This window comes from Tenacibaculum sp. XPcli2-G (assembly GCF_024124505.1).
GTDB classification, from domain to species: Bacteria; Bacteroidota; Bacteroidia; order Flavobacteriales; family Flavobacteriaceae; genus Polaribacter; species Polaribacter mesophilus.
This window is the reverse complement of the sequence record NZ_JAMXSH010000001.1, coordinates 1-57671: the sequence shown is the minus strand read 5'-3', so window position 1 is coordinate 57671 and position 57671 is coordinate 1. Positions and strand designations below refer to the sequence as shown.

The window sequence follows — 57671 nt, the reverse complement described above, 5'->3', positions numbered from 1 at the left end:
GCTGCGATACTCATAAATTTAGCGTCGCCTTTTACAATGGTTTGATGTGGAGTTTCTTGATAGGGTTTGAATTTGTTTCCGTCAACAATAATAAACTCAGGTTGTACATTTAATTGTTCTATTGAACGATGCATTCCAGTAATAGATGCTTGTAAAACGTTTAGCTCATCAACCTCTTCTTGATGTATAAAAGAAACTCCAAAAGCTAGTGCATGTTCTTCAATATAAGGTCGAAGTTTTTGTCGTTTTTTTTCAGAAAGTTGCTTGGAGTCGTTTAGCAATTCATGCTGAAAATCACCTGGTAAAATTACAGCTGCTGCAACTACAGGTCCTGATAAACAGCCTCTACCAGCCTCATCTGTTCCTGCTTCTAATTTATGCCCGCTATAGTTTAATTGCAACATGCTACAAATTAACAGTTTTCAAAGAAATTAATCGTGATTTTTGTCGTTAAATTATTTTACTTTTGTTGTTATGAAGAAAAATTTCTTAGTATTTTTTTGTTTGATAAGTGTTCAGATAATTTATGCCCAAAAAAGAACGGTTGATGGAGGTTTGGGGATAGGAAGAGGTGGATTTGACCAAAACATAGATTCATTGCCCGATAATGAGATTAATGTAAAACTTAGTGGAAAAACTAAGTACACTGATTATAAAATTATATCACATAAAAATGATACTACCATTGTAGATACTACATTAACAATTCAAAAAGAGTATAAATTCAATTTCTTAAGAAAGGATAATTTTGAATTATTGGCTTTTCATAATCAAGGACAAACTTTTAACAATTTAGGGTACGATTTTACTAATATTTCTAAGTTTCCTAATATAGGTTTTAGAGCAAAAATGTTCAATTATTTTGAAATTGAAGATGTGAATTATTATCATGTGCCCACCCCTACAACAGAAATAATGTATCGTACAGGGTTAGAGCAAGGTCAGGTATTGGATGCGCTTTTTACAACAAATTTTTCTAAACGATTTAACGTATCGATAGCTTATAAAGGACTTCGTTCTTTAGGAGCTTACAGGCGTTCTTTAGCTAGTACGGGTAATTTTAGGGTTAGTTTTAGTTACGAGACTCCTAAAGGACAATACGGGATTAGAGGGCATGCTGTAAATCAAGATTTTTTTAATCAAGAAAGTGGAGGACTAACCGAAACTTCTTTAGAGGCATTTTTAGCAGATGATCCTAATTTTAGCGGAAACAGAGGTAGAATGGATGTGAATTTGGGTAATGCTGAAAGTACTTTAGATGCTAAGAGATTATACTTTGAACATACTTTTAAATTACTTTCTTCAAAAGATAGTGTGAGTCAAAAAGACTTTTCTAATTTAAAACTTGGGCATTCATTTACTAGAGATTCTAAGTTTTATCGATTTACTCAAGGTACAGCATCAGATATGTTTGGTGATGCAAATATTTCGAGTAACATTAATAATAAAACTATTTATTTACTATATAATAATCAGTTTTTTTTAGATTTTAATTCAAAATATGTACTAGGAAAATTTCGTGTAAAAACAGAATTATCAAATTATACATATGGATATGAAAACTTACAGAATAATACAGTTGGAATTACAAAGAATAAGCTGAAGGGAGATGCAATTTCGTTTGGAGCTGATTGGAATGGAAGAATAGGGAACTTTCATGTAAATGCTTCTGGAAGTCTTACCCCAGGAAGTGGTCGATTGTCAGGGAATTATCTTTCAGGGGAAGCTTTCTATAAAAAAGATAGTGTACTTACTGTGAAAGGGAGGTTAGGAATAAGTAACAAATTACCTAATTTTAATTTTTTATTACATCAAAGTAGTTACGATGATTTTAATTGGGAAAATAATTTTTCTCAAATAGGGACACGTACATTGGGAGGGGTTATTGAGTCTAAATGGGGAAATGCTTCGTTGGATATCACTAATATTAGTAATTACACGTATTTTGATGAAAATGGTCAACCGAAACAGTTTTCAGGAGATGTAAACTATTTAAAGGCAAAGGCATCTAAAGAATTTACCTTTGGAAAGTTTGCTTTAGATAACACTTTAATGTATCAAAAAGTAGCAAGTGGAAATAGTGTTTTTAGGGTTCCAGAATTTGTTACTCGTAATACACTTTACTATACAGATGAATGGTTCAAAGGAAAACCTTTGTTGGTACAAATAGGAGCTACATTTAAGTACTTTTCAAAATATAAAGCAAATGCGTATAACCCTTTATTAGCTGAGTTTACTTTACAAAATGACACAGAAATAGGATATCCTACAGTAGATTTGTTTTTCAATGCTAGGGTTCGTAGAACTAGAATTTATTTTAAAGCAGATAACATAAGTTCTTTTGTGTTAAAAAAGAATTATTTTTCGGCTCCGAATTACCCGTATAGAGATTTCGTAATTCGTTTTGGAGTAGTGTGGAACTGGTTTATATAAAATGAAAGAAAAGCTGCGAAAAAATTGGAAGTTGTTTTTAATAGCAAGTTTAACCTTAGGTTTAGCACCTTTTAGACCACCACATATTTTTGGAAAGTTACAATGGATAGCAGGAGGGAATGCCTTTTCAGGAGAGCACGCTATGCAGTCTATGGATTGGTTTGATGTTTTTTTGCATGGAACTCCTTGGGTACTTTTAATAGTATCAACTTTATTACATATTTTCAGGAAAATAGAGCTCCATTTCAGGTAAAAAACGTCCTTTAATACTGCTCTCTCGTTTCCCAATTATTTGAAAACCATGTTTTAAATAAAAAGCATCCGAGTTTGGGTCTGATAAAACATTTAATACAGCACAAGAACCGCCTATACAAGATTTTTTTACATGTTCTAGTAGTTTAGAACCAATTCCTTGGTTTATAAATTTAGGGGAGACAAATAAAAAATCTAAAAAACTTGTTCTAATATTAGCTCGATATAAAACATAAAAACCAGCTGTAGTATCGTTAACTTGAAATTTGTAAACATTACAGTTGGTAAACATTTTAGGGGAGACTGTTAAGTCGTTTTTCCACTCTTCCATTTGTTCTTTGGAATATCCCCAATATGCTTTTGAACTTATGGCAATTTCAGTTAATAAGTTAGCGTCTTGTATTTGAGCTTTTACAATCATAAAAAAAGAACCTCACAAAAGGTGAGGTTTATAAACGTTATTATTTAGAAGCTAGTTGTTTTATTTTAATTCTGAATGCAGCAAATAGTAATGTTGTAAAAGGGCTTAGCCAATTAAACATGGCATAAAAAGCATAATCTATAACAGGAACACCTAAAACACCAGAATGATAAGCTCCGCAAGTATTCCAAGGAATTAAAACAGAGGTAACAGTACCAGAATCTTCTAAAGTTCTACTTAAGTTTTCAGGAGCCAACCCTTTATCTTTATAAGCTTGTGCGTACATTTTTCCAGGTACAACAATTGCTAAATATTGATCAGAAGCGGTGAAATTTAAACCTATACATGTACCAACAGTACTGGCAAATAATCCGAATACTGAATCAAATAAGCTTAACATAAAACTGCTAATTTTAGTTAAGGCTCCAATAGCATCCATGACCCCACCAAAAACCATTGCTAATAAAATTAACCATACGGTTCCAAGCATTTTTTTCATACCACCGGCAGTAAATAAATCTTTTAACACTTCATTATCAGTAGTTACAGAGGTTTCTACGGTTATAGCTTGCATTATTCCTCTGTAGGCAGATTCAAAATCTAGCTTTTCAACTCCAGAAATTTGAGAAACAACATGAGGTTGAAAAATCAAAGCAAAAGCACCACCAAATATGGTTCCAGCTAAAAGAGCGATTAAAGGAGGTGTCTTCTTAATAATTAGAACTAAAACTAATACAGGTACAAGAAATAACCATGGGGTTATATTAAAAGCTTTGTTAATGTCGCTAAGCATTTGTTGAGTATTCGCGTCACCAGTTGTAGTTTGGGTAAATCCTAAAATAACAAAAAAGATAATAGTTACTATAAATGTAGGTACAGTAGTATAAGTCATATATCTTATATGTGTAAACAAATCTGTTCCAGCCATGGCTGGGGCCAAGTTTGTAGTGTCTGACATTGGAGACATCTTGTCGCCAAAATAAGCACCAGATAAAACTGCACCAGCAGTCATACCTAAAGAAATACCTAAAGCTTCACCAATACCAATTAAAGCTATACCTACTGTTGCAGAAGTTGTCCAAGAACTTCCAGTGGCAACAGATATAACTGCACATATTATTAAACAAGCTACTAAAAAGATAGTCGGGTTTAAAATTTGAAGCCCGTAATAAATCATTGAAGGTATAATACCGCTTACAAGCCATGTTCCTGCAAGCGCACCTACCATTAACAAAATTAAAATAGCACCTGCTGTTGATTTTATGTTTTCAGCAACTTCTTCAATCATTCTTTCGTAGGAAACTTTATTTTTAAAACCTACAATAGCCGCAACAGCTCCACCTAATAATAAAATAAATTGATTACTTCCACTTAAAGCATCGTCTCCAAATACATATACATTATATGCAAGCATACCTATTAAAGCGAAAACAGGAATCAAAGCTTCCCAAATACTCAACTCTTTATTTTGAATTATTTTTTGATTTTCTATTTTAATTTTAGATAGGTTTTTGTCGTCTTGCATGTATGGTATTTTTTTCGGCTTGTAATGTTACGATTTTGTAGAGAATTACACAAATCGAATTAGTTTACAATATTTTTTAAAAAAAATGGAATAGAAATACTATATAAACAAAAATGTCATTTTAAAAAATGTGAAATGGTTTAGTGCCTTTCATTTTGTTTAAAATGACAGAATCGAGAAGATATTATAAGTGTTTTACAAAACGCCTACTTTTTTCATGCAAGTTTTCATCATTTGATAGGTGCGCTCTATGTCATTATCTAATCCAATAGAAAAACGAATTAATCCATCGGTAAGTCCCATTTCTTTTTGTTCTTCTAAAGGAATTTCTGATGACGTTGAAGTCCCTGGAGCTGAAAATAAAGTTTTATAAAAACCTAAACTTACAGCTAAGTACCCTAGATTTTCATCCTGCATTAATTCCATTAAAGCATTGGCTTTGTCTAGAGATCCAGCATCAATAGTTAGCATTCCTCCAAAACCATATTCTTCATTCATCATTGATTTAAACACCTTATGAGAAGGGTGTGATGGTAATCCTGGATATACTGTTTTTAATCCGTCAGCTTCAAATTTTTCAGCTAAATAACTCGCATTTTTACTGTGTTGCTTTACTCGTATATGTAAAGTTCTCATGTTTTTCAGGATTGAAGAAGCGCGTAAAGAGTCCATAGAAGCTCCTAATAACATACTTGCCCCATCAATTACACTTTTTTGAGAATTGATAAAATCTGCAGTTCCACAAATAACTCCTCCCATAGTGTCAGAAGAACCATTGATGAATTTTGTTAAACTGTGAATAACAATATTGGCACCCAATTGAGCTGGAGAAATTGATAGAGGAGAAAATGTATTGTCAACTACCAACTGTAAATCATGCTTTTTAGCTAATACTGAAAGAGCTTTAATATCTGCGACCTCTAATAACGGATTGCTTACAGTTTCGCAGTAAATCATTTTAGTATTTTTGTTAATGGCAGCTTCTACTCTGTCTAACTTTGTAATGTTTACAAATGAAGTTTCAATTCCTATTCTTGGAGTAAAGTTTTTAAGAAAGGCATAAGTTCCTCCATAAATAGTTCTACTTGAAACGATATGATCTCCAGCCCCACATATTTGTAAAATAGTAGGAGTAATGGCTCCCATACCAGTAGCTGAAACATTAGCAGTTTCAGTACCTTCCATAGCAGCTAAAGCTTCAGATAGGTATAAGTTTGAAGGAGATGAGTGGCGAGAGTATAAATAACAACCATCTGTATTCCCTTCAAAAGTATCAAACATAGTCTTTGCTGATAAAAAAGTATAGGTAGAAGAATCTGAAATAGAAGGGTTAACTCCTCCAAATTCTCCAAAGTACTGTAGATCTTGTATGTTGTTTGCAGGTTTAAATTTCATATCGATTAAAGTTAATTATTAGTAGACTACTAAGTTCTGTTTTAGTTGTTTAAAAATCAATACAAAGCGGTTTTTGTAGAAAATCACACTAATTTTATGTTTGTATTTAGTTTTTTATTAGTTTGTGTTCAGATAAGTTGTAATAAAATAGATTTTTTTTCAGATGAAGTTAGATAATATAGATAAGAAGTTATTAGGGTTACTTCAAACAGATAGTAAACAAACAACAAAACAGTTATCATTGCAATTGGGTCTTTCTGTAACAGCTGTTTATGAGAGAATAAAGAAGTTGGAAAAAGAGAAGGTCATTAAACAGTATGTTGCGTTGCTAAATAAAAACAAAATAGAAAAATCATTTTTAGTTTTTTGTCATATAAAGTTAGAGAAACATAACAAAGATTATATAGCTCTTTTTGAGCGTGAAATTAAAAAATTAGAAGAAGTAACAGAGTGTTTTCATGTAAGTGGAGATTATGATTATGTGTTAAAAATTTATGTGAAAGATATGGATGCTTATAGAGAGTTTATGATTAATAAAATTACAGCATTAAAACATGTTGGAAGTACTCACAGTATTTTTACAATAGGTGAGGTTAAAAACTCAATAGCAATAGCTTTATAAAATATTTTGTTGATTTTTATAAAAAGAATCAGCCTGTAGCTTCATAAGGTTACGAGCCATCTTTTGTTTATAATTGTAGAGTTCTTCTTCTGTTTTTAAATCAGAGTATATTTTGTTGTTGAGGTCTATATCAGTGTGTAAAATAGCTTCTCGTTGATGAACTTGTTGTTGAATCCAAGTTTTAACTTGAGATTCATGGTTTTCCAATTTATAATCGTATTCACTTTTTGAGCTAATAAGTTTGGCAAAAATAGGAGCAGTTTCTATTGCTAAAAATAGTAGGAAGATAAAGAAAGAAGGTAGCCAAGGTAGTTTGTTTAAAGCATTAACACGAGCCATTAATCCATCAAAATTAGAAATAATAGGTTGTGTTTGTGTTTCTTTTAATTTTTGACTTTCGATCAAATTAGCAATAGCAGTTTCTTTCTGTTTTATTTTTTCGGTATTTTCAGCTTTTAATTGATTAAGTTCTGCAAGGGCAGTATCGTGTTTATCTCTTTTTTCTTTGTAAACAGGTCCTCTGCCAATTAATTTGGTACCTTTTCTTCCTTCGGCTTCAGCTATATAGGTTTCATATAATTTATTTACCTCGCTTTCTTTCGTTGTGACCTCATCTTTTAAAGAAGTGATTTCAGAATTAATTTTTGTTATTTCAGGAGTGAATTGTTGTGCAATTTGAGTTTTGTTATTCAAAGTCATCTGATTTTTTTCAGTCAGTAATACTTGATTGATTTCCTTTTCGAAAATTTTTAATTCTAATGGTTTAGAAATCACCACAGCAATTATCATAGCAAGTAACAATCTAGGAAGTATTTGTATAAGTTCTTTTCGTTTAGACTCTCTTTTTTTAATAGTAGAAACAATAAATCTATCTAAATTAAAAATGAGTAACCCCCAAACAATACCAAAGAAAATAGCGGTGTAAATATTATCAAAAACTGTAAATAAAGCATAAGCAGAAGCAATGGTAGCCATTAAAGCAGTGAAAAAAACGGTAGCACCAATACCAGCATATTTGTTTTGTTCACCATTAGCACAATTTTCAAGCAAATCTAAATCAGCTCCAGAACAAAGAAGGAAAAATCGTTTTAACATAAAATAAGCTTATAGCTTAATAACGACAGATTTAGGATTTTGTTACAAAAAAAGCCTCATTTAAGAGGCTTTTAACAAGTATGTGTTTTGAATATCAGTTATTTGTTGCTAGTTACATATACTAACCCTGTACCATCTTTATTTTTTTAACATCAACTTTTCTTATGTCTTTAGGTGCAATTTTGTGTAATTTTTCTTTAGAAATAAGTTTACCATCTAAGTAATATTTTATATCAGAGGTGTTAATGTTATTTGTGTTTTTAGTAACTTTTTTGCTATAAAACTTGATGATTTTTTTATTGTTTTTAGCTTGTATTAAGGTTCTTAGTCCTTTTTTATTTTTAATTAACTTAATAACTTCATTATAACTCAGCTTTTTGTCATCGAAATAGAAATCAGCATTTTTGTTTTGATATATGTATTCGATAGCATTTATTGAAGGAGGTGGAATGTTTGAGGTTTCTTCTTCTCTAATAACTTCATAGCTATGGGGTGGAGGTGGAGGTATGTTTAAAGCTTCACCTTTTATAACAATTCTACTTGTAGGGCTTGGAGGTGGAGGGAGTTGTCCCTTTTCATTCTCTGTTAATTCTGAGATTTTTTTAGTTATTTTATTTCCTTTTTCATCATGATAAGTTATTTCCACGTCTTCATGATTAATACTTTTTTTATAAACTGTTACTGATGAAGGAATTGAATCTTTTGAAGTTTCAGTAGAGAGTACATGTTTTTTTGTTGTTTCTGCTTCAACTCTTTCAGCAAAGAGAAAAGCGAATCCTGCTATTACTGGTATTACTGCCAGTTTTTTTAGCAAAATTTTGGTACGAGAACTTTGTTTTGTCATCATTAATAATCTTTTTTTAGTTAATAAATAATTCAAATTACTGGCCAAGTAATATTCGTTGTTCCAAGTAGCTCTATTTAATAGTAAATACTGATACTTAGTAGTGTTTTTATGTGTAATAATTACTTCATTATCTGCTAAAAACTCATGATTTAACTTTATTGCTTTTTTAAGAAATATAAATGTTGGATTGATCCAAAAAATGATTTGTAAAAATTCAATAAATAATATGTCAAACGTGTGTTTTTGTAGAGCATGTGTTAACTCGTGTGTATAGAGTTCAGTTTCAATCTTGTTTGAATTGTATTCCTCTTTGTTGATAAAAATGTAGTTCCAAAAGGTGTGTGGACTAATTAAATCGTCAACTAAAACAAGGGTAACTTTGTCTTTTTTTATTTTTTTATACTGTTTTATCTTTAAGAAGATATTAAATAGGTTTTTTGTAAAGCGGATTAATAAAATGATTGCTACAATTGTATATCCAAGAAATAAATATTGGGTATAGCTAATTTCCTTAACAGGATTTACATCCAAATTTGAATCTGTAATCAAGGAAGGGACAGCCTTTAAAGTATTCGGAATAGTTTCTATATAGATCTTATAAAAAGGAGCTATAAACGAAAATAATACACTACCTAATAAATAAAACCGATTGAATTGGTGCATTTTTTCTCGTTCTAATATCAAATGATAAAAGAGAAGCAGCAATGCTAAACAAATTCCTGATTTGATAAAATACGTTATCATTATTGTTGCTTTTTAATTTGCTGATCGATAATTTTTTTTAAATCTTCTAATTCTGAAACTGATAAATCTGTTTTTTCAGTAAAAAATGAAGCAAATTGACTAGCAGAGTTATTAAAGAAGTTTTTAATCAATCCGTTTACATGCTTTGAAAAGTAGTCTGACTTTTTTACCAAAGGAAAATATTCTCTTGATTTTCCATCTAATGTATAATCTACAAATCCTTTATCTTTCATTCTTTTTAATAGTGTAGCAACTGTAGTTGTAGCAGGTTTTGGTTCAGGAAATTCTGCTAAAATATCTTTCATAAAAGCTTTTTTTAGTTTCCATAAATATTGCATCACTTGTTCTTCAGTTTTCGATAATTGCATTTCGATAAAATTTGAATTGTATTCTATAAATGTAGAAATAAATTTTAATTCTACAAGTGTAGAGATTAAAATATTGCAAAAAAAATAGCCTTGAGGGATTTTCAAGACTATCTTATTGATGTTATTAAAGATGAATTATTTTGATAATTCCGTAAAATATTGATAAAAATACGGAATGGTTTCAATTCCTTTTAAGTAATTCCACACTCCAAAATGCTCGTTTGGTGAGTGAATGGCATCAGAATTTAATCCGAATCCCATTAAAATAGTCTTACTCTTTAATTCTTGTTCAAATAAAGCAACGATAGGAATACTTCCTCCGCTTCGTTGCGGAATAGGAGTTACTCCAAAGGTTTCTTGGTACGCTTTGCTTGCTGCCTGGTAACCAATATTATCAATTGGAGTTACATATCCTTGTCCTCCATGATGAGGTTTTACTTCTACTTTTACTGATTTAGGAGCGATACTTTCAAAGTGTTTTTTGAACAATTCAGTAATTTCTTCCCATTCTTGTCCTGGTACTAAACGCATTGAAATTTTAGCGTAGGCTTTTGAAGCAATAACAGTTTTTGCCCCTTCACCTGTATATCCTCCCCAAATTCCATTTACATCTAAGGTAGGACGGATAGAGTTGCGTTCGTTAGTAGTATAACCAGCTTCTCCGTGAACATCATCAATATCTAAAGCAGCCTTGTATTCTTCTAATGAGAAAGGTGCTTTCGCCATTTCATCACGCTCTTCACGAGACAATTCTTCTACTTTATCATAAAATCCTGGGATGGTAATATGATTATTTTCATCGTGTAATGAAGCAATCATTTGTGTTAAAATGTTGATAGGGTTTGCTACAGCACCTCCATATAAACCAGAATGTAAGTCTCTATTAGGTCCAGTAACTTCAACTTCTACATAACTTAATCCACGTAAACCAGTAGTAATTGAAGGAATGTCGTTTGCAATCATTCCTGTATCAGAAATTAAAATCACGTCGTTGGCAAGTTTCTCTTTGTTTCTAGGAACAAACCACGCTAAACTTTCTGAACCTACTTCTTCTTCACCTTCAATCATAAATTTCACGTTACAAGGTAGGTTGCCAGTATGAGTCATGTATTCTAATGCCTTTACATGCATATACATTTGCCCTTTATCGTCACATGCACCGCGTGCAAAAATTGCTCCTTCAGGGTGAATGTCTGTTTTTTTGATAACAGGATCAAATGGAGGAGAAGTCCATAAATCGATAGGGTCTGCCGGTTGTACATCGTAATGACCATATACCAATACTGTTGGTAAATTAGGATCTATTATTTTTTCTCCATAAACGATAGGATATCCAGGGGTTTCACAAATTTCTACTTTATCACATCCCGCTTTTTCTAAACTTTCTTTAACCGTATCAGCAGTATTTAATACATCTTGATTAAAGGCTGGATCAGCACTTACTGATGGAATTTTTAATAAATCGATAAGCTCATTAATAAAACGATCTTTATGTTGAGCTATATAATCTTTTACGTTTTGCATGTGTTGTATATTAATTAGCATCAAAAATAAGAAAAATAGTATACTTCTTCTTTGTAGTTTGCAAGTATTGTTTATATTTGCATCCACAATTTCAAAAGTACGCGGGCGTGGTGGAATTGGTAGACACGCTAGACTTAGGATCTAGTGCCGTGAGGTGTGAGAGTTCGAGTCTCTCCGCCCGTACTTAATCAAGATGCAATTAGCTTATTTTTAGTTAATTGCATTTTTTGTTTCTTAAGGTTTGCACACTATCTGCACATTTTTTCTGAATTATTACTTTACTGTAGGTTTGTAATTAATTGTTTACAATGAATATTGTTTTATAATAAGGTTTAAATCGAGTAAAATAGACCTTAAATAAAACTACAAATGTGGGGGATTTTGTAACTTAATTAATAGAATAAGAAACTCTCCCCCACATTTGTATATTAATAATTATATGTATTCTACAAACTTTGCAGAAAAAATAATTAACTATTTTTTTTCAGAATCTATTAATAAAAAGAGGACAAATAAGCTTCTTATAGTACTAACTGAAAGTAAATAAATTAACACAATCAAAGATTTAAATACAAAATAATTATTCAGGTTAGCAGATGACAATGTAATGATGTAAGATATTATAAAACATAAAACTAACTCTATAATCGCTATTTTAAATACTTTAACTATGGCTTTATAAATACCGACAGAGAATAGAAGTTCTAAAGGGGTTTCAGAATTTTTAGGTTTTTTATTTAATACGTTTGAGCGAATTGATGCTATAATAGTTAATGAAGCAAGTATGAAACCTGCTAATGAAATTGAAGCACCAATAATATTCTCAATTATAGTGATGTGTTCTGTTTTGGATTTAAGAATGAAATCAAACAAGCTTAATTTACTATTTAGTAACCATAAGCATCCAATAACAATGGTATCAATAAGCAAAGCATATTGTAAATAATAATCTACAAGTTCACGATATCTATTGGAGTTTTTTGTCATTTAATTCTTTTAACATTTGTTGAAACATGTCATTAGATATTATAGTTCTATATTTTTTTTTCCTTTCAACTCTAATTTCACTGTTTACTTTCTCTAAAAGTAAATCAAAATTCTCTAATAAATTATCTTTTTCTCCATCTTCTGCTTTTAAAGACAGTTTGTTAAATAAATTTTTATTTTTTGGAGATTTAGAAAAATTTCTAATTATATTAAATACTGATTGTTTAATAGCTGATTCTTCAGGAGCTTGTTTATAATCAAATTTAAGGGTTAAAGTAGCGTATTCACTTGAAAAGTGTTCTATTGAGTAGTTTACTGCACTCCAAATTTTTTGATCAACTTCTTTTATTTTTGCAATATTATCTTTGTGTACCTTAACAATAAATTCTGAAAAACGATTTACTCTATCTTTAAATGTTTCTAATTCGTCTTTAACAATTGGTTTAAAACCAACTCTTTCTAAAACGTTTTGATCTATACCTACACGTTCGATATAATTTACTAAGTCGGTAATTTTAGAACCATAATGGTTGTATTCTAGAGCTAGAAAAACTTTTCCGTTCTTTCTGTAGTCTAAAATGAAATGAGTAGTTTCAACTAGTCCTTCCTCTTCTTTTGCGTCAATTCCTTTGGTTTCGTCAGTTTCAGTATTCATTAATTCAGGAAGTAAATCTTTTCTAACACACCTCATTTTAGCTTTTATAAGGTTGTTTTTATTTTCAATTCCTTGTATAAAAACATACTTATTACCAAATCGTTGGTATCTTATTTTTGCTCTAGTTTTTGCTAATCTAGTTAAGGTTTCAAAGAAACTTTCAAAATCTGAATCTTCCGAGAATGTTAATTCTAATTCATAATAATTAACTTTTCTTTTCACTTTAATAATTTCTCCTCTAGCCATTTTTGTTTGATTAAAATTTTATTTTTACTAGGACTGGTTTTGTTTGGAATTATTGTTTACTACTTCTGATTAAACACTTTGTTGTATTTTTCGAAATCGAATTTTGGATGTTTTTTTTCTATAAATTCTTTTAAATATCTATGATCATCCTTTGCTTGATTTCTAGAATATGTTTGAGAATTTTTTCCTGACAACTCACATAGTGTTTTGAATTGTTCAAGATTAAATATATCTAAGTTAAGTTTTAAAATGTTTGAGAATATTTTATCACCATCATTGTAGTCTTTTGCTATGCTATATCTCCAAGCAATAAAATCGGCTATCTCTTTAGAATACCCTTTTGAAATTCCAATTTTGATTAATCTATTATAAGCTGAAATAGGAGCACTAAATGGAAAATTGTTAAATATATCCTTAGGTATTATTTCTCTTAACTCTGTTAGATGTTGTGTGTAATTTTCACTCATAAACCATGCTACAATCTTTGCACCATTATCTTTTTTTATCATATTAGACATGATTAATTTAACATGATCATTAAACTCAGGTAACATGAACTCGTTTTCAGAAAGGAATATTATTAGATATTTTACATTTTTTTCATCATTTTTAATATTATTAAAATATTCTTTCTCTGATTTAATTTTTTCTATACAAATTGGTGTGTTTCTTTTGTATAAGAAATATAGTAGTTTGTAATTAATTTGCCTATTTGATTCAGATCTGTCATCATCCAGACGATAAATAAACTTCCATAAATCCCTAAATATTGTTGCTTCAACCGATTCGTTAAGATTGTTTAAGTATTTTGATTCTATATATCGTTCAATACTTGTTTCATCTATTAAAATATCTTTTTTTTGTTCTATATCTTCTAAAATTGTTGAGAGTATTTTTTTTGATAACACAGGAGGCTTAAGGAAGAGAGACTCAAGCATGTTTCTTATATGGGATGCGACAAGCTCTTTGTTAGGAGTATAAAGTTTATCTTGTTTATCTATAACAGGGTGAGCACATAGATGTCTGTCGTTTTTCAAAGCTTGTATATGAGCATAATCTACGTTATCTAATAAACTAGTTCTGTTTTTTACTTCTTCTATTATTCTTTGTTCCCATTCTGAATTTTTTGGATTAGTCTGTTGAATGGTTTTGATGTTATCAAGAACAGTTTTAGCTGTAGAATCTGCGTAAACTTCTTCAAGTACTTCAAGTTTAATTAATATGTCATGTATCACGACAGAATATAATGTAACTATAGCTGCTCTATAATTTCCATTAAAATAGGAACTAGAAACTTCCTTGAAGTATTCTTTTGTTTTTTTTGAATTAATTTTTGTGGTAGCATTTTCTATGCTATAATCTTTCATTTAATTTGAATTAAATTTAGTTGTTTAAATGAATTAACAAGCTAAAATTATTATCAAACAAATTTAAAGGATAGGAATTTAATACAGATGCGGAAAACCGTAATTAAAGTAAGGTTTTTCCGTAATCTCATTATAATCAGTTACAAATGTGGGGGAGAGTTTCTTATTCTATTAATTAAGTTGCAAAATCCCCCAAATTTCTATGTGAATTTCTTCAATATTTCACTTGATTTAAGGAGAATAATAAACACCTACGATTAATCGTAAATGTTTATTTATATACTTGTAAGTTGAATAGGCTAAATAAAAGATCTCTAAATTTTAACTAATTTAAAAAAATCTTCAAGTTTAAGATTTCTTGCTTCACAAATCTTGAATAAAGTTTTTAAAGGAATTCTATATCCTTCCTCTTGAAGAATCTTTCGTACAGTCTTCTCGTCAATATTATGGTCAAGACCAAAGTTTCTATTAGACTTACTTGGTTTAATCCATTCTTTAGCTATGTAATTGCAGACTTTCTTATTTACATCCATAAGACAAATGAATGTATAGTTGAAAAAAATAATGCGGACGAACAACCGCAAAAAGAAATATTTCTTCTATATTTGAGCGAATTAAAATAAAATCTTATGAAAAAATATTTAGCAAGTATTATGATTGCTTTTCTAGTGTCGTGTGGAACAAGTACAAAAGAAGAAACCCCTAAGGAGAGCTCTGAGAAAGATAACTCAACAGAGAAGGTTATTCAAGCTGAAAAGGAAGAAGAATTAGCAAAGAAAAAACAAGAAGAAAAGAAGTTAGAAAAGCTTCGCTATTACATGAATAACTCTTCTGTAACAGATGAAAATGGAATAAGATATAACTTGTCTATTAAGTCTAATATAGTGTCTAAAAACGCCTTATATACATCTGAAAAGATACATTATGAGTATCGTTATGATAAGTTTGATATAGTTGTTAATTCTTATGAAATAAACACGGTGTTTAAGTTATATGCAAATGGAGAGTTAAAAGATAAAGTAGAATTAAAAGGTTTTCTGTTGGAGTCTAAAAGAAGCGATACAGATGATATTTTTGCATATTGTAATGATAGTTACACATATTACCCAAAGATTGAAAATAAGGATATTAGGAAGCGTAAAGTTTCAAAATTTACAGGGGCTAATTGTGGTTTAGGGAAGGAGATAAATAATAAGGTAATAAACGCTAGAATTAAAGCTGTAAAAGCTTGTAATTTTTAACTCAAATAAATGTGCAAATCCTGGGGATTTTCCCTACTATTAATAGAATAAAAACCTATCCCCAGGATTTGCAGTTAAAATTTTAAGAAAATGACCCAAATTTGGGTCATTTTTCTTTCTAAGGAGTTAAACCTAACTCTTCATATTTTTCAATTCTATAAAGTAATTTTTTTTTCTTGATTTTCCCAACTCCCGAAAATAAATTAAAATAATTAATAAGCAGGTAAGAAACACTAGAATTAAAGCTGTAAAAGCTTGTAATTTTTAACTCAAATAAATGTGCAAATCCTGGGGATTTTACCTACTATTAATAGAATAAAAACTAATCCCCAGGATTTGCAGTTAAAATTTTAAGAAAATGACCCAAATTTGGGTCATTTTTCTTTCTAAGGAGTTAAACCTAACTCTTCATATTTTTCAATTCTATAAAGTAATTTTTTTTTCTTGATTTTCCCAACTCCCGAAAATAAATTAAAATAATTAATAAGCAGGTAAGAAACACTAGAATTAAAGTTGTAAAAGCTTGTAATTTTTAACTCAAATAAATGTGCAAATCCTGGCGATTTTACCTACTATTAATAGAATAAAAACCGATCCCCAGGATTTGCAGTTAAAGTTTTGTTAATTTTTCATGCTTTTCATAGGAAGGAATTACGTTCTTTAATTGGTTGAGATAGTAGGGTATTCAGAAATAATTCCATTAAGAATCAACAAGAAAATTTTTATACAGTCATTTCATACAGAAACACGTTTGAGGAAAAGTAAGCCTTAAACATAACATGAACGTAATAATAAACAAAGTCCTAGTTTGTATAAATAAATTTACTTAAAAATAAATTAGTTATTATTTTAATAATTAATCTTTCAATTCCTAATGATTTTAATCATATTTTTAATAAACAAGAAGTTTAAAAAAACATGCAAATCCTGGGGATTTTCCCTACTATTAATAGAATAAAAACTAATCCCCAGGATTTGCACGTTATTTTTACCTACTTTCCTCCGTTTTTCTCTTTTTCAGACTTTATAAACTGAAGTAAATCAGTATATCTTTTACGATTTTCTTCACCTGATTTCATTATAATAGGCTCAAATTCAGGAACTCTATCCAAAAGTTAAAAGGAAGAGTCGAAACAACTACTGAAACAATATAAAGGTGTTTTCTAATTTTTAGAATATAACTCTTTAAATTGTTTAGCATAATCATAGGATGTCTTATCTATGTAACCAAGAAATGTTTTTTCACTTCTATGACCTGTAACGCTCATGATTAAATAGTTTGGTAGCTTTCCGAAGTTGTTCGTACAGAAAGTTCTTCTACAAGTATGAGTCGAAATTAATTTCCATTTCTCATACTTACCAAATTCTTTACGTTTAGTATCTTTATTAAATAGAAACCCTTCGGTTAATTGATTAATTCCAGCAAGTTTACATACTTCTTTCATGTATTGATTAAACTTCTGTTGGCTAATCTTATGAGGAAATCCATTTGATATAATTTCTTTTACTTCTTCAAGTACAGGAATAGTAACTAAATTCCCCGTTTTTTGTTGCTTTAATTCGATAACTTCTAGGTCATTTCTAGTATGAAAATTATCTAAAGTTATGTTGAGTAAATCTCCTGCTCTTTGACCTGTATAACAGCCTAAAAGAAGCCATTTACGGGCGTTTTTAAGGCTTTTTAAAGGAAGTTCTATATCTTTTATAGATTCCAATTCTTCTGGTCTTAAAACGATTATATATTCGTTTTTTGTCTTGTATCCAGAGACTTTAAAGAGCTGTGAATGTGTTTCTAAACCATTAAATTTAGCGTCGTTACAAAGTGTTTTAATTACACTTAACATTCTGCCTGCATAACCAGAAGCATATTTCTTAATATCAATCATCCAATTAACAAAACGGTTGCTAAAATCAAGATTTACATCTTTAATTTTGATAGCTTCTTTTCCTTGAAATTCTACTAAAAACTTTTTTAAGATTTTAAAATCGTCAATTCTTGACTTAGATAAACCAAAAGTTCCTTTAGCATTTTTAATAGTCGATGATTTATTTATGTAGTAATCTACATAATTAACTAAAGTTAAAGGAAGTTTATGTTTTGTGTTAGTAGTTCTATTAAAAAAGTTGTTAATACAGTCTTGCAACCAAAGTTTATTAATGTCAGTAACTTCAAAATCAATATTGAACCTATTATAAACGAATTCTTCAAGATTAATAATAGTTGATTTTACTTTTAAAGATTCCTTACAGTTCGCCTTAGGGATATTTTAATTGCTTGTTTTTAGAATCAAACCAGTAACTTCTTTTCGATTTAAATTCGGTATTAATAAAAATATCGAGTTTATTGTTTTTATCCTTATGAGTAAATCTCATAGTTAATGAACCAAAGTCTTTTATAGACCTAAAAATAAATTTAATTGATGCCATTTTTTGCACACTATTTGCACACTAAAGCATAAAAACAGTTAAAATGTGGTGATTTAAGAATGTTGTGAAATTAAGCCTGTTACAGTCTTAACCCCAATAAGTACGCGGGCGTGGTGGAATTGGTAGACACGCTAGACTTAGGATCTAGTGCCGTGAGGTGTGAGAGTTCGAGTCTCTCCGCCCGTACTAATTTAAAGATAAAACCTTAATTCGTTTAGAATTAAGGTTTTTTGTTTTTAATACTGTAAAAACTAACTATTTCGGTTTTATTAATAACCTTTAGTTATGCAGTTGTGTTAGTTGAATTTTTTTATAACTGAGTCTCTTAGGTGTTAATATTTTAAATACCTTTAGCAGAAAAAGATACTTTTATTTTGATAACTACACTACTTATAATTTTATATGTAGCTATTATTGCTACAGTTGCTGTTATTATTATTAATACTTCAACACCACCAAAAGCAATAGCTTATCTATTTTTGTTGATTCTGTTTCCTGTAGGAGGTATTATTATTTATTTAATGGTTGGAATAAACCATAGAACGTATAAGTTATATAATAAAAAGTTAGAAGTAGACAAAAACATTTTCTTCGACCTTAAAGAGAAGCTAAAAAAGTATAATGAAAAAATACTATCAACGTCTAAAAGCCATTTAGGACATTTTTATAATCTGACGAAGTTTATACATAAAGAAAATATTTTAACTAGTAATAACAAAGTTAATTTACTAATAAACGGGGAACGTAAGTTTCCAGAAGTTATAAAAGTATTAAAAGCTGCAAAAAATCATATACATATAGAATATTATATTTTTCAAAATGATACTATTGGTAAGCAAATAGGAGATGTTTTAAAAGAAAAGGCTAAAGAAGGAGTTAAAGTACGTTTTATTTATGATGATTTTGGAAGTAAAGATATTCGTAAATCGTTTGTGAAGTCTTTAATTGATAGTGGGGTGGAGGCGTACCCTTTTTATAAAATTAAATGGTTATTGTTAGCTAATAGAATTAATTATAGAAATCATAGAAAAATAATTGTAGTTGATGGAAAAGTTGGTTTTGTAGGAGGTGTTAATGTTTCTGAAAGGTATGTTAATCCTAATAAATTTAATTGTTATTGGAGAGATACACATATTAAAATAGAAGGACTCGCTGTTTTAAACTTACAACGAGTTTTTTTAGCGGATTGGAATTTTTGTGCTAATCAAAATGTTATTATAGAGGAAGAGCTTTTTCCAGCGGGAGATCAAGTAAAAACAAATGAACATAAGCAATTAGTTCAAGTAATTTCTAGTGGACCAGATTCTGATCATCCAGACATTATGTATGCTCTTATTCAAGCAATTTTATTGTCAAAAAAAGAAATCTTAATCACAACCCCTTATTTTGTCCCGAGAACTTCTTTTTTAGATGCTCTTAAAATAGCTAGTTTGAGTGGGGTTACAATAAAACTATTGGTACCAAGTATTTCAGATTCGAAATTAGTTAATGCAGTGTCAAATTCTTTCTATAAAGAAGTGTTAGAAATAGGAGTGGAGGTGTATAGATATAAAAAAGGATTTGTGCACGCGAAAACAATTGTATTTGATGAGTTAGTTTCTTCTGTAGGAACAGCAAATTTAGATGAACGTAGTTTTGATTTAAATTTTGAAATTAACGCATTAGTTTATGATAAAGATTTTGCAAGTCAGTTGAAAAATGCTTTTATGGAAGATTTAAAAAACAGTGAGAAAATAGACTTACATCAATGGAATAGTAGACCTGTTTTAATACGTTTTACAGAGAGATTAGCTAGATTGTTAGCTCCTATTTTGTAGTTAAGTTACAAAAAGAGTAACGATAAAACTTCTTTTTCTTAAGAAGTTTTATCGTTATTTATTCTTCAAAAAGAGCTTTTTTGAGTTATTCTTTAATTATAAACATGGATCTACGATTCAGTTGATGTTCGTCTTCACTACACGTAGTTTGGTTATTACATTTGTTAATAAGTTTTGATTCTCCATATCCTTTTGCACTTAGCCTTGTTATATCAATTCCTTTTTTAAGAAACCAATCTAATGTAGCTTGTGCTCTATTTTCAGATAATCTTGAATTGTAAGAATCATTACCTCTAGAGTCTGTATGTGATTCTATATGAATTTTTAAAGTAGGATATTCTTTTAATGCGGCCAAAATTTTAGCTAGTTCAATTTCTGCATCAGGGCGAATATTAGATTTGTCGTAATCAAAATAAATAGGTTGTAACGTTAACTTACATCCTAAATCATTTGGAGGGCAAGGGTCAGAAAGCTCTAAAGCTAAAGGCATGTTTAGTTTAATAGGCATTTTAATAGTTTTTGGGTTGCTAGGGGTTTCTATAACTTTTTCTTTCGGAAAATATTCCTTTTTCTTTGCCCTTAGGGTATATTGTTCTTGGCAATCCAATAAGAAAGAAAAAGTAGCATCATTACCTACAGTCATTGTTTTTACTTCCTTGTTGTTACTATCTATTAAAGTAACTTCTGTATTTGGAATTAGTTCACCAGTTTTTTTATCAATCACAGGTCCTTGAATGGTGATTTCACAACGTTCCCAAATTTGATAAATATCGTCACTTTTACTACCTTCTTTACCATCACGATTAGATGTAAAATACCCTATTCTATCTTCTTTTATAATGAAGCCAAAATCGTCTTTTGAGCTATTTATAGGTTCTCCAAAAGTAGATATTTCACCATGAGAATCTTTTGTTAGTTTTGTTACAAAAATATCTAAGCCTCCCATACCTGATGAATGCCCATCACTAGAAAAATACAAATCGTTATCGTCACTTACAAAAGGGAAAGTTTCCCTTTCAACAGTGTTAATCTTGTTACCAAGGTTTATAGGATTTGTATAAATGTCTTCTCCTAAAATTTTGACATACCAAATATCGGACATTCCTAAGCTACCAGGCATATCTGATGAAAAGTAGAGTTTGTCTTCTTCAGGGTTAAGGGCTGGATGTCCAACAGAGTAATTATCGTTGTTAAAAGGAAGTTCTTGTATATTTCCCCAAGTATTACCTTTTTTAGTGGCTTTATATATTTTGAGTCTAACAACATGATTTTTATCTTTTTTCTTTTTACCATTTAAATAATTATTCCTAGTAAAATACATAGTGTTTCCATCTTTTGTAAAAATAGCGGTAGATTCATGGTAAGGTGAGTTAATACTTCTGTTAAAAGCTTTTACTTTACCAAAGTTCATATCCTTATCTAAAGGAACTTGATATAAGTTAAGAAAAGGTTGTTTATCCCATCCAGCAAGCTCGGTAGGATGTTCTTTTGATAAAGTTGGATCTTTTCTGCTTGAAGCAAAAACAATATTATTGCCATAAAAGGCTGGACCAAAATCTGAATACTCTGTATTAACAGGAATTTTCTCTATTTCAAAAAGTTTATCCTGAACACCTTTTTTAAATAAAGTGTCAGCAACATTTCTATAGGATTCTAAAGGGATGGCTTTACCTCCTTTTAATCTATAAATTTCCATGAGCTTTTCAGCCTCTTCAGGTTGATTAATGCTTTTTAAGCATTGAGCTGCTCTAAAATAATCAACTGTAAGGGCTTCATTTGGAAATCGGTCTATTAAATTGTAATACCATTTTGCAGCACTTGAATAATTACTATTAAAATAGTACGTATTTCCCAGTTTTCTATAAATTTCAGCTGATCCATAGTCTTCTTCAACGACCTTTAAATAGATTTTTTGTGCATCTATAAAATCATACGTATTGTATTTGATGTTTGCCTTTTCAACTAGTGCAATTTGAGTAAAAGCGTTTGTATTTGTTAAGGCAGTTAAAAAATAGAATATTAAATAATGCTTTTTCATGATATTAAGAGTTTAAAAGAATCTTGGTGTTAGTATGCGTTCAGGGTTATTAAAGATGTCAAATCTTAAAAAGAATTCATAAGAACCATTACTATGGTCTTCGATATCTGTAGTTTGAAAATCATATCCCATTCCTAAGAATAACTGATTAGTTATTTGAAACCCTGCCATGGCGCTAATTGCAGCATCCCATCGATAAGAGGCTCCAAGGGTAAATTTATTGTTGAACAGAAAATTTGCAGATAAATCGGCTTGCAGAGGAGATCCATTAACCCACTTAAACATAGTTGCAGGCTTGAGTTTTAGGTTTTCACTAATATCAAAAACATAACCCGCTATAAAGAAGTAATGTAAACGTTCTATGGCTATGGCATCTTCATTGTTGTTATTGACGCTATCTGAATTATAATGTTTTGAATTGAAAAAATTAGGTACTGATAATCCAAGATAGAGTCTGTCGTTATTATAGTAAATACCTGCACCTATTTGAGGTTGTACTTTTTTGTCAATGTTTTCTGCAAATTGCCAATCGTTTTCATCATATATGTTTAGTTTGGAGTAATCTACGTCTAGTATACTCAGTCCTCCTTTAATACCAAACGATATTCTTGAACGACCTGATAAAAGTAATGAGTATGCATAATCTATTGTAATACCTGTTTCGTTAGAAGGACCTATTTTATCATTAATAATAGAAAGTCCTATAGCGTTTCGTTTTAAGGTACCCAAAGGCATATTAAAAGTAAAAGTTCCGGTATTTGGAGCTCCATCAAATCCAGCCCATTGTGTTCTGTATAGTAACCCTAAACCAAGAGCATTTTTTGAACCAATATAACCCGGGTTTACAACTTGGGTGTTATACATGTATTGTGTATACTGTGGGTCTTGTTGAGAAAAACACACATTTACACTAATAATTATTAATAGTAATATAGAATAATGTTTCATTAGGTTTAGTGGTTTTTAGTTTCTTTTTAGATATAAATATCCTTTATCAGTCATGGCTTCTTGATCGGAGTTCCATCGTGTTAGTATATAGAAATAGGTACCTGTGGGTAGTTTTTGATCTTTACTAACTGTTGTACGTCCTTCAGAGATTCCTCTAAATAAATTTCCGTTAATTCCATAAGCATCAGTTTGATAAACTAAAACACCCCATCTATTAAAAACTTTTAAATTATTGTTAGGATAATTTTCAATACCATTAATGCGGAAGAAATCATTAGCCCCGTCTTCATCTGGAGAAACAGCATTAAAAATTTCAAAAGGAATTTCTTCGACGGGTAGGTCTGTTATTGTAGGGTCATCTGGATCACCATCATTATCAATATCAATATCGTCTAAGTTGTTTGGATCGTCAGAAGTATCAGTTACAGAACCTCCTGAAGAGTCTTCAGCTGTAACCAATGCTTGATTGGTAACAGACTCGTTTGTTAAGTCTTGTTCAGTTATAACATAAATAGCAGTAAAGGTTGTACTATCAACTTCGCCAGGCAATAGTTGAGGAATGGTGCTACCGTTAATTGTAATTCCAGGTAAGTTATCTTGTAAAGTAATATTATATAAAACTGAATCTCCAGTATTGTATATGATAAAACTATATGTTATGGTTTCTCCAACATTAGCATATCCATTTCCATTAGCATCATTAAAGGTGCTTACTTTTTCAAGAGAAATACTGTTATTAGGTTGACACAATGTAGTTTGGGTTTGATCGTCTTCAAGAATACTATTGTCATCAGATAAATCACTTACATTGTTACCACTAATACTTGTACCTGTAACAGTTGCTTGATTACTAACTGAACCATTATCAATATCAGATTGTGTAATAGTGTAACTAGCAGAATAACTCCATGTTTCATTTATATCAAGTTGGTTGTTGCTATTGATATCACCTGAGGCAAGGGTAATTGTCCCGCCTAACATTGGGTCAGTTAGGATCACATTTGTAATAGTAGTGTTTCCTGTGTTTGTAAGAGTGAAATTATAAGTTATTGTTTCTCCTACATCGCTACAACCATCAGTGTCTTCATCATTGAAAGTAGCAGTTTTAATTAAGGCAATTCCATCAGACTGACATAGATTGGTTTGTGTTTGGTCATCTTCAAGAGTACTATTGTCATCAGATAAATCACTTACATTGTTACCACTAATACTCGTACCTGTAACTGTTGCTTGATTACTAACAGATCCGTTATCAATATTTGCTTGAGTAATTGTGTAATTAGCAGAATAACTCCAAGTTTCATTAATGTCAAGTTGGTTGTCACTATCGGTATCACCTGAGGCAAGAGTAATTGTACCACCAAGCATTGGATCAGTAAGAACTACGTTGGTAATGGTAGTATTTCCTGTGTTTGTAAGAGTGAAATTATAGGTTATTGTTTCTCCTACATCACTACATCCATCGGTATCTTCATCATTGAAAGTGGCAGTTTTAATTAGGGCAATTCCATCAGACTGACATAAGTTGGTTTGAGTTTGATCATCTTCAAGTATACTATCATTATCAGATAAGTCGCTTACATTGTTGCCGCTAATACTTGTACCCGTAACTGTTGCTTGATTGGTCACTGAACCATTATCAATATTTGCTTGAGTAATTGTGTAATTGGCAGTATAACTCCAAGTTTCATTAATGTCAAGTTGGTTGTCACTATCGGTATCGCCTGAGGCAAGAGTAATTGTACCACCAAGCATTGGATCAGTAAGAACTACATTGGTAATAGTAGTGTTTCCTGTGTTTGTAAGGGTAAAACTATAGGTAATGGTTTCTCCGATATCGCTACATCCATCTGTGTTTTCGTCATTAAAAGTAGCTGTCTTAATAAGTGCAATACTATCGGATTGACACACTGTAGTTTGTGTTGGGTCGTCTTCAAGCACACTATCATTATCAGATAAGTCTGTAACAACGACAGCTTGCGATGACTCTCCGCTTGCGGTAGCTTGATTCGTAATTGACCCATTATCAATATTGGTTTGAGTTATGGCATAATCAGCTGTATAAATCCATATTTCACCTACATCAAGTGTGTTGTTTGTGTTCAGGTCTCCTGAATTTAGTGTAACAGGTCCGCCTAATAAAGGATCATTTACAGTTACATTAATTAAACCAGTATTACCTTGATTTGTAACCGTCATTGTGTAGGTTATTGTTTCTCCGACATTGCTACAACCATCTGAGTTTTCATCATTAAAAGTGGCTGTTTTAACAATAGCAATGTCTGGTGCTTGACATAAATCAATCGTAGTGATATCATCTTCCAGGATACTATTGTCATCAGATTGATCACTAACTGTACCTCCAGAAACAGTACTAGCTTGCACTGTAGCTTGATTTTGTACAAAAGTGTTTGTAATATCTAGCGGAGTAACAATATAAGAACCTGTATATATCCAAATTTCATCAACATCTAACTCATTGTCAGAGTCAGTATCTCCTGAGCTGTAAGAAACTGTAAGTAAAGGGTCGGTTACAACTATTGAGTTTAGTGTTGTGTTTCCTGTATTTATAACAGAAAGGGTAAAAGTTATTGTTTCTCCGTTATCGCTACAACCGTCACCATTTTCATCATTAATGGTTCCTTGCTTAATAAGTGCAATACCTTCATTTTGACATAAATTGGTTACTGTAGGGTCGTCTTCCAGAGTACTGTCGTCATCAGACAAGTCGCTTACGTTAGTTCCTCCTGTACTTACTCCTGTTACAGTGGCTTGACCAGTAACAGAGCCATTGTCAATATCGTTTTGAGTGATAATATAGTCTAATGAGTATATCCATGTTTCATCAACATCTAGTTCGTTATCGCCATCAGTATCACCAGACTCTAATGTTAAAGGAGATGGAGAAATAGGGTCTGTTAATTCAACGTTTGTAATACTTACATTACCAGTATTGGTTACGGTATACGTATATGTAATTGTTTCACCTGGATTTGCGCATCCGTCACTGTCTGTGTCATTAAAAATACCTTGTTTTAATAAAGCAATGCCTGCTTGTTGGCAAAAGGTTGAGTTAGTAGCATCTATATATCCACCGTAAACTTCAATTGAATTTACAGCGGCAACTAATGAGTTTACTGTTAATTGAATTTCGTCAAAACTAGTGCTAGTATCAAAAGCTACAACGTAAAAGCTATCTGTACTAGTAGGAGTAATATTAACTAACCCAAGAGCTTCAAGGGCTAACAGATTATTTGCTGTTTGTTGCTCTTGTTGAACGCCATCAAGATAAGTTGTAATTGTGAGTGTGTTCAATAAATCTGCCTGAAGTAAGTCGTTTGTATCTCTAATTATAAAACCTGCTTGTGTACCAGCAGGGTAATCAACAAGTACATCTTGAACTGAAATAGAAGCATTTCCTGCTACACCAGCTACAATGTTTATAAGAGCATAATCAGAATTGTCTTCAGATATAACATTTACAGCATTATCAACTTCACAAGCGATACAAGCAACACCGTCGGTTCCTGTATTTTCGTTGTTAATAATAACCGAACTACTAGGATTTGATATTACGTAAGGTTCATCACAATTAATTATTCCTGGGCAGAAAGATTGAAGTACCATTCCGTAAATTCTGGTACTACCTAGGTTTAAAGAAAGAGTTTGTGTCATAGAAAGTTGTACTTCATCAAAAGGAGCGGTAGTAATAAACCCTAATCGTACAGATTCACTTCCCGTTAATAATAAACCAGAATAAATTGGGAGCAATTCGGTTGTGCCTGTTTTAGATTCAACAAGTGTTCCGTTTAAATAAGTTGAAATGGTTATAGCATCAAACAATTGAGTGTTTAAAAGTGTAGTATTTTCAATATCAAAACCAGCAAAAGTATTTGCGGTGTAATCGGTAATTTCATTTTTATAGGCTATAGTAGCTGTGCCTGCAACACCTGCTAATAAATTTATAGAAGCATAGTTTGAAGTATCAGAATCGATAGCATTATTTGTGTTGTTAACACTTCCTAGTGTTAAAAGTCCTCCAGTTCCTGTGTGTTCCTCTACAGCTCTTACAGGAAAGTTTGGCTTAGTTAGTTGTGTAGCGGTGTTACAGGCTAATTCAGGACCTTCACAAAATCTATTTGTTACAGCAGCATAAACATTAGTTGTTGAAGCAACTCCTGCTAAACTTGAAATAGAGATTTCAACAGCATCATAATTCATAGAGGTGTAAAAGCCGACATAAAATTGATCTTGACCTAAAATAGGACTGTCTAAAGCAAGTAAAGAAGTACTTGTGTTAGTTTCTTGTTGTACACCATCAAGATAGGTTGTTATTGTAATAGCATTTAAAAGATCGGCTTGAAGAATGGAAGTGTTTTCTATTAAGAAACCTGCATAACCACCCGATTCGATAAACTCGCTAGCTGTATTGTCAGTTACAGTTAATGTATGTGTTACTCCAAGACCAATAAGTGTTGATACAGAAGCAAAGTTAGAAGGATCTGTGTCTATAATGTTGCTAGCATCTGAAATGCCACAACCTACTACACAGAGTCCAGAAGTGTTTTCATCTACTGTTAAATCTGTAAAATTATCATTTGTTACTGCTACAGGATTTTCTGTATTACAGGGAACAGGGTATTGTACTCCGTCTGTATAAATAATATACTCTGCTGTTGATTGACATCCGCTAGCATCTGTTACTGTTACATTATAGCTTCCTTGAGTTAATCCAGAAATAGAGGAAGATGTTTGGCCTCCGGGGCTCCATAGATAAGTGTAAGGAGGTGTTCCTCCAGATACGGATAAAGAAATATTCCCATCTGAAGCTCCGATAGAAGTTTCTTTTATTGTGTTACCTGATATTTTTATGGAATTGTCTACATAACTACCATAAACCTCAATGCTGTTAATAGTAGCAGCGAGTGAACTAACTGTAAGTTGAATTTCATCATATTCAAGTGAAGTAGAAAAGCCAACCAAATAAAAACCATTAGTTGTAGAAGGAGTTATATTTATTAAACCTAATGCTTCGAGAGCTAATAAATTGTTTCCAGATTGTGTTTCTTGTACTGAACCATCTAAATAAGTTGTTATGGTTATAGAATTTAATAAATCTAATTGTAAAAGGTCATTTGTATCCCTAATAACAAAACCAGCAGCGCTTCCAGAAGGAAAGTTACTTAGAACATTTTCAACTGAAATAGAAGCTGTACTTGCAACACCAGCAGTTACATTTATCATAGCAAAGTCAGATTCACTTTCGCTAATAACATTTGTTGCGTTATCTACTTCACAAGCTACACAAGCTACTCCGTTTACACCAGTGTTTGTGTTATTAATTATTACAGGTTGAGAAGGATTGTTTAATAAAGTAGCAGTATCACAGTTTAAATTCCCTTCGCTAAAAGTTTCTAATATAAGACCATAAACTCGAGTACTCCCTAAGTCTAAAGTAAGAGTTTGTTGAATGGATAATTGAGCTTCATCAAAAGGTAATGAAGTAACAAAACCTACTTGAGAGCGTTCAGTACCAGTAAATAATAAACCACTGTCTACCGATAATAATTCAGAGCTACCTGTTTTTACTTCCTGTTGAACACCATCTAAATAAGTTGTTATGGTAATTTCATCAAGTAGTTCAAGATTTAAAACAGAAGCATTTTCAATGTCAAAGCCTACATACGTTTGTGCAGGATAATTTGTCAGCTCATCTTTTATAGAAATACTTCCAGTAGCTATAACACCTAAAGTAAAATCAATACTAGCGTATGAGTTGCTATTAGAGTCTACCGCAGCATTAGTATTGGTTACGCTACCAACATTTAAAACACCTCCCATTCCAGTATGTTCGTCAACTACACGAGCAGGAAAATCAGGTTTATTAATCAAAGTAGGAGTATTGGGTTCTAAATTAGGGCCAACACAAAAACTATTAGTAACCGGATAATAAATATTAGTACTAGAAGCAATACCTGCTAAACTAGCTATTGAAACTTCAATGCTATCGTAGTCTAAAGTAGTGTAAAACCCCGCGTAGAATTGATCATTATTTAATAGAGAACTACCAAGTGTTACTAACGAAGCTCCTGAATTAGTTTCTTGAGGAACACCGTTTAGGTAGGTTCTTATGGTAATAGCTCCTAGTAAATCTATTTGAGCAACAGAGCCATTTTCTATTAAAAAACCGGCATAGCTTCCTCCTTCAAAAAATTCATCCGTGGTATTATCTGTTACTGTTATTGTATGAGTTACACCTAAACCTAAAAGTGTAGAAATAGTAGTGTAGTTTGAAAGATTTGTGTCTGTCAAATTGTTGAGGTTTGAAATACCGCAACCCAATAAACAAAGTCCACTAGTATTTTCAGTTACAGTTAAATCAGTGAAACTAGATGAAGAGATAGCAACAGGAGCATCGGTATTACAGGGAACAGTAATAGGAGGAGAATAATTAATATTATTATTACTCGAATTTTCTTTTTTGACAAAAGAGGATAATACTAAGAGCAATAATATTAATTCAACAAATTTGAATCTTTTATAATTTTTTAGTAAGAGTAAATACGTTAGAGTAATTCTTTTCATAATAGTTGATTAGTTAGGTGTTATAAATAACTATCAAGCTTTAATTAGTGGTTGGTAAGCAAGGATAGTATTATGCGATTTGTAGTTTAGTAAACATGTTTAGTTTTTATTTACTAATACAACAAATAGTAATTCAGGTTTCTTTTTACAGAGCTATTAATAATTCTAAATAATAATTACTTATGAATTTCAGGTTAATGAAAATCTTAAAAGTAACTGTATAGTTAATTATTAGTATAGCAGTATGTGGAATACGGATTAAGGAAAAACTAATAGTTTAATTATAGCTAACCTTTTGAATAAGAAAAAAAATAAATAATCATAACACGAGAGACTTAAATTAAAAATAGCTTAAACATATTCTCAGTAAAACTTAAAAAAGCTTACCTAGTTTACAACAGTTAATAATGCATTATTAACAGTCAACAGTATTTTAACTTTAAGGGGAGAAAAAATTATAACTTTTAATTACATTATAATAAATTTCTTTTAGATCTTTTGTGAAGATAGTGAAAAAAATATTATAAACAAAAGAAAAAGAGCTTGTTAGTAGCTTTTGTAAGCTTTGAAAATAGAGATGATAGAATAAAGGAAAGTGTATTAAGAATGTATTAACATTTTTTTAACTTCGATTAGTTCGGTTTGTTCCGAACTGAGGTTATTTTTGCATGGCAAATTTTTTATGGAGATGAATCAAGTAGAAAAGAAAAAATGTGAATTGGTAGAGAAATTGGGAATTTTTTTAGAAAAAAAAGAACAGTTAGCCCCAGTTGCAGCAAGAATACTTTCACATATTATTTTAACAGGAAAACAAGGAGCAACCTTTGAAGATTTAGTATCTGGTCTTTGTGCTAGTAAAAGCACAATTTCAACACATCTTAATCATTTACAAGGTTTAAAACAAGTGAGTTACTTTACAAAAACAGGTGATAGAAAAAAATACTTTATTCTAAATAGCGATACAATGCTAAAAGGAATAAGTAATATGATAGAAGAGTGGGAAGGAGAAAAAGAACTACACATAGAAGTTAAAGAATACAAAGAAGACATTAACAAAACTCTAAAAGAAGAAGATAGATTTGATCTTGATTTCCACGATAGTTTTATTGAGTTTTTAGATGGAGCAATTGCGTCTGTAACTAAATTAAAAGAAAAAATTATAAACCACAAACAATAACTATATATACATAAAATGAAATATCAACACATATACGGTATTGCTATTCTTAGCATTGTTGCATTATTTTTTACAAGTTGTGAAAAACAACAACAAAAACAACAACAAATGCCAACGCTACCTTTTCCAGTAGTAAAGGTTGCAAAAAAATCAATAACAAATTACCAACAATATCCTGTAACTATTGAAGGAGAAGTAAATAGTGAAATAAGACCTAAAGTTTCTGGATATGTAAAAAACGTTTTGGTAAAAGAAGGTCAAAAGGTTAAACAAGGACAATTGTTGTTTAAGTTAGAAACGCAATCATTAAGTCAAGATGCTGAAGCGGCAAAAGCAGTTGTAAACACAGCACAAGTAGAAGTTAATAAGCTAAAACCATTAGTAGAAAAAAATATTATTAGTCCAGTACAATTAGAAACGGCAAAAGCTAATTTGGCACAGGCTAAAAGTACATATAATAGTGTTATAGCTAATATTAACTACGCAAATATAAAAAGTCCTGTAAACGGGTTTGTAGGTTCAATTAATTATAGAAAAGGTGCTTTGGTAAGTGCACAAAGTGCAATGCCACTTACAAAAGTAGCTTCTATAAAAAATGTATATGCATATTTTTCTATGAATGAAAAAGAGTTTTTAAACTTTATCTCTTCCGCTGAAGGAGAGACAATGGATGAGAAAATAAAAAAGTTACCACCAGTAAAATTATTATTAGCTAATGGTAAAGAGTATGAGCAAACAGGAGCCATTGAAACCATTGCTGGTGATATAAATCAGCAAACAGGAACTATCAGTTTTAGAGCAAAATTTGATAATAAAGCAGGTTTGCTACGTAATGGAAGTAGTGGTACAATTTTAATACCTCAAGAGCATAATGATGCGTTGGTTATACCATCAGAATCTACATTTGAGCGTCAAGGTAAGGTATATGTTTATATCGTAAATAATGATTCTTTGGCAGAAAAAACTATTGAAGTTGAAGCCCAAATAGGAAAGCTTTATGTAGTAAAATCAGGGTTAACAACAGAACAAACAATCTTAGCTAAAGGCTTAAATAAAGTTCGATCTGGAGCAAAAATAAAACCTATTCCTACGCCTTTAGATAGCATAGTAAATTCATTCGATACGGTATTTAAATAATTAATAAAACCAGTTATGTTACAAAAATTTATAGAGCGTCCGGTACTCTCTACAGTAATTTCTATTATTATAGTAATATTAGGAGTACTGTCATTAACACAATTACCGGTAACGCAATATCCAGATATTGCACCACCAACGGTGCAGGTTACTGCTTCTTATCCAGGAGCTAGTGCCGAAACAATTTTAGAAAGTGTTATTGTTCCTATAGAAGAACAAATAAACGGAGTAGAAGGAATGACCTACATGACTTCTACTGCAAGTAATACAGGTACAGCAAGTATTCAAGTTTTCTTTGAACAGGGATATGATCCAGATATTGCAGCTGTAAACGTACAAAACAGAGTTGCTAGAGCCAATGCGTTATTACCTTCTGAGGTAACAAGAGCAGGAGTTATTACAGCAAAACAACAAAACTCAGCATTATTATATGCTGCAGTTTACTCTACAAATCCTGAGTATGATGATGTTTTTATTCAAAATTACTTAAATATAAACGTAAAACCAGAATTACAACGTGTATCAGGGGTAGGAGCAGTAAACGTGTTTGGGGCAAAAGACTATTCGATGCGAGTGTGGTTAGACCCAGCAAAAATGGCATCTTATAAGTTAGAACCTAGAGAAGTAATTGCAGCGATTAATGAACAAAGTTTAGAGGCAGCAGCTGGGTCTTTAGGACAAAACTCAGGAGAATCTTTTGAATATGTAATTAAATATAAAGGACGATATAAAACTGCAAAAGAATACGAAAACGTTGTTGTAAAAGCTCTAGGGAATGGGCAGTTTTTACGTGTTAAAGATGTAGCAAAAGTAGAGCTAGATGCATTTTCATATTCGTCATTATCACGTACAAACGGGAATCCAGCACTTAACTTTGGTGTTTTTCAAACACCTGGATCTAATGCACAAGAAATTATTGAAAACATCTATGTAAAACTAGAAGATTTAAAGAAAGATTTTCCTGAAGGATTAGATTACATTATTAATTATGATACCAATAAATTCTTAACAGCATCTGTAAACAAAGTAAAAAGTACTTTAATAGAAGCCTTTTTATTAGTGTTTGTAGTAGTATTTATCTTCTTACAAGATTTTAAGTCTACCTTAATACCCGCAATAGCGGTTCCAGTATCAATTATTGGTACCTTCTTTTTCTTAAATCTATTTGGGTATTCTATCAACTTATTAACCCTATTCGCTTTAATTTTAGCAATTGGAATCGTGGTAGATGATGCTATTGTAGTAGTAGAGGCGGTGCATGCTAAACTGGAAGATGGAGCAGAAAGTGCAAAAAAAGCATCAATTTCAGCGATGAGTGAAATCAGTGGGGCTATTGTGTCTATTACGTTAGTAATGGTGGCGGTTTTTGTACCAATTACGTTTATACAAGGTCCATCAGGAGTATTCTATGAGCAATTTGGGGTAACACTAATGGTTGCTATTTTAATTTCAGCAGTAAACGCACTAACACTAACACCAGCTTTAAGCGCATTACTATTAAAACCACATAACGATACTCACAAGAAAAAAGGACTATTACAGCGATTTTATGATGCATTTAATGCAGGATTTAATGCGGTAACTAATAAATATACTAAATCTTTAGGGTTTTTAGTAAAGCACAAATGGGTAACAGCAGGTATTTTAGGGTTAAGTGTTTTGGCTATTGTATGGGCAAGTAATACGATACCTACAGGATTTGTACCTTCGGAAGATAGAGGTGTAGTCTTTATGAATGCTGAATTACCTGCAGGTTCTTCTTTAGACAGATCGTATAAAGTAACAGAAAAGTTATATGAAAGTATTAAAGAAATAGAAGGAATCAAAGGGGCATCGTTTATTAGTGGAAGAAACTTTTTCTCAGGAGAAGGAAGTTCGTACGCAATGGGCTTTATTATTCTGGAAGATTGGAGTGAAAGAGAAAGTGATGCTGAATCAGTTAAAAGTATAGTAGGTCAACTTTTTGGTAAAGCAGCTATGATACCAGATGCAAACATTATTTTCTTTACCCCACCAAGTGTACCGGGTTTTGGTAGTGCAGACGGTTTTGAAATGAGATTACTAGATCGTGCAGCCAAACCATTAACAGAAATGGATGCAACAGCCAAACAATTTGTTGGTTTGTTAAATCAACAACCAGAAATAGCGTTTGCTTCTAACTCTTTTGACACTGGATTCCCTCAGTTAGAACTAGATATAAATGTAGAAAGAGCTAAAGAAGCAGGAGTATCAACAAGTGCTATCCTTTCAGCTTTACAAGGATATATTGGAGGAAATTATGCAGCTGACTTTAGTAGATTTGGAAAACAATTTAGAGTTTTCGTACAATCGTTGCCTGAAGACAGAATAAATGAAGAAAGCTTAAATAGTATGTTTATAAAAACACCAAGTGGAGAAATGACACCAATCTCTCAATTTGTTAGTTTAGAACGTGTATATGGACCACAAACAGTTAATCGTTTCAACTTGTTCAATTCAGTAACAGTAAATGGAGGAATCACACCAGGATTCAGTACAGGAGACGCAATTACTAAAATAAATAGTTTAGCAGAAAATAATTTACCAGAAGGATATAGTGTTGCTTATTCTGGAATCACTAGAGAAGAGATAGCATCATCAGGACAATCTACCATTATTTTTATGATTAGTATTCTGTTTGTGTATTTCTTATTAGCAGCACAATACGAGAGTTATCTATTACCACTATCAGTAATTTTATCATTACCAATTGGGGTAGCAGGAGCATATTATACAACATATTTAGCAGGGTTAGAAAATAACATCTATTTCCAAATAGCTTTAATTATGTTACTAGGATTGTTGGCTAAGAATGCGATTCTTATTGTAGAGTTCGCAATACAGCGTCGTAAGCAAGGAAATAGCTTATACGATGCTGCTATTGAGGGAGCAAAAGTACGTTTAAGACCTATTTTAATGACTTCTTTTGCCTTTATTCTAGGGTTATTACCATTAGTGTTAGCAAAAGGAGTAGGAGCTGAAGGGAATAATTCCATCGGTACCGGTGCTGCAGGAGGATTATTAATTGGTACTTTAATAGGGGTATTTGTTATTCCTGTATTATTTGTAATATTCCAATGGTTACAAGAAAAAGTATCAAGTAAACCAGCTGTTGTTGAAATTAAAGAAGATTAATTATGAAATTTATTTTAAATAAAACTTTGGTTGTAGTCATTATGGCTACAACCCTACAAAGTTGTTTCGTAGCGAAGGATTATGTGCGACCTGAGTTAAAAGAAACAGAACATTTGTATAGAACAGATAATTTACCAAAAGACAGTATCTCAATGGCAGATGTGTCTTGGAAAGATATGTTTACTGATGCTCATTTGAAAGAATACATTGATGAAGGACTTCAGAATAACTTAGATATCCGTGTAGCCATACAACAAATGGCTGCTGCTGAAGCTTACATGAAACAAGGTAAAGCAGGGTATTTACCTACTTTAAGTGTAGGAGCAAAAGCTACACATCAAGAATTAGCAAAAAACAGTCAGTTTGGATCTTTTTTTAATGGTAGTATAGATCAATATGAAATTACAGGAAACCTTTCTTGGGAAGCTGATATATGGGGTAAAATACGAAGTAATAAACGAGCAGGAAAAGCAGCATATTTACAAAGTGTAGCTGCTCACCAAGCAGTAAAAACTCAATTAGTTTCAGCAATAGCAACTACCTATTATCAGTTAGTAGCTTTAGATGCTCAATTAGAAATTACTGAACAAACTATTGAAACCAGAGAGAGTAGTGTAAATACTATTAAAGCTTTAAAAGAAGCAGGTCAGGTTAATCAAGTAGCTGTAGACCAAAATATAGCACAATATAACAATGCAAAAGCGTTAAAGGTAGATTTAGAAGCTTCTATTTTTAAAACAGAAAATGCCTTAAACTTGCTATTAGGAAGAACATCAGTAGTTGTTAAAAGAAGTAAACTTTCACAACAAGAGTTAGATGTTACTATAAAACTAGGTGTTCCTACTATTTTGTTAAGAAACAGGCCAGATGTAATGGCTGCTGAATATGGATTAATTAATGCTTTTGAAATGACAAATGTTGCTAAAAGTAATTTCTATCCATCGTTAACTTTAACTGCAACAGGTGGTTTTCAGAGTTTAGATTTAGATGAATTACTAAGTACTAATTCCTTATTTGCTAATATTATAGGAGGCTTAATACAGCCTATCTTTAATCAAAGAAAAATAAAAACGCAGCACGATGTAGCTAAGGCACAACAAGAACAAGCATTGTTAAGTTTCAAAAAGACTTTGTTAACAGCAGGGAATGAGGTTTCAAATGCACTTTTCGATTATAATGTTGAAACCGAGAAATTTGAATACAGACAAAATGAGGTTGAAGCTTTACGAAGAGCAGAAACTAACTCTGAGGAGTTATTAAAAAATGGGTATGCAAATTATCTTGATTTATTAACAGCAAGAGAAAGAGTTTTGAACGCAGAAATAAACGTTATAAATAACAAATTAAATCAATTATTAAGTACAGTAAATATATATAAAGCTTTAGGAGGAGGATGGAAATAAAGTAGGGTTGATTATGAATAATAGGGAAAAACTTATCAATGTTGCAAAAGAAAAATTTATAGCATTTGGTAGTAAGCATACTACAATGGATGAAATAGCTGAGTTACTTGGAATTTCAAAAAAAACTATTTATGCATGCTTTTCTTCAAAAGAAGAATTGATAATTGAAAGTATCAAAGAATTAATAAATGAATTTAAAATTGATATAGAACCTATTTTAAAATCTGATAAATTAGCATTAAATAAAATAATAGAAATATATGAGGTAATTTTTAAATACGTAATAAAGTTTAAACCTTCTTTTATTTTTGGATTAAAAAAATACTATCCCAATGCCTATGATGCCTATATAGAAGTAACGAAGAATGTTGTATCTAAAGATGTGATAAATTTACTAGAAGAGGCTAAAGTAAACGGAGAAATAAGGAAAGATGTAGATCTTGAGCTATTTAGTAAATTGTATCTAAGTAATTTAGAAGGGAGATTGTTTAATGCTGACAACTTATTTAAAAATTACCCAAGAGAAGTCTTACTTGAATATATGATTATAAATAATTTAAACTCTTTAAAGCCTAGCAAATAAGAACATAAATTTTTGTGGTTTTTGATGAAAAGTGTCGTGTAGTATGTTATCATATCTACAAGACACTTTTTTGTATTGAAAAAATGATTTATAGATGGAAAAAGAAAAAGTATTTTTGACGTATTTTTGTAATAAAGTAACAGAAATTGTTAAAAAAAATAACTACATATTTATTGCTTAGTATTACAACTTTGTTTTATAGCCAGGATAAAACAGGATTACAGTTCTTAAATATTCAAAAAAAAGCAGAGAATTATTTAGAAAAACTACAAGAAAATTATACAGAAGGAAATTATAAGCTTCATAAAATTTATAGTGACTCTTTATACAATATATCTAAAAAGAATAACCTGAAAGCATTACAAGTAAAAGCAATGGTTAACCAGGCAATAAGCTTAAACATGCAAACAAAATATGTAGAAGGTATAGCACTGTATAAAGAGGCATTAGCTATTGCTAAAACGATACCAGAAAGCAAACAAGCTGAAACTGTTGTGTTAGTTAACTTAGGAAATATATATAATAATGTAGAACTTTATGAAAAGAGTATAGAAACCATGAAGATGGTGCTAAAGCAAGCAGCCTATACTGAAAAACCAAAGTTAATAAAAATGGCTGCGTTGAACGGATTATCGATAAGTTATTCAGCTTTAAATAAAGAAGAAAAATCATTACTATATGCAGAACAAGTAAAAGAAATAGGAGAAGAAACAGGTAATGAAAATATCATTTTAACATCCTTAAACCATATTAGTAGTTCCTATTATAAATTAGGAGCGTATCAAAAATCTATTGAAACAGCAAACAAAGCAACAAAATACAAGTCTTTTGAGAAAAATACTAGGGTAAAAGCATGGCTTTTAGTTAATTTAGGAGTCGCAAATTTAAAACTAGAGTTTTATAGTGAAGCAGAAAAATACTTAAAACAAGCGTTAAGCATAGCTTCTGAAAAAAGCATAGAAGAAATTGAAATGATATGTTATGAAAACTTGACTATGATATATCAAAAATTAAACAAAACGACAGCTTACTTAAATACAGAAAAGAAATATAATGAGAGTCGAATAAATTTTCTTAAGAATCAAAAAAAAGCGATAACAGAAGAGCTAAAGGCAGAAATTAAAGCAAAAGAAGAAACTATTTCAGCACAAGAAAATACAGAAGCTTTACTCTCAGACCAACAAAAAACAACCTTGTGGTTTAGTGTGTTATGTATGATTGGTTTAGGTGGGTTATTTTGGATTTATATAAAAAAGAATGAAGAAGAAAGTGCTATTGAAGAAATAAAAGAGCAAACAAAAGAAGTAAAAGTAATCCAAGAAAAATATAAAAATTCTTCATTATCAAAAGAAGATAGAAGCTCTTACAAACAAAAAATATTAAAGGAAATTGAAGAAGAAAAAATATACTTAAACCATAACTTAACTCAAGCAAGTTTTGCTAAAAAATTATCACTAAGCAGTCATCATTTGTCTGAAGTGTTTTCGTTTGAATTTGATAAGAATTTTTATCAACTCATCAATTCGTATCGAATTAAAGAAGCCAAGAAAATGTTACAATTATCTACAAGCAAAGACCACAAAATACTCGCTGTTGCTTACGATTCTGGTTTCAAAAGTAAAACTACTTTCAACCGTGTGTTTAAAGAACAAACAGGTTATACCCCATCAGAGTATCGAAAAAAACTAATAAATTAGGTTCCACTCTATAGAATGATACTTCTATAACAATCAACGGTTATATCTTGCGCCTCATTACTTAATATAAACGATATTATTAAGTAATACTTAGCTTTTATTTTATATATGAAGATTCAGTTTGAGTTGGTAATATCACCAAACAAACAACACCTATCAAACCAATATTTAATGGCTGGGTAGTTCTTACTTTATGTAGTATGTAAAAAAGCTTGATTAAAATAGAAGTGTTAAAAATTATATTAAAAAGAATGAAGGCATTAATAGGTAAATTTTTAAGAAGTGGTTTAGTAGTACTTTTTTTAATTTTAAGTAGTCAATTGTTTTCGCAGTCGTTCACTTCTTTATGGAACACGGCAAATATTAGTACTGGCTCTTCTGGAGTTAATGAAATAAGCATCCCAACGAATTCAGCTTACACGTATTCATACACCGTTGATTGGGGTGATGGAAATATTGATTCAAACGTAACAGGAGACATTACCCATACTTATGCCACACAAGGAACTTATACCGTAAGCATTAGCGGAACGTTTCCTGCAATTTATTTTAATAATACTGGAGACGTTGACAAAATTATCGAAATCTTGTCTTGGGGTACTATTCAATGGCAAAGTATGGAAAGCGCATTTTATGGATGTTCAAATCTAAATTTTGATGCTATTACTCCACCAAATTTAAGTCAAGCTACTAGCCTACAAAATGCTTTTAGAGATTGCTCATTGTTTAATGGTATTATGAATAATTGGGATGTAAGCACCATAACTAATATTTCAGGGTTATTTATGAATTGCGAAATTTTTAATAGACCTTTAGATCAATGGGACACATCTAGTATAATAGACATGTCTTACACTTTTTATAATGCAAGGGAATTCAACGAACCATTAGATAACTGGAACACATCAGCAGTAACTACTTTAGAAAACTTTTTATATAGAGCCCGTAGGTTCAATCAAAATATTAATAACTGGAATGTAGCTAATGTTGTTAATATGGAAGGAGCCTTTTACGATACAAGTGCATATAATCAGCCAATGAATAATTGGAATGTTGGTAATGTTACCAATATGAATAACACATTTAAAGGCTCTAATTTTAATAGCCCAATAGACAACTGGAATGTAAGTAATGTTACAACAATGGAGGGAATGTTTAGTCAAGCTAAATTCAACCAACCTATAAATACATGGAATGTTAGTAATGTTACAAATATGTCTAGGCTATTTTTTAGAAACAGAACCTTTAATCAACCTTTAAATAACTGGGATGTTAGTAATGTAACAAACATGTCGGGTATGTTTGATGGATGGGCTTGGGGAGCAGTTTTTAATCAACCCATAGGTAACTGGGATGTTAGTAATGTTACTGATATGAGTTACATGTTCCGAGATAACTCAGGCTTTAATCAAGGTATAGGAACTTGGAATGTAAGTAATGTTGTTACCATGAGAGGAATGTTTGAAGGCGCCACTGTTTTTAATCGAGATATTAGTTTGTGGAATGTTAGCAAGGTTACCAATGTAGAAAGTATGTTTGAAAGAACAGAAGCTTTCAATCAACCATTGAATACTTGGGATGTGAGCAATATTACTAATATACGCAACATATTTCAACGAGCAGAAGCTTTTAACCAACCTTTAAATACTTGGGATGTAAGTAATATCACTGATTTTCAGTATATGTTTGATAGAGCTACGTCTTTTAACCAAGATATAAGTGGTTGGCAAACAGGAAATGCTAGAAACATGTCTTATATGTTGAATCAGGCTACTTCATTTAATCAAAACATAGGAGTTTGGGACATATCTAGTGTTACAAACATGACAAACATGTTGTCGAATAGTGGTATTTCTCAAGAAAATTATGATAATATTCTTATAGCTTGGAGTGCTCAAACAGTTCAAAACAACATTAACTTAGGAGCGACGAACCTTAATTATTGTGATGCATTAAACCAAAGACAAAGTTTAATTGATAATAACGGTTGGACTATGTCAGGAGATGTTATAAACTGTTCTTATGTATTATGTACTCAAATAACAATGCCGCAAGCAGGTGACACGCAAGTGCCTGCAAACAGTGATATTCGTTGGAATCCAGCTCCTAATGCTACAGGATATAGAATTAGTGTAAGAAGAGAAAACGGAGCGACTTCACAGGTTATATATAATAATGAAGATGTAGGAAATGTTGTAGGAGTAGATTTTACCAACGAATTTATAGCAGGAGATACTGTATATGTAACAGTTGTCCCGTATAACGCAGAAGGACCAGCTACAGGTTGCCAAGAAATTAGTTTTACAGTAATAGAAAGTTGGGTAAATAGCCCAGATGCATTCAAGCTTACCTACGATACAAGTATACAATCTTCATTCACTACACCAACAAATCAGTTAAGAATAGAAACAAATTCAGGCTATCCAAAATATCTTACATACAATTATTCTATAGATTGGGGAGATGGACAGTACAACCATAATGTTACAGGTGATATTACACACATATATCTTACACCAGGAATTTATACCGTAAGTATTATTGGTGTTTTTCCTTCTCCAAAACATGAAACTATTGGAGACTCTGACAAACTATTATCCATAGATCAGTGGGGAACTCAAGTCTGGGAAAGTATGTATGAAGCTTTTGAAAGTTGTGTAAATATGGAGCACAATGCTACAGATACTCCTAATCTTAGCAATGTAACGGATATGGAAAGAATGTTTAGTTCTTGTAGAAAATTAAATGCTAATATTAATGATTGGAATGTTAGTAATGTAACCAACATGCGTGGTATGTTTAGTGGAACTTCAATTTACAACCAACCACTTAATAATTGGGATGTAGGTAATGTTACTAATATGAACTACATGTTTGGTAGTGCCATAGAGTTTAATCAAGACATAGGAAATTGGAATACAAGAAATGTTGCAGATATGGGAGGGATGTTCCAAAATGCAGAAGTATTTGATCAGAATATTAATAATTGGAATGTGAGTAGTGTTACAGATATGAGTAGCATGTTTGAAAGAGCAGAAGCATTTAACCAACCACTTAATAATTGGGATGTCAGTAATGTTACAGATATGTCTGAAATGTTTAATGGTTTTATTTCAAACATGGCTTTTAACCAAAATATTGATAATTGGAATGTAAGTAATGTTACAGATATGTCTGAAATGTTCCAGAGATGTGTTGATTTTAACGAACCTTTAAACTCTTGGAATGTAGGTGCTGTTACAAACATGACTTCGATGTTTGAAGGCGCTTCTTCTTTTAATCAAGCCCTAAGTAATTGGAATGTTTCTTCAGTAACCAACATGGAGAGCATGTTTCAGAGTGCTAGCGCATTTAATCAGAACATAAATAGCTGGAATGTAACCAATGTAACCAACATGAGTTTAATGTTTTACAATGCTCAAATGTATAACCAACCGTTAAATTCTTGGGATGTAAACTCAGTAGTTAATATGTCAGGTATGTTCCGAAGAGCAGAAGCATTTAATCAGCCATTAAACTCTTGGGATGTAAGTGCTGTTGCTAACATGAGTCAAATGTTTCAAGAAGCCACAGTTTTCAACCAACCATTAAATTCTTGGAATGTAAGTTCAGTAACCTTAATGCCTTCGATGTTTGAAGAAGCTATTGCTTTTAATAGTCCGTTGGAAAAATGGAATGTTTCTGTAGTAACAAACTTTGAAGCAATGTTTAAAAATGCAGAAATATTTAACCAACCCTTAGGGAATTGGAATACAGGCGAAGCACAAACAATGGCTGAAATGTTTCATGGGGCGTCTAAATTTAATCAAGATATTAATAATTGGAATGTATCTTTTGTAACCACTATGAAAGAAATGTTTCGAGGAGCAACGTCTTTTAATAGACCATTAGATTCTTGGAATGTAGCATCGGTAACTAATATGCAAGGCATGTTTCAAACAGCAATAGCTTTTGATGGTGCTATTGGAAGTTGGAATATTAGGAGAGTAACCACCATGCAAGACATGTTTAATGGTGCAACAAACTTTAATCAACCAATGAATAATTGGAGGCCAACAGCAGTAATGAACATGGATAGAATGTTTCAAGGTGCAAGTTTGTTTAATCAACCTTTAAACCAATGGTTATTAAATACGGTATCGATGAACGCTATGTTTAATAACGCTACAGTTTTTAATCAAGATTTAGGTGATTGGAATATTAGTGGCGTAACCAACATGCAAAATATGTTAGATAATACAGCTCTTACTAGAGTGAATTACGACAATACGCTTATTGCATGGTCTGAACAAACACTAACACCTGGAATAAATCTAGGAGCTAACACTCTTCCCTATTGTGATGCTGTAGAAGAAAGACAATCAATGATTGATAGTTTTGGATGGTCTTTTACGGGTGATGTTTTAGATTGTCCTATTCCAGAATGTACACAGTTAATAGCGCCTTTAAATGGAGCAACAGATGTTCCTGTAAATACCAATTTAACTTGGGAACCTGTTTTGTATGCACGTGAATATGCTTTAACAATTAGAATTGAACCTTCAGGAATGATAATAAACGAAACTGTTGTAAATGCTACCACTTATGAATTTGCTACAGATTTTTCAGGAGGAGAAATAGTTTATGTTACTATTGTACCTTCAAACGAAAATGGAGATGCAGTAGGACCTTGTGTAGAAGAAAGCTTTACGGTGTCTACAACTCCATCTACAGTACCAGATTGTACCAGCTTAACCTTACCACTTGCTGGTGGTACAGATATATCTGTAAGTACAAACTTAGAATGGAATGTTATAAGTAATGCAGATGGATACAGGCTTACAGTAGGAACTACTTCAGGTGGAATAGATATTCTTGATAGTATTGATGTAGGTAATAGTACAACATACGATTTACCTGTAGATTTACCAGAAGACACCGATATTTTTGTAACTATAACTCCTTATAACGATAAAGGAGATGCAACAAGTTGTGGAGAAGAGTCTTTTAAAACAGAGTTTATTCCAGTAGTACCTAGTTGTACAAGTTTAGTGAATCCTATAAATGGATCAACGAATGTTCCGTTGAATACTGATATTTCTTGGAATGAAATTACAGAAGCAACCGGGTATTTAGTAAGTGTAGGAACTACTCAAGGAGGGATAGAGGTTGTGAATAGTATTGATGTAGGAAACATAACAACTTATAGTTTTACTCAAGACTTACAAGCAAATAGAATACATTATGTTCGTATAATTCCATACAATGATGTAGGAGACGCTACAGGTTGTGTAGAAGAAAGTTTTACTACTGGAGATGCAGTGGTAAGTGCACCAAACTGTACCACAATAACAGTTCCAAGTAACGTAGCAACGAATGTTAGTGTTAGTACAGGAATTAGTTGGGGTGCAGTAGCAGATGCTGACGGATATTACCTATCAATTGGAACAACTTCAAGCGGAACCGACATTGTAAACAACGAATCAGTAGTAGGAACGAGCTATACTTTAGCTAGTGATTTACCAGAGAACACGACAATTTATGTGTCAGTGATACCGTATAATTCAGTAGGAAGTGCTACAGGGTGTTCAGAAATTAGCTTTACTACTGAAATAGTACCAACCGCACCGAATTGTACCACAGTCACAGTTCCAACCAATGGAACAACAAATGTTAGTGTTAGTACAGGAATTAGTTGGGATGAAGTAGCAGATGCTGACGGATATTACCTATCAATTGGAACAACCTCAGGCGGAACCGATATTGTAAACAACGAATCAGTAGTAGGAACGAGCCATACTTTAGCTAGTGATTTACCAGAGAACACGACAATTTATGTATCAGTAATTCCATATAATTCGATAGGAAGTGCTACAGGATGTTCTGAAATTAGCTTTACTACGGAAATAGTACCAACCACACCGAGTTGTACCACAATTACAGTTCCAAGTGATGGAGGAACTAATGTAGCAGTCGATACAAATATTACTTGGAACGCAGTAGCTGATACAGATGGGTATTATATATCAATCGGAACAACCTCAGGCGGAACTGATATTGTGAACAACGAATCAGTAGTAGGAACGAGCTATACTTTAGCTAGTAATTTACCAGAGAACACGACAATTTATGTATCGGTAATTCCATACAATTCGGTAGGAAGTGCTACAGGATGTTCTGAAATTAGCTTTACTACAGAAATAGTACCAACCTCACCAAATTGTACAACAATAACAGTTCCAAGTAATGGAGCAACGAATGTTAGTGTTAGTACAGGAATTAGTTGGGATGCAGTAGTAGATGCCGATGGATATTATGTATCAATCGGAACAACCTCAGGTGGAACCGATATTGTAAACAACGAATCAGTAGTAGGAACGAGCTATACTTTAGCTAGTAATTTACCAGAGAATACAACAATTTATGTATCAGTGATACCTTACAATTCGGTAGGAAGTGCCACAGGATGTTCTGAAATTAGTTTTACTACGGAAATAGTACCAACCACACCGAGTTGTACCACAATTACAGTTCCAAGTGATGGAGGAACTAATGTAGCAGTCGATACAAATATTACTTGGGACGCAGTAGCTGATACAGATGGGTATTATATATCAATCGGAACAACTTCAGGTGGAACCGATATTGTAAACAATGAGCTAGTGATAGGAACAACATACAATCCTACGAGCGATTTACCAGAGAACACAACAATTTATGTATCAGTATTACCATATAAGTCGGGGGGCTTAGCAACGGGCTGTGGTGAAGTTCGTTTTACCACAGAAACCGTTGCAATTATACCAAACTGCACCACAATTACAGTTCCAACCAATAAAGCAACAAATGTTAGTGTTAGTACTGGAATTGTTTGGGACACTGTTTCAGATGCCGATGGGTATTACCTGTCAATTGGAACAACTTCAGGTGGAACCGATATTGTAAACAACGAGTCAGTAACAGGAACGAATTATACTTTAACTAGTGATTTACCAGAGAACACCATAGTTTATGTATTAGTAACTCCATACAACTCGCTAGGAAGTGCTAATGGGTGTTCTGAAATTAGTTTTAGAACTGAAGCAAGCTTAGTAGGGGAAACCAAATACGGTTTTTCTCCAAATGGTGATGGAGTAAATGACTTTTGGGAAATAAAGGGAATTGAAGAACATCCTAATAATATAGTAACTGTTTTTAATAGGTGGGGAGATATGGTTTTTCAGATGAAAGAATATGATAATCAATTTAATGTTTTTAGAGGCGTTGCCAATAAGCTAACAGGTATGGGAGGCGATAAGTTGCCAGCAGGAACATACTTTTTCAATATAAAAATTTCAAAAGGGGAAAAATCAACAGAAAAGAAAGGGTTTTTAGTTTTAAAAAGATAAGATGAAAGAGATGAGAAACTATATTTTACCATTAATTTTTATAATGGTATTTCAGAATAATTGGGGACAACAAACAGCTTTGTATCCAGAGTATAATTATAATCCGTTTATTATAAACTCTGCTTACACGGGAATGTCTGATGGGGCAGAAATTACACTTAGCAATTATGGTTATATAAATAGTATTGAAGGAAGTCCCAGAACATTATCGTTAAGCTTTCATACTCCTATTGCAAGAAAAAAAATGGGGATAGGTGGGGCTATTGTACGAGATAAAATAGGGGTAAGTACTTATACAAATGCATATGCTACATATTCGTATAAAATATTTTTTGATACGGAGATTGATAGACCTTATTGGCAACATTATAACGAACATGTAATATCGTTTGGACTAACAGCGGGAGTTCAACAGTTTCATGAGAATCTGTTAGAGTTAGGTATTACAGATGATATAGAATTTTCTGAAAACATGAATGTAACTGTGCCAACCGTAGGTGTTGGGTTTTTGTACAATCATGCAGATTTTTATGCAGGAGTTTCACTGCCAAATCTTTTAGGAGATAAATTAGCATCAAGAGATGATTTAGATATATCAAATCCTGTTTATGGTTATTTCGGATACCGTTTTTTTACCAATCGATTTGAGGAAGTAATGATTAAACCTAGTGTTTTTTTGAAATATGAAGGTGGAGCACCTATGCAAATTGACGCAAATGTTGCTGTTAACTATAAAAACAAATTCGAAATCGGTACGGGCTATAGAAGTAGTTCCTCAATTAATTTTTTAGCAGGTATTTATGCTTTGAAAAACTTAAAATTTGTGTATTTCTATAATGCAGCATTTAGTGATTCTGTGTTAGGAAATAGTCATGGAGTTATTCTTTCGTATGTTTTTAAGAAAAAACGTAGGTATTAAAAGGAGTATTATGGAGTTATTACCTAAAACTCCAATTTTTATAATTAGCAGAAGCCTCTAGTTGGTTTTCGATATTATCAGGTAATTCAGGGAAAAAATCAATACCTGTTTTCTGTTCTAATTCATCAATAGAAACTACAAAATCAGATAGAGGTTTGCTACTTTCCTTATGTGGAAGTAAAAAAGCGATGGCTTTAATTTCAGGTTGAGTATAATCTAGTAAAACCTTGTAAAAATAATTAGGAACACTTACTTTTTCCTTTCCTATAGTTTTCAAATCAGGTTCTAAAACACCACCAGTAACAACATATAAGTGATTATATTTTTTAGCCCAATAACGAGTTTTTTGCTCTAGTTTATTCCAAATACCAGCATTAAACTCATGGTTTTGAGGAGAAATGTTTGAGGTGTAAAAAGTTTCATCATGAGCATTTTTAGAGGCACGTCTATCACCAGCAGGACATAAGTGTCCTTTGTCATAACCAGACTTTTTATAATTCCTCCAATCTGCAGATTTAGTCTTCACCTTAGGGTCTACAATAAAAAATGGACGCTTACGATTGGTATAAGCAATATCACTTTTATCTAAAGGATAAGCAACCCATTCAGCTTGCTCGTGTTTTTCGCTATATGATAACTGGTAGCCATTATGTTTTATAATGACTCCAGTTGTTGAGGTAGGAAAGTAATTAAAGTTATTAGTTTTATTACTGGCTGTTTCTGTTGTAGGTTCAGAAGAGTTCTTAGCTTCTTCTTTTTGTTGTAACCAATAACCTACAAGTAAAGCAATAATGGTAATAACAACCTTTATTTTCCTTGAAGTACTCATTTAATTACTTAAAACGATTTCTTTAAAATCTTCAGTTTTTTCAACTTCGTTAAAAATCTCTTGAAATTTAACAGGAGGTACTGTTAATTTACGCTTAACCAAATCTAACCAAGCACCATAAACAGTGATAATTGCAGAAAGTTTACCTGCTTGATTAAAAACTTCATGTTGAATTTTCCAACGTTCACCTTTTCCGGATAAACCAGTAACTTTTAAGTTTACAGTTATGTCTTCTCCCATGTGTATTTCACGTAAAAACTTGGTGTTTTCTTCAAATAAAATAGGACCAACTTTTTCCTTAGTAAAATCTTGAACAGTTACATTATGCTCTTTAAAAAAACGTAAACGTAATTCAGCAGCGTAATCATTGTATGCGGTATGACGCATGTGTATGTTGGCATCAAAATCTGCCCATCTTGTTTTAAACTCAACACTAAAACTCATATCAAAAAAATTTAAGAAAGCGAATTTACAAATTTTAAGCTTTCACATCTAAAGCATCACGAAGTGTATTTCCAATTAACATAAATGCCATTACTAAACTCATAATTGCTAATCCTGGAATCAATGCTAAAAATGGTTTGCCCAAAATGATATAATTATAATGATTTTTAATCATAGCACCCCAAGAGGGAGTAGGAGGTTGGGCTCCAATACCTAAAAAACTCAGTCCGCTTTCAATTAAAATAGCAGCTGCAAAATTTGCGGCGGAAATTACAATTATAGGAGCTAAAATATTAGGTAAAATATGTTTGAAAATAATTCTAAAATCAGAAAAACCTAAAGCTTTGGCAGCTTCCACATATTGCTGCTGTTTAGTAGTGATTACTTGACCCCGAACTACACGAGCAACCTCTACCCACATAGTTAATCCCACTGCAATAAAAACTTGCCAAAAACCTTTACCCAAAGCCAAAGTAATAGCGATTACTAATAAAAGTGTTGGAATGGACCAAGTGATATTGATAACCCACATAATAAAATCATCAATTTTTCCACCAAAATAGCCAGCAATAGCGCCAATAGGAATTCCTATTAAAAGCGAAATAAACACAGCTATAAATCCAATAAAAAATGAAATTCTAGCACCAATCAACAACCTGCTTAATAAATCACGACCATATTTATCAGTTCCTAAATAAAATGTTTTTTGTTGAATGTATTGTTCAAAGGAAACAGGAAACTCTTTTGGTAAACCATCGGAGTATTTAATAACTTCTAACTGATTGTTTTTAACAGAAAATGATTTTATAGGTATTTCTGTTGCTGAATGTTGTTTTCCCATCATAAAAACAGAAAACCACGATTGTTGATTTTTTACTTCTGAAGGAATGCTTAATAGTTGCACAGAAAAACCAGGAGGTTTCGAGTGAATTTCTAAATGCATTTGATTGGCAGAGTTACTGTTGTCTGGAGCTAAAACATAACAAAAAACAGCAATAAACCCGCATAAAATAATATATCCAAAACTAAACATACCTGTTTTACTATGTTTAAATTTTTGGATAGCTATTTGCCATAAAGATGTACCTGTATTATTATTCACTCTTTTGTATTTCTTTCAAGTTATTGATGTCAATACTTGATGGATTTTGAAAAACTTCCAAATCAAAATATTTTACAGAAGCTAAAATATGATCAAAAATGTTCGCCATAACACGTTCGTAATCTACCCAATTTTTTTCTCTACTAAAGGCATAAATTTCTAGTGGAATTCCGTTAGGAGTTGGCTCTAACTGACGAGACATTAACAACATATCTTGATTTATTTTTGGATGATTTTCAATGTATTTATCCAAGTAAATTCTAAAAGACCCAAAATTGGTTAAGTTTCTACCGTTTAATATTACAGATTTGTCAATATTGTTTTCTTCGTTGTATTTTTTTACTTCCTTGCTACTTTTTTCAATATAGTCAGAAATTAACTCAATCTTTTTAAAGCGCTCAATATCTTCATCGGTAAGAAAGTGAATGCTATTTATTTTAATTAAAATTGATCGTTTTATACGTCTACCTCCTGAAGTATTCATTGTTCTCCAGTTCTTAAAAGAATCGGATGTTAAATAATACGTAGGAATGCTAGATATTGTATTATCAAAATTTCTAATAATTACAGAAGTAAGGTTAATTTCAACTACATCACCATCAGCGCCATATTTTTCCATGGTAATCCAATCTCCAATTCTAACAGTATCATTTACTGCTACTTGAATGCTTGATACAAAACCAAGAATGGTGTCTTTAAAAATTAATAATAATACTGCTGAAAAAGCACCTAATGCAGTTAAGAATCTAATTAAAGGTTTTCCAGTTAATACAGAAAAAGATGATATAGCAGCAATAAGCCACATGATTACCATGAAAATTTGCACATAGCTCTCTAAGGGTTTGTCTTTGAAAGCATTTGTGGTACGAAGAAAATCTTTAACACTTAGTAGAATACTACGTATAAACCAAATAATAGCAAAAATAATGGCAATAGTAGCAATACGTTCAGCGTAGGTAAACAGATTAGGGAAATCGACTAAAATATCTTTTAAAAAATTAAAAACAATAGTAAGAATAACAATTCTTGAAAGGTTTAAAAAGGTTTTGTTTTTAATAAGCATATCATCAAAACTAGTTGATGTTTTAGCTGCCATTTTATTAACTGTTCTTTTTCCAACGTATCTAAAAACTTTGAATAAGATATAACCTAAAATTCCAAACACAATAAGATTTGCAAATAAATTTAGGTATGTAGCTAATGTTTCTGAAAGTGAAAGCTGTTCTTTAAAAATTTTATAAAAAAACTTGTTTAACATAAAGTAATATTCGTTTAAAATTTGCTGATTTCTTCACCTATTTGTAAGTCAAATTTTTTTCTAAACCAATATATAACAACATACAAAACAGGAGTGTCAAGAGCTGCTATAATGACTTTAAATAAAAAACCGCTAAGTAAAAGGCTACCAAAAATACTCCAAGGAAGTATTTTAAAAGAACTCAATAAAAATAATACGGTAAAAGTATCTATAAATTGTGACAAAAAGGTAGAAAAATTATTGCGAAGCCATAAATGTTTTCCTTTAGTTAATTTTTTCCAAAAATGAAAAATTCGAATGTCTATAAACTGAGCAGCTAAGTAAGCTAGCATAGAAGCTAGTACAGCAAAAGGAGAAAGCCCAAAAACTTTGGTAAAAGTTTCGTCGCCAATGGGAGAGTTATTAATTGCAGGAGCATAATCAGCTACTAAAATAATTAACATAGAAAAAAAGGAAGCAAAAATTCCTGCTACAACAACTCTGTTGGCCTTTTTCTTACCATAAATTTCAGAAAGAATATCTGTAATTAAAAAAGTAATAGGATATGGAAGTATTCCAACAGATACTTCAAAACGAAATAAATTAAAGGGTTCCCAATAAAAAAACTTCTGAAAAATAAGGTTTGAAGTTACAAGAGAGGCTATAAATAACGAAGCTAAAACTAGGTAAATAAGTTGTGCTTGAGATTTTTGTTGTACAGTCATAAAACGAAGATAGTAATTTTAAAAGTTGTATGTTTGCAAGGTTAAATAAACAACAAAACAAACAAATGAAAGCGTATATTTTTCCAGGTCAAGGAGCACAATTTACAGGAATGGGGTTAGACTTATATGAAAACTCTCCATTAGCTCAAGAACTTTTTGAAAAAGCAAATAATATATTAGGTTTTAGTATTACTGACGTAATGTTTGAAGGTAGTGCTGAAGAATTAAAACAAACCAAAGTAACACAACCAGCTATTTTTTTACACTCAGTAATTTTAGCTAAGGTTTTAGGAGACGATTTTAAACCAGAAATGGTTGCTGGTCACTCTTTAGGAGAATTATCAGCGTTAGTAGCTAATGGTGTATTGTCTTTTGAAGATGGATTAAAATTAGTTTCTAAGCGTGCTTTAGCAATGCAAAAAGCATGTGAAATTCAACCATCTACTATGGCAGCTGTGTTAGGATTAGAAGATGTTGTAGTTGAAGAAGTTTGTGCGTCGATTGACGGAGTTGTGGTAGCAGCAAACTATAATTGTCCAGGACAATTAGTAATCTCTGGAGAAATTGAAGCTGTTGAAAAAGCTTGTGAAGTATTAAAAGAAAAAGGCGCTAAAAGGGCATTACTTTTACCTGTAGGAGGAGCATTTCATTCACCAATGATGGAACCAGCTCGTGAGGAGTTAGCTGCAGCTATTGAAGAAACTACATTTAACGAACCTATGTGTCCAGTATACCAAAATGTGGTAGCGAAAGCAGTAACAAACCCTGCTGAAATTAAAGAAAACTTAATAGCGCAATTAACAGCGCCAGTAAGATGGACACAATGTGTGCAGGCAATGATAGCTGATGGTGGTACTGAGTTTGTTGAAGTTGGTCCTGGTAAAGTATTACAGGGATTAATGCGTAAAATTGATAGAAGTGTAGCTGCTAGTGGTGCTTCTTTAGTATAAATAGTAAAAACAGATAGTATAGAAAAATCCCGTTCTTTTGGAACGGGATTTTTTTTGTAAAAATAAAATTGTTATTTAGCTAAGACACAGTCTTCACAATCTTTAACTTCACCATAATAGGTTTCTCTGTATTTGTGCACCGTTTCTAACGGTATAATATTTAAAAACATTTTTTTAATGTAGGTAACATTAGTATGAAGTTTACCCATTTTTCTTGAAAATCGTTTTTCCAAACGTGTTTCTCTTTTAATTTTAATCAATTTCATTATTCTAGTATCATTTAATTAGAGTACAAAGCTAATAAGCTTAAAGCGTGATGTCAATTAATAATCGTTAAAACATTAAAAATCAACTAATAAATATGTGTTGTTAAATTTAGAGTGTATTATTTTAAGAATATGATAATAGGAAGTAGAAACAATTCACAAATTAGAGGTGTAAAAAAGCTGTTTTTTGCTAAAATGAATAAAAAATCACTCAAAAATGATTAAAAACAACCAAAAATGAGTGATTTTTTGTCTTTTTATATAAGAAATCTTAGCTTCTGATATCTAAGGTTTGGGATATTTGTGCTTTTTTTGGAGCTAAAAGAATTAAATAAATTAATAAGATTACTCCTAACAATAAAAAATCAGGTTTTAAAATTAAAATCAAAAAACAAGCACCTTCAATAATAGCCCATCTAGCTATAGAAGCAGACTGATAAATAGCAAGTTTCTCTTCATTACTAGCATCTTTTTGAATGTTTCTCAACATGTTTTTAAAGATGAAGTTACTAGCAACATAAGCTATTGCAGGAATAAATGCATAGAACAAAGATGAGTCATCAATCACCATGTCAAACATGGTCTTGAAATTACCTAAAAATGTAAAAGCAAGAGTAATTCCAGCAATTAAGGCAAGGTGAATAATTTTTAAAGTTTTAATTTTTTGATTCATAAGATTTCAATCCAAGTTATTGAATAAAATCATTTACAGTTTTAGAGATAAATGCTAGCTGCTCTTCATCTAATTCTGTATGCATTGGCAATGAAATAACTTCATCTATTAATTGATTGGTAACAGTGAAGTCATCTTCATTATATCTATCATCTTGATATGCTTTTTGAGCATGTAACGGAACAGGATAATAAATAGCATTTGGAATTCCGTTATCTAGTAAATGTTGGTGTAACTCATTACGTTTTCCGTTAGTAATTCTCAATGTATACTGATGGAAAACATGCGTTGTAAAATCGCTAATAGTTGGTGTGATAATATTTGGGTTGTTAGCAAATGAGTTTGAATAATATTCAGCAGCTTTTCTACGGGCATCACAATAGCTATCTAATAAAGGTAACTTAGCTTTTAATACAGCCGCTTGAATAGAATCTAAACGAGAGTTTACTCCAACTACATCATGGTAGTAGCGTTTGTACATTCCGTGATTAACCATTCCGCGAAGTGTATGTGCTAATTCATCATCATTGGTAAAAATAGCTCCACCATCACCATAGCAACCTAAGTTTTTAGAAGGGAAGAAAGAGGTAGTACCAACATCACCAATAGTTCCTGCTTTCTTCTTCGTTCCGTTAGAAAAAGTATAATCTGCTCCAATAGCTTGAGCATTATCTTCTATTACTAATAAGTTATGTTCTTTAGCAATTTCTAAAATAGCTTCCATATTAGCACATTGTCCGAATAAATGAACAGGAACAATAGCTTTTGTTTTAGGGGTAATTGACTTTTTTAGAGCTTCAATGTCAATATTAAAAGTGTCAGGTTCAACATCAACTAAAACAGGAGTTAATTTTAATAAACCGATAACCTCAACAGTTGCAGCAAATGTAAAATCAGCTGTAATCACCTCGTCACCTGGCTTTAAACCTAAGCCCATCATAGCTATTTGTAACGCGTCAGTACCGTTAGCACACGGAATCACATGTTTAACACCTAAATAATTCTCTAAATCTGCTTGGAATCCATGAACATATGGTCCGTTAATATATGCTGAAGAATTTAAAACTTCTTGAATAGAAGTATCAACTGTCTCTTTTATTTTTTGATATTGACTTTGTAAGTCAACCATTTGAATTTTTCTCATTTTGACATGATTTTATAAACATCAAAAATACAAACTATCTTTGATTGTTACGAGGTCTTTAGGCAAAATAATATCTATTAAAAATTCAAAATTTAATAGATATATTTAAAACAAGAAAGACGAAGTATCGTTATTTTTACCAAAGATTATTAATTAATGAAAGAATCTAAACGTAAAATAGCTTTTAAGGTTTTAGTGGGGTATGCTACCCTAGCGGTTTTAGCGGTTATTTCAGGAATCTTGTTGTTTTCTGAAATAAAAACATACATAGAGATACAAAAACAAGGAGTTTCTGATAGGAATAATATTATACAAACAGGAGGGTTAATTGCTGATATATATGAAAATGAAAATTTAGGGAGAGCCGCCATTCAGTTAAATTCTTATAAACGATATAATGAATATGTTACCGAGAATAAATTATTGTTGAAAAAAATTGACTCACTTAACTTCATAGCAAAAGACGTATCTAAAACATTTATTTTAGACAGTGTTAAGCTGGTTTTAAATAAAAAACGAAAAAACATAACAAGTTTAAGAAGGTTAAACCAAAGGAATGCTTCAGAAAAATCAATAGATGAGGCTATAGACAAGCTAGGGTCTATAGATTCTTTATTAGGCAAAGGTTCAGTAAAAGATCTTGTAGATAATCCAGATGTTTTTAATAAGAAAACAGGATTAAGTTTAGAAAAGTATTTACGCCTGTTTGATAATGAAGAAGAAGGAGAAGAGAAGCCTGTTAATGTTGAAGAACAAAAGAAAATTGACTCATTAGTTTCTGCATCTAAAGAAATACTTCAAAAAGCGCAGAGAGAAACAGTTATTAAACGTAGGTTTTTGAGAATAAAAGAGAGAGAATTAATTGAAAATGATATTATAATTTCAAGAAAATTACGGGAGGTTTTAAATGTACTAGAAAAAGATGTTATTGTTAATGCTAACATAGCTCATAAAAAACATGAAGAAACGTTAGAACGTAGTAGAAACATAATTCTATTAGCAGCTGGAGTAGGTTTTGTAATAATTATACTTTTTTCAATAATAATATTAAATGATTTTTGGAGGAGTCAACATTATAGGCAAGAATTAGAAAGTGCAAATGCAGTTACTTCTTCACTTTTAAAAAGTAGGGAGCAACTAATATCCATGGTAAGTCATGATTTAAGAACTCCTTTAAGTACAATTACCGGTTTTAGCGAGTTATTACAAAAATCAATTACTAGTACTAAAGAGAAAAATTATGTGGTGCATATACAAAATGCATCGGTTTACATGGGGCAGCTTGTCGGCGATCTTTTAGAATTTTCTAAATTAGAGAATAGTAAAATAACTATTGAAACTATTCCTTTTGATTTAAAAAGAAATATAGAGGAAGTAGCTAATAGCGCTAAAAGCCTTGTTCAAAATAAACCAATTTCAATAAATGTAAATCATGATGAAAATATAAATTCATTAATTGTTAGTGATCCTTTTAGAATAAAACAAATACTATATAATTTAGTAACTAACGCATGTAAGTTTACAAAAGAAGGTTCAATAACAATAAAAAGTAAGTTAAGAAGCGTAAAAGAAAAAAAATATATAGAGATTAGAGTGATTGATACTGGAGTTGGAATTGGAAAAGATGAACAAGAAAAAGTTTTTAAAGAATTTACGCAAGCACATGAAAAAGAGAATAGGCAAAATGGATTTGGGTTAGGTTTGACCATTTCTAGAAGACTAGCAGAACTTTTGGGAGGATCTTTAACTTTACAAAGTAGTTTAGGAAAAGGCAGTATATTTTCGTTGTTCGTGCCTATTACTTTTGCTGAAGAAAAATCAAATGAAAAAGGGATAATCCCACAAAATAAAAGCCTTAATATTAATGCTATAATAGTTGAGGATGATGCTTCTTTGAGAATACTTTTGAAAAATGTTTTAGAAGAATTAGGAATAGCGGTAACTTCTTTTAGTAATGCGCAAGAGGCACTAAGTAGAATAGATAATATTATCTATGATTTAGTGCTTACAGATATACAACTTCCTAAAATGAATGGTATTCATTTTATGGAAACCTTAAAAAAACACAAATCTTACAAAGGTCAGCCCATTATAGCAATGACAGGGAGAGCAAATTTATCGGAGAATGAATATGTTAAAAATGGTTTTTCAGATGCCATAATAAAACCATTTCACGCTAAAAAATTGGAAGAAATTTTACAGCGATTTTTTGATTTCAAAGCCCAGGAAAAAGATGTGGTTATTAGTAAGATTGACAACGAAATAACAACAAATAGCTTTGATATTACTTCCTTGAAAACATTTTTGAATAATGACGAAGTAGAGATAAAGAAAATATTAAAATCTTTTTTAAAAGATACCGGAGAGAATTTATTGCTATTAAAAGAGTTAGTGAAAAATAATGATGTACAAGGGTTTAATGACGTTAGTCATAAAATGTTGGGAATGTTTAGGCAATTAAAAGCTACTAAGTTAATAACTTTTTTAGAAGAATTTGAGGTTAGTAAAGAGATAAATAAAACCTCATGGAAAGATTTTGAAAAAGAATTAGAAATCTTTTTAGTAGAAATAAAAAAGTATTTTAATTGATTATCAAAAGAGCGTAAAATCAATTTAATCAGTAGTAGTCTTTGTTTAGTTAAGATTGTTAAGTTATCTTGAGAAAATACTTTAAGAAAAGTAACAATTTATTTACATAAAAATTTGGCAGTAATAAAACTATAATATACATTTACACCACATAAGGCAATATTTGTTATCTTCTTTCTTCTTATAGAATGGCGCCAAAAATAAAAAAAGAGAAGGTTTTATATTGTTTAAAGCTTTCTCTTTTTTTATTGAGAAAGCTCTAAAAAGTATTTTAAAATTAATTATTAAACCCAAAAAAAAGAAACTATGGGATCATTTAGAGCAAGTTTCGAATTCGCAGGAAAAGAATTCGACGTATTAGAAGCTGAGTACAGCTTAAACAGAAACACAGACACAAAAGGTAAGCCATCTTCAAGTGTAAACGGAGGAAGAGTTACTTTAACTATTGAATCAACATCAGATACTTCTGTTATCGAGGCAATGGTGAATAGCCAGTTTAAGTCTGTAGATGGAAAAATTGTTTTCAAGAAAACAGATGAAGATTCAAAAATGAAAGAAGTAGAATTTAAAAACGCTTACATCGTTTACTTCAAAGAAGAATTAGATGTAAACAACGAAATTCCAATGAAATTAACAGTTACTTTCTCAGCTGAAGAATTATTAATTGGTAACGCAAACTTAGATAACCGTTGGCCAGTAGCTTAATGAGAAGGACTAAATAACATTTAGTTTTATATAA

Annotated in this window: 40 protein-coding genes and 2 tRNA genes (1 of these 42 running past the window's edge); 18 read left to right on the top strand and 24 right to left on the bottom strand. The window is 31.4% G+C overall.

Translation table 11 applies throughout. The annotated features are described in order from the left end of the window. Positions 1–404 carry the 5' portion of a ribonuclease HII gene (locus NH341_RS00210; protein WP_159612958.1) on the bottom strand. The gene continues 196 nt to the left of window position 1, outside the view, so the window shows 404 of its 600 coding nt (coding positions 1–404); the start codon lies at positions 402–404; its stop codon lies off the left edge, out of view. A 70-nt stretch (positions 405–474) separates the two neighbouring features. On the opposite strand from NH341_RS00210, the gene NH341_RS00205 reads away from it, so the two are divergent. Next, a complete protein-coding gene (locus NH341_RS00205; RefSeq protein WP_253055387.1) occupies positions 475–2433 on the top strand; it encodes a putative porin in 1959 nt (652 codons plus the stop codon). A 1-nt stretch (position 2434) separates the two neighbouring features. Beyond that, on the top strand, positions 2435–2686 hold the full coding sequence (locus tag NH341_RS00200; RefSeq protein ID WP_253055386.1) for a hypothetical protein: 252 nt from the start codon (positions 2435–2437) through the stop codon (positions 2684–2686). On the opposite strand, the gene NH341_RS00195 is transcribed toward NH341_RS00200, so the two are convergent. From NH341_RS00195 to NH341_RS00185, 3 genes are all read right to left on the bottom strand, one after another. Next, positions 2648–3106 carry a GNAT family N-acetyltransferase gene (locus tag NH341_RS00195; RefSeq protein ID WP_253055385.1) on the bottom strand — a complete coding sequence of 153 codons (459 nt, stop codon included), beginning with the start codon at positions 3104–3106 and terminating at the stop codon, positions 2648–2650. The genes NH341_RS00200 and NH341_RS00195 overlap by 39 nt on opposite strands. Positions 3107–3146: 40 nt before the next feature. Next, complete coding sequence (nhaC, locus tag NH341_RS00190) at positions 3147–4631, bottom strand: Na+/H+ antiporter NhaC (protein ID WP_253055384.1); 1485 nt, start codon at positions 4629–4631, stop codon at positions 3147–3149. Positions 4632–4826: 195 nt separating this feature from the next. Continuing rightward, positions 4827–6026, bottom strand: coding sequence for an aminotransferase class I/II-fold pyridoxal phosphate-dependent enzyme (locus NH341_RS00185; RefSeq protein ID WP_239178588.1), 1200 nt, complete (start codon positions 6024–6026; stop codon positions 4827–4829). 163 nt (positions 6027–6189) lie between these two features. On the opposite strand from NH341_RS00185, the gene NH341_RS00180 reads away from it, so the two are divergent. Beyond that, positions 6190–6648: an Lrp/AsnC family transcriptional regulator gene (locus NH341_RS00180; protein WP_047790281.1), complete on the top strand. Its 459-nt coding sequence runs from the start codon at positions 6190–6192 to the stop codon at positions 6646–6648. Here the strand turns inward: NH341_RS00180 and NH341_RS00175 are convergent. The 4 genes from NH341_RS00175 to NH341_RS00160 all read right to left on the bottom strand — a co-directional run bounded on the left by NH341_RS00175 (position 6643) and on the right by NH341_RS00160 (position 11226). After that, the gene (locus NH341_RS00175) at positions 6643–7743 is read right to left on the bottom strand and encodes a DUF4407 domain-containing protein (RefSeq protein ID WP_253055383.1); all 1101 of its coding nucleotides are present in this window, start codon (positions 7741–7743) and stop codon (positions 6643–6645) included. The two genes, NH341_RS00180 and NH341_RS00175, sit on opposite strands and share 6 nt — an antisense overlap. A gap of 121 nt (positions 7744–7864) precedes the next feature. Next, positions 7865–9334, bottom strand: a complete 1470-nt coding sequence (locus NH341_RS00170) for a M56 family metallopeptidase (RefSeq protein WP_253055382.1) — start codon at positions 9332–9334, stop codon at positions 7865–7867. Further along, positions 9334–9702: a BlaI/MecI/CopY family transcriptional regulator gene (locus NH341_RS00165; RefSeq protein ID WP_047790279.1), complete on the bottom strand. Its 369-nt coding sequence runs from the start codon at positions 9700–9702 to the stop codon at positions 9334–9336. Before NH341_RS00165 ends, NH341_RS00170 begins: the two co-directional genes overlap by 1 nt. A gap of 135 nt (positions 9703–9837) precedes the next feature. Further along, the gene (locus NH341_RS00160; RefSeq protein WP_125066684.1) at positions 9838–11226 is read right to left on the bottom strand and encodes a dipeptidase; all 1389 of its coding nucleotides are present in this window, start codon (positions 11224–11226) and stop codon (positions 9838–9840) included. Positions 11227–11327: 101 nt separating this feature from the next. Here NH341_RS00160 and NH341_RS00155 point away from each other — a divergent pair. Further along, a tRNA-Leu gene (locus tag NH341_RS00155) sits at positions 11328–11409 on the top strand. Between the two features lie 291 nt (positions 11410–11700). On the opposite strand, the gene NH341_RS00150 is transcribed toward NH341_RS00155, so the two are convergent. From NH341_RS00150 to NH341_RS00135, 4 genes are all read right to left on the bottom strand, one after another. Then, positions 11701–12213, bottom strand: a complete 513-nt coding sequence (locus NH341_RS00150) for a hypothetical protein (RefSeq protein ID WP_253055381.1) — start codon at positions 12211–12213, stop codon at positions 11701–11703. Further along, on the bottom strand, positions 12194–13114 hold the full coding sequence (locus tag NH341_RS00145) for a hypothetical protein (protein WP_253055380.1): 921 nt from the start codon (positions 13112–13114) through the stop codon (positions 12194–12196). Before NH341_RS00145 ends, NH341_RS00150 begins: the two co-directional genes overlap by 20 nt. A gap of 59 nt (positions 13115–13173) precedes the next feature. Further along, positions 13174–14481, bottom strand: coding sequence for a hypothetical protein (locus tag NH341_RS00140; RefSeq protein WP_253055379.1), 1308 nt, complete (start codon positions 14479–14481; stop codon positions 13174–13176). A 314-nt stretch (positions 14482–14795) separates the two neighbouring features. Then, positions 14796–15014, bottom strand: a complete 219-nt coding sequence (locus tag NH341_RS00135) for a helix-turn-helix domain-containing protein (protein ID WP_253055378.1) — start codon at positions 15012–15014, stop codon at positions 14796–14798. A gap of 96 nt (positions 15015–15110) precedes the next feature. On the opposite strand from NH341_RS00135, the gene NH341_RS00130 reads away from it, so the two are divergent. Next, a complete protein-coding gene (locus tag NH341_RS00130; RefSeq protein ID WP_253055377.1) occupies positions 15111–15722 on the top strand; it encodes a hypothetical protein in 612 nt (203 codons plus the stop codon). A 1163-nt stretch (positions 15723–16885) separates the two neighbouring features. Here the strand turns inward: NH341_RS00130 and NH341_RS00125 are convergent. Further along, entirely contained in the window at positions 16886–17866 is a 981-nt protein-coding gene (locus NH341_RS00125) for a tyrosine-type recombinase/integrase (protein ID WP_253055376.1), read from the bottom strand. 387 nt (positions 17867–18253) lie between these two features. On the opposite strand from NH341_RS00125, the gene NH341_RS00120 reads away from it, so the two are divergent. Beyond that, a tRNA-Leu gene (locus NH341_RS00120) sits at positions 18254–18335 on the top strand. A 188-nt stretch (positions 18336–18523) separates the two neighbouring features. Next, entirely contained in the window at positions 18524–19966 is a 1443-nt protein-coding gene (cls, locus tag NH341_RS00115; protein WP_253055375.1) for a cardiolipin synthase, read from the top strand. 85 nt (positions 19967–20051) lie between these two features. Here the strand turns inward: cls and NH341_RS00110 are convergent, their stop codons facing one another. Genes NH341_RS00110 through NH341_RS00100 form a run of 3 tightly spaced genes read right to left on the bottom strand, consistent with a single transcriptional unit; the run spans position 20052 to position 29537 of the window. Continuing rightward, the gene (locus tag NH341_RS00110; protein ID WP_159495286.1) at positions 20052–22004 is read right to left on the bottom strand and encodes an OmpA family protein; all 1953 of its coding nucleotides are present in this window, start codon (positions 22002–22004) and stop codon (positions 20052–20054) included. A gap of 12 nt (positions 22005–22016) precedes the next feature. Continuing rightward, positions 22017–22952, bottom strand: coding sequence for a type IX secretion system membrane protein PorP/SprF (locus NH341_RS00105; protein WP_047790750.1), 936 nt, complete (start codon positions 22950–22952; stop codon positions 22017–22019). Positions 22953–22967: 15 nt separating this feature from the next. Next, positions 22968–29537 carry a gliding motility-associated C-terminal domain-containing protein gene (locus tag NH341_RS00100; protein ID WP_253055374.1) on the bottom strand — a complete coding sequence of 2190 codons (6570 nt, stop codon included), beginning with the start codon at positions 29535–29537 and terminating at the stop codon, positions 22968–22970. Positions 29538–30225: 688 nt separating this feature from the next. Here NH341_RS00100 and NH341_RS00095 point away from each other — a divergent pair. The 8 genes from NH341_RS00095 to NH341_RS00060 all read left to right on the top strand — a co-directional run bounded on the left by NH341_RS00095 (position 30226) and on the right by NH341_RS00060 (position 46973). Further along, complete coding sequence (locus NH341_RS00095; RefSeq protein ID WP_047790747.1) at positions 30226–30714, top strand: GbsR/MarR family transcriptional regulator; 489 nt, start codon at positions 30226–30228, stop codon at positions 30712–30714. A 15-nt stretch (positions 30715–30729) separates the two neighbouring features. After that, a complete protein-coding gene (locus tag NH341_RS00090) occupies positions 30730–31851 on the top strand; it encodes an efflux RND transporter periplasmic adaptor subunit (protein ID WP_047790746.1) in 1122 nt (373 codons plus the stop codon). 15 nt (positions 31852–31866) lie between these two features. Beyond that, positions 31867–35004, top strand: a complete 3138-nt coding sequence (locus NH341_RS00085) for an efflux RND transporter permease subunit (protein WP_047790745.1) — start codon at positions 31867–31869, stop codon at positions 35002–35004. 2 nt (positions 35005–35006) lie between these two features. Continuing rightward, positions 35007–36407, top strand: a complete 1401-nt coding sequence (locus tag NH341_RS00080) for an efflux transporter outer membrane subunit (protein WP_253055373.1) — start codon at positions 35007–35009, stop codon at positions 36405–36407. Between the two features lie 13 nt (positions 36408–36420). Then, the gene (locus NH341_RS00075) at positions 36421–36990 is read left to right on the top strand and encodes a TetR/AcrR family transcriptional regulator (RefSeq protein ID WP_159612749.1); all 570 of its coding nucleotides are present in this window, start codon (positions 36421–36423) and stop codon (positions 36988–36990) included. Between the two features lie 173 nt (positions 36991–37163). Further along, positions 37164–38687 carry an AraC family transcriptional regulator gene (locus NH341_RS00070; RefSeq protein ID WP_253055372.1) on the top strand — a complete coding sequence of 508 codons (1524 nt, stop codon included), beginning with the start codon at positions 37164–37166 and terminating at the stop codon, positions 38685–38687. A gap of 251 nt (positions 38688–38938) precedes the next feature. After that, positions 38939–46054 carry a BspA family leucine-rich repeat surface protein gene (locus NH341_RS00065; protein ID WP_253055371.1) on the top strand — a complete coding sequence of 2372 codons (7116 nt, stop codon included), beginning with the start codon at positions 38939–38941 and terminating at the stop codon, positions 46052–46054. A gap of 10 nt (positions 46055–46064) precedes the next feature. Continuing rightward, positions 46065–46973, top strand: a complete 909-nt coding sequence (locus tag NH341_RS00060; RefSeq protein ID WP_253055370.1) for a PorP/SprF family type IX secretion system membrane protein — start codon at positions 46065–46067, stop codon at positions 46971–46973. A gap of 19 nt (positions 46974–46992) precedes the next feature. Here the strand turns inward: NH341_RS00060 and NH341_RS00055 are convergent, their stop codons facing one another. From NH341_RS00055 to NH341_RS00035, 5 genes are read right to left on the bottom strand one after another with little or no spacing between them, the layout of a single operon-like run. After that, complete coding sequence (locus tag NH341_RS00055; protein ID WP_253055369.1) at positions 46993–47802, bottom strand: DNA/RNA non-specific endonuclease; 810 nt, start codon at positions 47800–47802, stop codon at positions 46993–46995. Next, a complete protein-coding gene (locus NH341_RS00050) occupies positions 47803–48246 on the bottom strand; it encodes a thioesterase family protein (protein ID WP_047790796.1) in 444 nt (147 codons plus the stop codon). It abuts the gene before it with no gap. 34 nt (positions 48247–48280) lie between these two features. Further along, complete coding sequence (locus tag NH341_RS00045) at positions 48281–49348, bottom strand: ABC transporter permease subunit (protein ID WP_253055368.1); 1068 nt, start codon at positions 49346–49348, stop codon at positions 48281–48283. Beyond that, positions 49341–50606, bottom strand: a complete 1266-nt coding sequence (locus NH341_RS00040) for a mechanosensitive ion channel family protein (RefSeq protein WP_073184214.1) — start codon at positions 50604–50606, stop codon at positions 49341–49343. The genes NH341_RS00045 and NH341_RS00040 overlap by 8 nt, the downstream gene beginning before the upstream one ends. A gap of 14 nt (positions 50607–50620) precedes the next feature. After that, positions 50621–51310, bottom strand: a complete 690-nt coding sequence (locus tag NH341_RS00035) for a queuosine precursor transporter (protein WP_159494767.1) — start codon at positions 51308–51310, stop codon at positions 50621–50623. 65 nt (positions 51311–51375) lie between these two features. Between NH341_RS00035 and fabD the strand changes: the two genes are divergently transcribed. Continuing rightward, positions 51376–52260, top strand: coding sequence for an ACP S-malonyltransferase (fabD, locus tag NH341_RS00030; RefSeq protein WP_253055367.1), 885 nt, complete (start codon positions 51376–51378; stop codon positions 52258–52260). 71 nt (positions 52261–52331) lie between these two features. Here fabD and NH341_RS00025 read toward each other — a convergent pair whose 3' ends face one another. The 3 genes from NH341_RS00025 to NH341_RS00015 form a co-directional block, all read right to left on the bottom strand. Further along, entirely contained in the window at positions 52332–52526 is a 195-nt protein-coding gene (locus NH341_RS00025; RefSeq protein ID WP_028891267.1) for a hypothetical protein, read from the bottom strand. A gap of 271 nt (positions 52527–52797) precedes the next feature. Further along, a complete protein-coding gene (locus NH341_RS00020; protein ID WP_073184231.1) occupies positions 52798–53199 on the bottom strand; it encodes a hypothetical protein in 402 nt (133 codons plus the stop codon). Positions 53200–53215: 16 nt separating this feature from the next. Beyond that, positions 53216–54343 carry a DegT/DnrJ/EryC1/StrS aminotransferase family protein gene (locus tag NH341_RS00015; RefSeq protein WP_239178677.1) on the bottom strand — a complete coding sequence of 376 codons (1128 nt, stop codon included), beginning with the start codon at positions 54341–54343 and terminating at the stop codon, positions 53216–53218. 156 nt (positions 54344–54499) lie between these two features. Between NH341_RS00015 and NH341_RS00010 the strand changes: the two genes are divergently transcribed. Together NH341_RS00010 and tssD are read left to right on the top strand one after the other, a co-directional pair. Further along, complete coding sequence (locus tag NH341_RS00010; protein ID WP_253055366.1) at positions 54500–56932, top strand: ATP-binding protein; 2433 nt, start codon at positions 54500–54502, stop codon at positions 56930–56932. A gap of 306 nt (positions 56933–57238) precedes the next feature. Then, a complete protein-coding gene (gene tssD, locus NH341_RS00005; protein ID WP_073184365.1) occupies positions 57239–57637 on the top strand; it encodes a type VI secretion system tube protein TssD in 399 nt (132 codons plus the stop codon). Positions 57638–57671: the final 34 nt, after the last annotated feature.

Excerpts from the sequence above, each read along its gene's own strand:
- NH341_RS00130 (WP_253055377.1), top strand. The coding sequence starts at position 15,111 with ATGAAAAAATATTTAGCAAGTATTATGATTGCTTTTCTAGTGTCGTGT.
- NH341_RS00095 (WP_047790747.1), top strand. The coding sequence starts at position 30,226 with ATGAATCAAGTAGAAAAGAAAAAATGTGAATTGGTAGAGAAATTGGGA.
- NH341_RS00185 (WP_239178588.1), bottom strand. The coding sequence starts at position 6,026 with ATGAAATTTAAACCTGCAAACAACATACAAGATCTACAGTACTTTGGA.
- NH341_RS00170 (WP_253055382.1), bottom strand. The coding sequence starts at position 9,334 with ATGATAACGTATTTTATCAAATCAGGAATTTGTTTAGCATTGCTGCTT.
- NH341_RS00205 (WP_253055387.1), top strand. The coding sequence starts at position 475 with ATGAAGAAAAATTTCTTAGTATTTTTTTGTTTGATAAGTGTTCAGATA.
- NH341_RS00165 (WP_047790279.1), bottom strand. The coding sequence starts at position 9,702 with ATGCAATTATCGAAAACTGAAGAACAAGTGATGCAATATTTATGGAAA.
- NH341_RS00015 (WP_239178677.1), bottom strand. The coding sequence starts at position 54,343 with ATGAGAAAAATTCAAATGGTTGACTTACAAAGTCAATATCAAAAAATA.
- NH341_RS00035 (WP_159494767.1), bottom strand. The coding sequence starts at position 51,310 with ATGACTGTACAACAAAAATCTCAAGCACAACTTATTTACCTAGTTTTA.
- NH341_RS00175 (WP_253055383.1), bottom strand. The coding sequence starts at position 7,743 with ATGTTAAAACGATTTTTCCTTCTTTGTTCTGGAGCTGATTTAGATTTG.
- NH341_RS00100 (WP_253055374.1), bottom strand. The coding sequence starts at position 29,537 with ATGAAAAGAATTACTCTAACGTATTTACTCTTACTAAAAAATTATAAA.
- NH341_RS00040 (WP_073184214.1), bottom strand. The coding sequence starts at position 50,606 with ATGTTAAACAAGTTTTTTTATAAAATTTTTAAAGAACAGCTTTCACTT.
- NH341_RS00080 (WP_253055373.1), top strand. The coding sequence starts at position 35,007 with ATGAAATTTATTTTAAATAAAACTTTGGTTGTAGTCATTATGGCTACA.
- NH341_RS00020 (WP_073184231.1), bottom strand. The coding sequence starts at position 53,199 with ATGAATCAAAAAATTAAAACTTTAAAAATTATTCACCTTGCCTTAATT.
- NH341_RS00025 (WP_028891267.1), bottom strand. The coding sequence starts at position 52,526 with ATGAAATTGATTAAAATTAAAAGAGAAACACGTTTGGAAAAACGATTT.
- NH341_RS00160 (WP_125066684.1), bottom strand. The coding sequence starts at position 11,226 with ATGCAAAACGTAAAAGATTATATAGCTCAACATAAAGATCGTTTTATT.
- NH341_RS00180 (WP_047790281.1), top strand. The coding sequence starts at position 6,190 with ATGAAGTTAGATAATATAGATAAGAAGTTATTAGGGTTACTTCAAACA.
- NH341_RS00135 (WP_253055378.1), bottom strand. The coding sequence starts at position 15,014 with ATGGATGTAAATAAGAAAGTCTGCAATTACATAGCTAAAGAATGGATT.
- fabD (WP_253055367.1), top strand. The coding sequence starts at position 51,376 with ATGAAAGCGTATATTTTTCCAGGTCAAGGAGCACAATTTACAGGAATG.
- NH341_RS00200 (WP_253055386.1), top strand. The coding sequence starts at position 2,435 with ATGAAAGAAAAGCTGCGAAAAAATTGGAAGTTGTTTTTAATAGCAAGT.
- tssD (WP_073184365.1), top strand. The coding sequence starts at position 57,239 with ATGGGATCATTTAGAGCAAGTTTCGAATTCGCAGGAAAAGAATTCGAC.
- NH341_RS00090 (WP_047790746.1), top strand. The coding sequence starts at position 30,730 with ATGAAATATCAACACATATACGGTATTGCTATTCTTAGCATTGTTGCA.
- NH341_RS00140 (WP_253055379.1), bottom strand. The coding sequence starts at position 14,481 with ATGAAAGATTATAGCATAGAAAATGCTACCACAAAAATTAATTCAAAA.
- NH341_RS00150 (WP_253055381.1), bottom strand. The coding sequence starts at position 12,213 with ATGACAAAAAACTCCAATAGATATCGTGAACTTGTAGATTATTATTTA.
- NH341_RS00060 (WP_253055370.1), top strand. The coding sequence starts at position 46,065 with ATGAGAAACTATATTTTACCATTAATTTTTATAATGGTATTTCAGAAT.
- NH341_RS00055 (WP_253055369.1), bottom strand. The coding sequence starts at position 47,802 with ATGAGTACTTCAAGGAAAATAAAGGTTGTTATTACCATTATTGCTTTA.
- NH341_RS00145 (WP_253055380.1), bottom strand. The coding sequence starts at position 13,114 with ATGGCTAGAGGAGAAATTATTAAAGTGAAAAGAAAAGTTAATTATTAT.
- NH341_RS00010 (WP_253055366.1), top strand. The coding sequence starts at position 54,500 with ATGAAAGAATCTAAACGTAAAATAGCTTTTAAGGTTTTAGTGGGGTAT.
- NH341_RS00195 (WP_253055385.1), bottom strand. The coding sequence starts at position 3,106 with ATGATTGTAAAAGCTCAAATACAAGACGCTAACTTATTAACTGAAATT.
- NH341_RS00075 (WP_159612749.1), top strand. The coding sequence starts at position 36,421 with ATGAATAATAGGGAAAAACTTATCAATGTTGCAAAAGAAAAATTTATA.
- NH341_RS00085 (WP_047790745.1), top strand. The coding sequence starts at position 31,867 with ATGTTACAAAAATTTATAGAGCGTCCGGTACTCTCTACAGTAATTTCT.
- NH341_RS00110 (WP_159495286.1), bottom strand. The coding sequence starts at position 22,004 with ATGAAAAAGCATTATTTAATATTCTATTTTTTAACTGCCTTAACAAAT.
- NH341_RS00105 (WP_047790750.1), bottom strand. The coding sequence starts at position 22,952 with ATGAAACATTATTCTATATTACTATTAATAATTATTAGTGTAAATGTG.
- NH341_RS00065 (WP_253055371.1), top strand. The coding sequence starts at position 38,939 with ATGAAGGCATTAATAGGTAAATTTTTAAGAAGTGGTTTAGTAGTACTT.
- nhaC (WP_253055384.1), bottom strand. The coding sequence starts at position 4,631 with ATGCAAGACGACAAAAACCTATCTAAAATTAAAATAGAAAATCAAAAA.
- NH341_RS00050 (WP_047790796.1), bottom strand. The coding sequence starts at position 48,246 with ATGAGTTTTAGTGTTGAGTTTAAAACAAGATGGGCAGATTTTGATGCC.